Origin of the sequence: Erwinia persicina NBRC 102418, assembly GCF_001571305.1 — a bacterium.
Taxonomy (GTDB): domain Bacteria; phylum Pseudomonadota; class Gammaproteobacteria; order Enterobacterales; family Enterobacteriaceae; genus Erwinia; species Erwinia persicina.
Genome location: NZ_BCTN01000014.1, coordinates 1 through 57,671 on the forward strand (window position 1 = coordinate 1; position 57,671 = coordinate 57,671).

A 57,671-nucleotide genomic window follows, 5' to 3' on the forward strand; every position below is an offset into this window, starting at 1 on the left:
AAAAAAGTTACTGAGTGGTGCTTTTTTACCCGAAACCCGGCTAAAGCGACAGTTTTTCGAGCTTTGTGAAGCCATATCGTTGTAAAACGGGCATTAATTGTACCGCCTGCTCAGTAATATCCATACAGAACGCCATGTTCTCATCCGGCGAAAAAGCGTCTGGCGACTCATTTTCCAGTAACCACACCGTTCGACGCGCAATTGCCGCACCAGAATCGATTAAACGGGTACCTTCAGGGAGTACCTGCTGTAGCTCTTCACTAATAAGAGGGAAATGCGTGCAGCCCAGGACGACGGTATCCGGTGGTTCCTGCATACGCAGCCACGGCTGCAATATGCGCTTCACGTCATCGATAGAAACAGGCTGGCCATGCAGTTTGGCTTCCGCCAGCTCTACCAACTCCGCCGATCCCAGCATCTCGGTCTTACATTCACTGCCAAAACGCGCCACCAGCTCATGCGTATAAGGACGTTTCACCGTCCCCCGGGTCGCCAGCAGGCCAACAACCCCATTACGAGTCAGGCGCGCTGCCGGTTTTATAGCAGGAACCACACCGACAACAGGAAATGCAAAGCGCTCGCGTAAAGCGGGCAGCGTGACGGTACTCGCTGAGTTACAGGCGATCACCACCAGAGCCAGGGGATAACGGCGGGTCACCGCTTCAACGATAGCGACCACACGCTCGACGATAAACGCTTCCGACTTTTCGCCATAAGGGAAAGCGACATTATCGAACGCGTAGAGATAATGGAGATCCGGCAGCAATTTGCGGATCTCATCATAGACTGAAAGCCCACCGACGCCGGAATCAAAAACCAGCACGGTGGGACGCGGTTTAGAAGGTGTAGCTGCCGCTGAGGTAGTATTCCCGTCCAGGGGTTTCATAGCCATACACTGTCTCGTATTCTTTATCGAACAGGTTGGCAATTCTACCACGAACGGTGAGATGGGATGTGACTGGATACGACACCGCGAGATCCCACAGGCTGACCCCCCCCAATTTGGCCAGATCACCATTTGGATTGGTTGCGTATTGACGGTCGTAGCGTTCACCCAGGTATTGATAACTCACTGACCAGTCGAAATTATACACCGTCCAGTCGAGCTGATACTTCACCTGCTGTTTAGCCCGACGCAGCAAAATCTCATTGGTTTCAGCATTACGCGGATCAACGTAATCATAGGAAATCTGGTGAGATACCGGACCGATATCAAATGAAGCCGTTGCTTCCACACCTTTGATGGTCGCTTTATTGATATTGTAATAACCGCCGTTGGCACTACTGTAATCAATAAGGCTGTCGATATCGTTGCGATATCCGGATACATGCCAGGTCACAGGGCCCGTTAAGCCTTCGAAGCCCCCTTCCCACTGCTTGCTCTCTTCAGGATCAAGATTGCTATTGCCGCCAAAAGAACCGTACAGCTGACCGAGATTGGGTGCCTTAAATGCCGTCCCGTAACTGGCGATGAAACGATAACCCTCAATAAACTCCCAGGCCGCGCTGGACTGCCAGGTGTTATGCCAGCCGTAAACGGAGTGATCATCGCCACGAACGGCACCGTCCAGCGTGACTGGACCAAACATCTGCTGCCCGGTGGCATACAACCCCGTATTGGTCACGTCACGACGGTCATTTACATAAGCAGTCCCTGGCTCAATGGACTGCTTCTGCCAGTCAACGCCGCCACCCACACTGCCCTGTCCCACGGCCACATTATTGGCCCACTGCAAATTATACTGCTGGGAGTCATCAAGAGTGGCAGAAGATGCATAGCGTCCCATATCAGGACTGTAATTATAATCTTTCGTGTGGCTGTAGCTGGCGGTCAGATTGGAAGAATAGAGACCATTATTGAAGCGGAGTCCACCATCCCAGGTCTGGCTATACAGCTGGCGGGTATCAACATAGGTATCGGGTTGAACATAGGTCGGGCTACCGTCATAGGCAGTGCGGTTATCAAAGCCATAACCCCGAACAAAGGCACTAAAATCATCATTGATCTGATGTTCAATCGCGCCATAGATGTTCTTGCTCATAAACCCATCACGATCGGGTTGTGCAGTGTTGCCAAGTGCATCAGGGTAATTAGCAACAACATCATAGCCTTTGGTGTAGGTATAGTTACCTGCAAGCGTCACCCGAGTATTCTGGCCCAGCATCTGCTGAGTGGAACCGTCGTAAGACTGATAGCCGTTGGAACCAACCCCTGCCGCAAGCGTCGTACCATCCTCATTGCGCGTGGTAATGATGTTGAGTACCCCTCCAATGGCATCAGAACCATAGACTGCTGAACGTGCTCCACGTACATATTCAATCCGCTGAACCAGTGAAATTGGGATCTGGCTGAGATCGGAAGCACCGCTGATCCCCGCCTGATTAAGGCGCACACCATCAATTAAGACCAGAACATGGCTGGAGTTAGTGCCACGAATAAACAGTGAGCTTTGCTGGCCCATTCCACCATTTTGAGCAATATCGACACCCGGCAGGCGACGCATCACATCCGTCAGCGTTTTTGACTGCCAGCGGTCGATCTGCTCTTTCGTAACCACCGTGGTAGGGGCCAATACAGAAGAGACTGGCTGTTCAAAACGATTCGCAGTCACAACCTGCGTTTCTTCATTACTCTCCTGTGCAAAGCCGTTTTGCGCCCAGAGGGAAATCGCCGTAGCGCTAAACGCCAGCAGCGAGTTTTTAGTTGTTATCATCATCAAGCATCCAAAAGATGTGCAGGATGCCGCAGGCATACGATCGATAGCACGCGATGATCGTAAAAAATGCGACGTTCATCCGGCAGGTCTTCGGGCTCAGAATCCTTAAGTGGCAATGACTTCCCGTCAAAAGACAGTGTCTGCATTACGCTATTGTCACGACATTCTATACCGCTGCGCGTCAGCTCCAGATTTGCACTGGATTCCCTTTTAACTCGTGGGGAGGCCGGAGGCCGCATTTTATGTACAAATATATTAGAAGTCCAGATATCCAGACATCCATAATGAATGAAGAGTGGACAACGCTGGACATGAGATAAAGATTCCCTACAATCGCCCGGCTATATCCGCCAAATACCCAGGAATCACCATGACACCCGAACAACTGCCTGTTGAACAGTATGATGACCAGCTCACTGAGAAAGTGACACGACTGACGTCCATGATGTCCGCATTTAACGCGCCCGAAGTCGAAGTCTTCCGTTCTCCGGTCAGCCACTATCGGATGCGTGCAGAATTCCGTATCTGGCATGATGGCGACGACCTGTACCATATTATTTTCGATCAGGAGACGCACAACCGCATCCGGGTCGACAGCTTCCCGGCGGCCAGTGAACTGATTAACCGCCTGATGCCCCGTATGATCGCGGCCGTGCGCGACCAGCGTGCGCTGCGCTTTAAACTGTTCCAGATAGACTATTTATCGACGGTCAGCGGCCAGATGGTGGTTTCACTGCTCTATCACCGTAAGCTGGATGAAGAGTGGCAGCAGGCGGCCACGCTACTGCGTGATGCGCTGCGTGCGGAAGGGTTCGATCTGCATCTGATCGGCCGCGCCACTAAAACCAAAATCTGTCTGGACCAGGATTTCGTTGATGAGCGTCTGATGGTGGACGGCCGTGAGATGATCTATCGCCAGGTAGAAAACAGCTTTACGCAGCCCAATGCGGCAATGAATGTGAAGATGCTGGAATGGGCGCTGGATGCCACGCGCGATTCTCGCGGCGACCTGCTGGAGTTGTACTGCGGCAACGGCAACTTCTCACTGGCACTGGCGCGTAACTTCCGCCGCGTGCTGGCAACGGAAATCGCCAAACCGTCAGTCGCCTCTGCTCAGTACAATATCGCGGTAAACCAGATCGATAACGTACAGATTATCCGCATGGCGGCAGAAGAGTTTACTCAGGCAATGAACGGAGACAGAAGCTTCAGAAGGCTGGAAGGTATCGATCTGAGCAGCTATGAATGCGAAACCATTTTTGTCGACCCGCCGCGCAGCGGCCTGGATGAAGAAACGGTGAAGATGGTGCAGGCGTATCCGCGCATTCTGTATATCTCCTGTAATCCGACGACGCTGTGCGAGAACCTCGCCACGCTGTCTGACACCCATGAGATCGCTCGCCTCGCGCTGTTTGACCAGTTCCCGTATACCCATCACATGGAGTGCGGCGTACTACTGACCCGCCGCTAAACTGGCCCGGGCGATGCGGGCCGCCCGTTATTGCTGACTATTTTTGCGCGCGCGCCACTTCATGGCAATCCAGAACACCACCACCACCATCAGGATGGTCGGTACAAAGTTAGAGCCAATGTCCGGGTATTCTGCCCGGACGATGGCGCTGTACACCAGAATCCCCAGCAGGAAAAAGCCGGCAGCCAGCGACGGCATTCCTTCAGGCATGGCGCGATTCAGGTAGCGCTGATGCAGGCACCAGGCAGCCAGACCGAGCGCGATCAACGGGAAGACTGAAAATGGCACCAGAGAACTGAACAGTGCCGAAAAAGAACCATTAATGGAAAGTCCGGTAATAAAGGTCAGCAGCAGTGTTCCTTTGTCCCGGCCCGTTGCTAAATTCATGTCACCCCCTGCTAGTCTTTGGATTCCAGCGTTACTGCCAGCTTTTCCTGCTCACGGCGGTACCAGTAATAGGCCCCCTTCGAGATCATCCGCAGCTGCAGCACCAGTCGTTCTTCCAGCTGACGCCGCTGATCGGCATCAATATCCAGCGCTTCCGCACCGGCGTTAAACACGATAATCACCATCGCTTCAGCCTGCGCCTCGGTGAAGCTGCGCGGCATGCGATTTTCAATTTCCAGATAATCAGCCAGTTCGGCGATAAAGTGCTGAATCTCACGCGCTACAGCAGCACGGAACGCGGATGAGGTTCCGGAACGCTCACGGAGTAACAGGCGAAAGGCGTTAGGATTGTCGCCAATAAACTCCATAAAGGTAGAAACCGATGTCCGGATAACGCTGCCACCTTTGGCAATACGCTGACGAGCCTGACGCATAAGCTGTCGCAGCATCAGGCCACTTTCATCCACCATCGTTAGCCCCAATTCATCTACATCACGAAAGTGACGATAGAATGACGTTGGAGCAATACCCGCCTCCCTGGCGACTTCACGCAAACTGAGGCTGGCAAAACTACGTTCGGCGCTTAGTTGACTAAATGCCGCTTCGATTAATGAACGTCGTGTACGTTCTTTTTGCTGCGCTCTGACGCCCATTTTTCTGCCTGTTTAGCCTGCAAGTGGGCACTATAGCAAAAATTTCAGCGTACAGTGGGCCAAACTTTGTGACCGCCTGTTAACTCATTCATTTGGCAATTGATGGCAAAAAGCACGGTTAGAATTGGGAACTGAGGCGCGAGATGTTAGAATCTCGTTGTAAAATTGTATAAAAAATAGGACGTATTGGTATGCAACAGTCTTATGATTACGACGCCATCGTGATTGGCTCCGGCCCTGGCGGTGAAGGTGCCGCGATGGGCCTGGTGAAACAGGGCGCACGAATTGCCGTTATCGAGCGCTATCACAATATCGGTGGCGGATGTACACACTGGGGGACGATCCCTTCTAAAGCGCTGCGCCATGCCGTCAGCCGCATTATCGAATTCAATCAGAACCCCCTGTATAGCGACCACACGCGTCTTTTGCGCTCTTCTTTTGCTGATATTCTGAACCACACTGAAAACGTCATCAGCCAGCAAACCCGGATGCGTCAGGGCTTCTACGAGCGTAATCACTGTGAACTGTTCCAGGGTGACGCCCGTTTTGTCGATGCCAACACCATCGAAATCGAAAGCCATGATGGCACGGTCGAACGACTGACCGCCGGAAAGTTTGTGATTGCCTGTGGTTCACGCCCTTACCATCCACCGGATGTCGATTTTAGCCACCCACGCATTTATGACAGCGACTCTATCCTTAACCTGCACCATGAACCGGATCATGTGATTATCTATGGTGCCGGTGTGATCGGTTGTGAGTACGCGTCGATTTTCCGTGGCCTGTCGGTCAAAGTCGATCTGATTAATACCCGCGACCGTCTGCTGGCCTTCCTCGATCAGGAAATGTCAGACTCGCTCTCTTATCACTTCTGGAATAATGGCGTGGTGATTCGCCATAATGAGGAGTTTGAGAAAATTGAAGGGGTGGCAGATGGCGTGATTATGCATCTCAAGTCCGGCAAGAAACTCAAGGCAGACTGCCTGTTGTACGCTAACGGACGCACCGGGAACACCGATTCACTGTCACTGGACAATGTCGGGCTGGAAGCGGATGGTCGCGGTCTGTTGAAAGTGAACAGTATGTACCAGACGGCACAGCCGCATATTTACGCAGTGGGGGATGTAATTGGTTACCCAAGTCTGGCGTCTGCTGCCTACGATCAGGGGCGCATTGCCGCGCAGGCGATGATCAAAGGCGAAGCGACCGCGCACCTGATTGAAGACATTCCGACCGGTATCTACACCATCCCGGAAATCAGCTCCGTCGGGAAAACCGAACAGCAGTTAACGGCGATGAAAGTGCCCTACGAAGTGGGTCGGGCACAGTTCAAACACCTGGCACGTGCGCAGATTGTCGGGATGAATGTCGGGAGTCTGAAGATCCTGTTCCACCGCGAGACCAAAGAGATCCTCGGCATTCACTGCTTCGGTGAACGTGCTGCGGAGATCATCCACATCGGTCAGGCGATTATGGAACAGAAAAACGGTGGCAACACGATTGAGTACTTCGTGAATACCACCTTTAACTACCCGACGATGGCGGAAGCCTACCGGGTTGCCGCGTTAAACGGCCTGAACCGCCTGTTTTAACGCACCGCCATTCATGACCGCCTGCATATGCTCGCGGATCTCCTCTGCCAGCTGCTCATAGCGGCCGCGCAGAGGGGAACCCGGGCGATACACTAACGCGATGGTGCGCTGTGGTACCGGCTTATAGCAGTCCAGGTAACACACCCCGTCGCGCACCCGCTCTTTCGGTACCGCCAGCGAAGGCAACAGCGTAATGCCGCTGCCCGCAGCCACCATATTGCGTAGCGTTTCCAGACTGGTCGCGCGGAAGTGTGTGTCTTCATCTGCTCCGGCCTGGAAGCAGAAGCCCATCGCCTGGTCGCGCAGACAGTGACCGTCTTCCAGCATCAAAAGCTTTTCACCGGAAAGATCCGACATCGGTACGCGATCGCGGTCATGCCATGGGTGATCGGCATAGATCGCCAGTTTCATTGGCTCATCAAACAGGGGCACTTCAATAAAGGCTTCTGACTCTTTCACCAGCGCCAGAATGGCACAATCCAGCTTACCGCTGTCGAGCTGCGCCAGCAGCTGCTGGGTCTGCGCTTCGTGCAGATACATTTCCAGCTTCGGGAAAGTTTTATGCAGCGTGGGAATAATCTGCGGCAGCAGGTACGGGCCAACGGTCGGGATCAGACCAATATGCATCGGCCCTGACATCGCCTCGCCCTGCTGACTGGCCATCTCCTTCAGTACTTTCACTTCACGCAGCACGGTACGGGCCTGGTCCACCAGCAGCAGACCGGCCTGGGTAAACAGTACTTTACGACTGGTGCGCTCCAGTAGCATCACGCCCAGCTCATCCTCCAGCTTACGAATCTGGCCGCTTAACGTCGGCTGACTCACATGGCAGGCATCGGCTGCACGACGAAAATGGCGATGTTCTGCCAGCGAAACCAGATACTCCAGATCACGTATATTCATTTTATCCTCTCATTCACGATAGTTCGTGACGATAGATAGCATAGCAACCAACGATTATCCCTATCAAGCATCAATAAAGATAATGTGCCGGTGCAGAAAGGGAGCACACCTAATTTTATAACGTTGAGGTCTTTTTATGTTTGCAAGTCAGGAAGGTAAGTCTATCCCGCAGGTCACTTTTCACACGCGTCAGGGCGACAGTTGGGTCGATGTCACCACTGATGAGCTGTTCAAAGACAAAACGGTGATCGTTTTTTCTCTGCCGGGAGCCTTTACCCCCACCTGTTCATCCAGCCATCTGCCGCGCTATAACGAACTGGCAGACGTATTTGGGCAACATGGCGTGGACAGCATCCTGTGCGTGTCAGTCAATGACACCTTTGTGATGAACGCCTGGAAAGCCGATCAGCGTGCCGGCAACATCACCTTTATTCCCGATGGCAACGGTGATTTCACCCGGGGTATGGAGATGCTGGTGGAAAAAGCCGACCTCGGCTTTGGTCCCCGCTCATGGCGTTATTCCATGCTGGTGCGTAACGGCGTGGTAGAGAAGATGTTTGTTGAACCGAATAAGCCCGGCGACCCGTTTGAAGTGTCCGATGCGGATACCATGCTGCGCTATGTGGCCCCGGAATTTAAAGTGCAGGAGTCCGTTTCCCTGTTCAGCAAGCCGGGCTGCCCGTTCTGTGCCAAAGCCAAGCAGATGCTGTTAGACCGAGGGATCGCGTTTGAAGAAATCGTCCTGGGTCAGGACGCCACCACCGTGAGCCTGCGTGCCGTCACCGGCCGGGCTACCGTACCTCAGGTGTTCATTGGCGGTCGCCATATCGGCGGCAGTGATGATTTAGAGCAGTTCTTCGCGGCATAACAGACAGGGGCGGCCTTCTTCTGGTCGTCCCTTTCACGCTGGCAGGCTGACCCCGATAAGAAGGTCAGCCTGGCGCCCGTTATCCCAGGCGCTGTTTCGCTTCAGTGATCGCATTTGCTACCTGATGCGGAGAAACGCCGCCTTTAGCGTTACGTTTGTCCAGGCAGGACTGCAGCGACAGGAAGGGATAGACATCTTCTGCAATCACGCTGCTGAACTTCTGCAGGTCAGACAGCGCCAGTGCTTCCAGCGCTACACCCTGCTTAATCGCTTCTACCACGGTTTCACCGACAATATGATGCGCTTCGCGGAACGGCACGCCTTTGGCGACCAGGTAATCCGCCAGTTCGGTCGAGTTCGCATAACCCTGTTCGGCGGCTTCCTGACAACGCGGACGTTTCACCTGAATTCCGTCCAGAACCAGCGCCGCCATATGCAGGCAGTCAGACCAGGTATCGAGCGCGTCGAACAGCCCTTCTTTGTCCTCCTGCATATCTTTATTGTATGCCAGCGGCAGACCTTTCAGCGTCATGCTCATGGCGGTCAGTGCCCCCTGCACGCGGCCAACCTTGCCACGGATCAATTCCAGCGCGTCCGGGTTTTTCTTCTGTGGCATCAGCGAGGAGCCCGACGTCACTTTATCAGACAGCTCAACAAAGCCCGCCTCACCCGTGTTGAAGAAGATCAGATCTTCGGCAAAACGCGACAGGTGTACCATGCCGATAGAAGCATCTGACAGCAGTTCCAGCACGTGGTCGCGGTCGGATACGGTATCCAGACTGTTACGGGTGGCGGAGGCAAAGCCTAACCATCCAGCCAGCTGTTCGCGGTCGATCTCATACGCAGTTCCGGCCAGAGCACCGCAGCCCAGCGGGCTGACGTCCAGCCGCTTCAGCGTATCCTGCAGGCGGCTTTCATCACGCGCCAGCATCTCAACATAGGCCAGACACCAGTGGGCAAACGTCACCGGCTGCGCGCGCTGCAGGTGGGTGTAACCCGGCATGACCGCGTCCTGGTTGGCTTCTGCGGTGGCAATCAGTGCCTGCTGGAACTGACGTGTGGCAGTCAACAGTTCGCTGACCTGCGCTTTACACCACAGTTTCAGGTCGGTAGCGACCTGGTCATTACGGCTACGGCCAGTATGGAGTTTTTTACCCAGTGAACCGACTTTGTCGATCAGCTTCCCTTCCACCCAGCTGTGAATATCTTCGGCGTCGCTTTCCAGGATTTGCTGTGGGTTCGCGCGCACGTCTTCCAGCAGCGCATTCAGCGCAACTTCCAGCTGCTGCTGCTCGTCTGCGGTTAACACATTGACCGTCACCAGCGCTTTGGACCAGGCAACGGAACCAGTGATGTCCTGCTCTGCCAGACGATAGTCGAAGCGCAGTGAGTCATTAAATAACTTGAAACGCTGATCTGCTGCCTGCGTAAACCGTCCACCCCAAAGTGCCATGCTCAGTACTCCATTCAAATAATGTAATAAGGGCGGCACAGGTGCCGCCCCTACGAATGCCTGTAGGGGCGAGTGGCCTCGCCCGGAAAAGATTACTTCTTCTCGTTCAGCGCGCGAATGCGTGAAGACAGAGAGAACAGACGGATAAAGCCGCCTGCATGACGGTGATCGTACACTTCGTCTTCACCGAAGGTGGCAAACTCTTCAGAGTAGAGGCTGTTAGCCGATTTCTTCTGGATGGCTGTTACCTGACCTTTGTACAGCTGCAGCACCACTTCGCCGTTCACTTCTTCTGCCAGTGCCGCCGCAGAAGCCTGAATGGATTTACGCAGCGGTGCGAACCAGCGGCCATCGTAAACCACATAGGACATTTCCAGGCCAAGCTGCTCACGCCATTTGAAGCTGTCGCGATCCAGAACCAACTGCTCAACCGCACGCAGCGCATTCACCATGATGGTGCCGCCAGGGGTTTCGTAGCAGCCGCGGGACTTGATACCCACCAGACGGTTTTCCACGATATCGATACGACCGACGCCGTGACGGGCACCGATGGCGTTCAGTTTGTCCAGGCAGCCAAACGGGCTTAACGCTTCGCCGTTCACCGCAACGACGCACCCTTTCTCAACGGTAACGGTCACCTGCTCAGGCTGATCCGGGGCTTCCAGTGGATCCACGGTCCATACCCAGCAGTCTTTGTTCGGGGCATTCCACGGGCTTTCCAGCACGCCGCCTTCGGTAGAAATATGCCAGGCGTTTTCATCACGGCTGTAGATTTTTTCCAGCGACGCGGTGGTCGGAATATTACGCTCTTTCAGGTAATCCAGCAGGGCTTCACGGGAACGCAGGTTCCACTCACGCCATGGCGCGACGACTTTCAACTGTGGGGCCAGCGCGGTGTAAGTGGTTTCAAAACGCACCTGGTCATTGCCTTTACCGGTTGCGCCGTGGCACAGGGCATCTGCGCCCACTTTCAGCGCCAGCTCAACCTGCGCTTTAGCAATAATCGGGCGCGCCATTGAGGTGCCCAGCAGGTAAGTCCCTTCGTACAGGGCACCGGTCTGCAGCACAGGATAAACGTACTCGCTGATGAACTCTTCGCGCAGATCCACCACATGGCACTCAGACGCACCGGACTGCAGCGCTTTCTGCTCCACGCCTTCCAGATCGCCGCGCTCCTGGCCGATATCCGCCACGAATGCCACCACTTCACAGCCGCCGTAGTTCTCTTTCAGCCATGGAATGATGGCCGAAGTATCCAGACCGCCAGAGTAAGCCAGTACGATTTTCTTGATGCTTTTGTCTTGCATTGTCTCTTCCTTAAATGAATACGTTACTAATTAAGCGAGGATACGGGTGCCGATGGACACGCCGTTAAATAAGGTTGGCAGCTGTTCGGCATGGCGCCAGCTGGCGATATCCACCGGGCGGCCCAGCGTACGGGCGGCTTCCAGCGCAGCATTAACTTTGACGATCATCCCGTCAGTGATCACCCCATCGGCGATCAGCTGTTCGGCTTTCTCTGCCGTCATCTCTTCAATACGCTGCCTGTCAGCATCCAGAATACCGCTGACATCAGAAAGCAGGATCAGGTCCGCCCCCAGCGTGGCAGCCAGCGCCGTCGCGGCCTGGTCGGCGTTAACGTTCATCAGCAGGCCATCGGCAGTGATGCCAATCGAGCTGACGACCGGCAGATAGCCCGCACCCAGCAGCGTATTTATCAGGTGGGGAGAACCCGGCGTGGCCAGCCCTACATGGCCCAGTTCATCGTCAAACTGCGCCACATCAACGCTGCCGCCGTCGCCCAGGCACAGACCAACGGCATCAATGCCATGTTTTTTTGACCAGGCCAGCAGGGTTTTGTTCGCTGTACCCGCCAGGGCCCCGGTGATAATGTCAATCTGGTCGGCGGGTGTGACGCGCAGTCCGTTTTTTTTCTTCACCGGCAGCGACAGCTTGCTCATCAGTTCATCGACCAGGCAGCCGCCACCGTGAACGATCAGCAACGGGCGCTGATGCGTGGTACGGTAGCTGGCCAGAGCAGTAAACAGACGCTCCAGCGCCTCTTCGCTGTCCAGCAGCACACCGCCTAACTTGATAATTAACGGATGGGTCATCAACTCAACTCGCTCTCTGTGATAGATAGAATTTTCGGTTTCCATCTGGCCGCCGATATTGTATTTTTATTCACTATTAGTGCATGAATATTGATACTATCCTAACCCAAGGACTGTCAACAGTGAAGACAAAATTACCCCCTTTTATTGAGATTTACCGCCAACTGATTGCAACCCCATCAATCAGCGCCACCGACAGTGCGCTCGACCAGAGCAATGAAACTTTAATCAATTTACTGGCGGGCTGGTTCCGCGATATCGGCTTCAGCGTGGAAGTCCAGCCGGTACCCGGCACGCGCAATAAATTCAATATGCTGGCAAAGAGTGGCCAGGGTGCGGGCGGCCTGCTGCTGGCCGGGCATACCGACACCGTGCCATTCGACGATGGCCGCTGGACGCGCGATCCCTTTACCCTGAGTGAGCACGACAATAAGCTCTACGGTCTCGGCACGGCCGACATGAAAGGCTTCTTCGCCTTCATCTTAGAGACCCTGCGTGATATTGACGTGTCAGCGCTGAAAAAACCGCTTTATATTCTCGCCACCGCCGATGAAGAAACCACCATGGCGGGCGCGAAGTTCTTCTCTGAAACCACCAGCCTGCGTCCGGACTGTGCCATTATCGGCGAGCCCACCTCCCTGAAACCCGTGCGTGCGCACAAAGGCCATATTTCTAATGTGATCCGTATTCAGGGTCAGTCAGGCCACTCGAGCGATCCGGGCCGCGGCGTCAATGCTATTGAACTGATGCATGAGTCCATCACCCAGTTGATGGAACTGCGCAATACGCTGAAAACACGCTATCACCACGATGGCTTTGCCATCCCCTACCCAACGATGAACTTTGGCCATATTAGCGGCGGCGACGCAGCCAACAGGATCTGCGCCTGCTGTGAACTGCATATGGATATCCGCCCACTGCCGGGCCTGACGTTGAGCGATCTTGACGGTCTGCTGAATGAGGCGCTGGCTCCTGTCAGTGCGCGCTGGCCAGGCCGTCTGACCGTGGGTGAGCTGCACCCGCCGATCCCGGGCTACGAGTGTCCGCGTGAGCATCAGCTGGTTCAGGTGGTGGAAAAACTGCTGGGGACAGAAACAGAGGTGGTGAACTACTGCACCGAGGCACCGTTCATCCAGCAGATCTGCCCGACGCTGGTGTTAGGCCCGGGATCGATCGATCAGGCGCATCAGCCGGACGAATTTATAGATACGGCGTTCATTAAACCGACCCGCGAGCTGATCGCCCAGGTGGTGCATCATTTTTGTCATCATTAACCCGGTTTAATCAAAATACTTCGGGTTGCAGGGGGATGGCAGGCCCGTCAGTCCCCATCACGATGTGACGGGGGTAAAAGTGTCCGCCCCCTGCATTTCCAGGGTAAGAATGACGTACTGAAGGGACAATTGGCTGCAAAAACAGCGTGTTGCCCCTGATTTCAATTATTCCGGATGATAAGAATAACTTATCTCGTTCTGCTGTAATTAAATTTCATAAATTCCGGCTATTTAGCGTCACGATGCGCTGTATTTAAGTCAATTGACGAATGGTTGCGAACGTGGCTAGATAAAAGACAACGTTATGCCCACTGGGGTGAAAGATAGTTACAAATACAAGAAGGGTGTCAGGGATCATATGAACGAACAATATTCCGCAATGCGAAGTAATGTCAGTATGCTCGGCAAACTGCTCGGGGATACTATTAAGGATGCACTGGGAGAGAACATCCTGGACCGGGTAGAAACCATCCGTAAGCTCTCAAAGTCATCACGTGCGGGAAATGATGCCCACCGTCAGGAACTGCTGACCACGCTGCAAAATTTGTCCAATGATGAACTGCTGCCGGTAGCCCGTGCATTCAGTCAGTTCCTCAACCTGACCAACGTAGCCGAGCAGTACCACACCATTTCGCCAAAAGGCGAAGGTGCGAATCACCCTGAACTGCTGGCCGGTACCTTTGAGCGCCTGAAGCAGCAGCCAGACCTGACCGAAGCCGCCGTTCGCGAAGCGATTGAATCTCTGTCGCTGGAACTTGTTCTGACCGCCCACCCGACTGAAATCACCCGCCGTACCCTGATCCATAAACTGGTCGAAGTGAACAGCTGCCTGCAGCAACTGGATCACAATGACCTGTCTGACTATGACCATGGCAAGATCATGCGCCGCCTGCGCCAGCTGGTGGCCCAGGCCTGGCATACCGATGAAATTCGTAAATATCGTCCCACGCCCGTGGATGAGGCCAAGTGGGGCTTTGCGGTGGTGGAAAACAGCCTGTGGGAAGGCGTACCGCAGTTCCTGCGTGAGCTGAATGAGCAGGTCGAAGCCGCCTTTGGTTACACCCTGCCGGTTGATTTTGTGCCGGTCAAGTTTACCTCCTGGATGGGCGGTGACCGCGATGGCAACCCGAATGTGACGGCCGATATCACCCGCCATGTACTGCAGCTTAGTCGCTGGAAAGCCACCGACCTGTTCCTGCGCGATATCGCCGTACTGGTCTCTGAGCTGTCGATGTCAGAATGCACGCCGGAAGTGCGTGAGCTGTGCGGTAACCCGGACGCGCTGGAGCCTTACCGCGAGATCATGAAAAACCTGCGTGGCCAGCTGATGAGCACCCAGGCTTATCTGGAACGCCGCCTGAAGGGCGAGCGCCTGCCGCGCCCGGACAACCTGCTGATCTCCAACGATCAGCTGTGGGAACCGCTGTACACCTGCTACCAGTCACTGCAGGCCTGTGGCATGGGCATTATTGCCAACGGTCAGCTGCTCGATACCCTGCGCCGCGTGAAGTGCTTTGGCGTGCCGCTGGTGCGTATTGACCTCCGCCAGGAAAGTACCCGCCATACCGAAGCCATTGCTGAAATCACCCGCTATCTCGGCCTGGGCGATTACGAGAGCTGGTCAGAAGCTGACAAGCAGGCTTTCCTGATCCGCGAACTGAGCTCCAAACGTCCGCTGATGCCACGCCAGTGGGAACCGAGTGCTGATACGAAAGAGGTGCTGGATACCTGTCGCGTAGCGGCGGATGCACCGCAGGGTTCGATTGCTGCCTATGTTATCTCCATGGCGAAAACGCCGTCAGACGTGCTGGCTGTTCATCTGCTGCTAAAAGAGGCGGGTATTTCTTACGCGATGCCGGTGGCCCCGCTGTTTGAAACCCTTGAGGATCTGAACAACGCCAATGATGTCATGAGCCAGCTGCTGAATATCGACTGGTATCGCGGCCTGATTCAGGGCAAGCAAATGGTGATGATCGGCTATTCCGACTCCGCCAAGGATGCAGGGGTGATGGCTGCAAGCTGGGCACAATATCAGGCTCAGGATGCGCTGATCAAAACCTGCGAGAAAGCCGGTATTACCCTGACGCTGTTCCACGGACGCGGCGGCTCCATCGGCCGCGGCGGTGCGCCGGCACATGCAGCGCTTCTGTCGCAACCCCCGGGCAGCCTGAAAGGCGGCCTGCGCGTGACCGAACAGGGTGAGATGATCCGCTTTAAATACGGTCTGCCGGAAGTCACTATCAGCAGCCTGTCGTTGTATACCGGGGCGATCCTCGAAGCTAACCTGCTGCCACCGCCGGAGCCGAAGCCCGAGTGGAACAGCATCATGGACCAGCTGTCTGATGTGTCCTGCAAAATGTACCGGGGCTACGTGCGTGAACACGAAGACTTTGTGCCTTACTTCCGTTCTGCCACCCCCGAGCTGGAGCTGGCCAAGCTGCCGCTGGGCTCACGTCCGGCGAAACGTCGCCCGACCGGCGGTGTTGAGTCGCTGCGTGCCATTCCGTGGATTTTCGCCTGGACGCAGAACCGCCTGATGCTGCCCGCCTGGCTGGGTGCCGGTGCCGCGCTGCAGAAAGCGATGGAAGAGGGTCATCAGGAAACGCTGGAAACCATGTGCCGCGACTGGCCGTTCTTCTCGACTCGTCTGGGGATGCTGGAGATGGTGTTCTCGAAGGCTGACCTGTGGCTGGCGGAATACTACGATCAGCGTCTGGTGGATAAATCGCTGTGGTCACTGGGCAAACAGCTGCGCGATCAGCTGGACTCCGATATTAAAGCCGTGCTGACCATTGCTAACGATTCGCACCTGATGGCCGACCAGCCGTGGATTGCCGAGTCGATTGCCCTGCGTAACGTCTACACTGACCCGCTGAACGTTCTGCAGGCGGAGCTGTTACACCGTTCTCGTCAGCAGGAAGCGGCGGGCGCAGAGCCGGATGCCCGCGTTGAGCAGGCACTGATGGTGACCATCGCCGGCGTGGCGGCGGGAATGCGTAACACGGGTTAAGCCGACAGCAGGGGCGATAGGAAAAATGATCGCCCTCACAACCTGTAGGGGCAGAGATTCTTTTTCGGCCTGCCCCTGACAACAAAAAAGGACGCTCAGGCGTCCTTTTTTGTTGTCGCGGTTATCAGGCGACGGCCAGACCCGGGCGGACGCCCAGCGTGTGGCAGATGGCATAACTCATCTCCGCGCGGTTCAGCGTGTAGAAGTGAAAATCTTTCACCCCTTCGCGGCTGAGAATTTTTACCATATCCATCGCCACGTTAGCACCGACCATTTTGCGGGTTTCCGGGTCGTTATCCAGCCCTTCAAACATACTGGTCATCCAGCCCGGCACGCGGACGTTAGTCATCGTGGCGAAGCGCTGTAACTGCCTGAAATTCGACACCGGCAGAATGCCCGGAACGATTTCAACATCAATGCCGGTAGAGACGCAACGGTCACGAAAGCGCAGATAGCTCTCCACGTCGAAGAAGAACTGGGTGATAGCCCGGTTAGCCCCCGCATCAATTTTACGCTTCAGATTGATCAGATCCGCCTGAGCGCTCTTCGCCTCCGGGTGCACTTCCGGATAAGCGGCCACCGAGATATCAAAATCCCCCACGTCTTTCAGCAGCGCGACCAGATCGGCACCGTACATTTCCGGCTTGCCCCCGCCCGGCGGCAGGTCCCCGCGCAGGGCGACAATATGGCGAATACCGTTGTCCCAGTAGTCACGGGCAATGTTACGCAGCTCATCGCGGGTCGCGTCAATGCAGGTCAGGTGAGGGGCCGCTTCCAGACCGGTACGGTCTTTGATCCCTTTGATAATGCTGTGGGTCCGGTCACGTTCGCCGGAGTTAGCCCCATAAGTGACCGAGACAAATTTTGGCTTCAGGCTGCTGAGGCGATCGATAGAGCTCCACAGGGTGTCTTCCATTTCGCTGGTGCGCGGCGGAAAGAACTCAAAGGAGACGTTAATTTGCCCGCTGATTTCGGCAAGACTCTGGTTCAGTGCTTCGCGCTGATTTGCGTGGAAAAAACTCATACCCGTTTACCTCATCGATCGCTGCTCAGGATAAATCTCTGTCTTAACGTCTATCCGTTTAGACGTCCAGACATTCAAAATGACGCAAATTGGTTAATCAGTCAACAGTTAAATGATGACCTGACGTGACAAATTCTCAACGAAGATGAGGAAAATTCATGCAGGGAAGGAAGAATGAGGAAATGAACCTCTGGGGCCGCCCTTTTATTTCGGTCGACCCCAGAGAAAAACTACAGCAGCTGTGCCAGGCGGTTAAGATCGGACTGGATCGCCCCGGCCGTGACGTCGCGGCCGGCTCCCGGCCCACGGATCACCAGCGGATTATCACGATACCAGCGGCTTTCAATGGCAAACACGTTGTCGCACGGCAGCAGGGCAGCCAGCGGGTGATCGTCCCGCACGGCCTCCACACCAACGCGCGCTTTGCCGTTCGCGTCAAAACGCGCCACATAACGCAGGACCAGGCCCAGCTCCTGAGCAGCTTCAAAACGCTGAACCATCTGATCGTTCAGTTCATCGGCGTTTTCAAAGAAGTCATCAACCGATCCGGACTGATAGCTGGCCGGCACCAGTGATTCCACGCGCACCTGACCGGGTTCAATATCGTAGCCCGCCTCGCGGGCGAGGATCACCAGCTTACGCATCACGTCCTGGCCGGAGAGATCGGCACGCGGATCTGGCTCCGTCAGCCCCTGCTGCCACGCCTGGTCCACCAGCTCGGTAAATGGAACCGTACCGTCAAACTGCAGGAACAGCCACGACAGCGTACCGGAGAAGATACCGCTGATGGAGAGGATGCTGTCGCCACTTTCCCGCAGATCGCGCACCGTGTGGTTCACCGGCAGTCCGGCCCCGACGGTGGCATTGTACAGCCAGTGACGTCCGGTTTTGGCGAACGCATCACGGATCTGGCGATAGCTGTCACTGCTGGCCGCGCCCGCGACTTTATTCGCCCCGATTACATGGAAACCGTAGCTGGCAAAATCCAGGTACTGTGCGGCCAGCGTTTCACTGGCGGTCACATCCAGCACCACCAGATCGTCAAACGGGTGAGCCCGCATCCACAGGAACAGCGATTCCTGATCCTGTTCTATGGCCTCATCTTCAAAGAAAGCCAGCGCATGGCTGGCATCCAGCCCCTCATAGCTGAGCAGGCTGCGACGGCTGTCCACCACGCCTGCCAGAACAAATTCAAAGCCGGTACGTGCCGACAGGGTTTCCTGCTCGCGGGCAAACAGTTCCAGCCAGCGGGAGCCAATGTTGCCTTTGCCAAACAGCACCAGGCCGACCTGTTTTTCCGCCCGGAACAGCGTCTGGTGCAGGCCCCGGATCAGATGTTCGGTTGGCCCGACGCGCAGCACCGCTACCAGGCTGATGCCCTCCTGAGACTGGCAGATAAACTCCACCGGCTGGTCTTTCATCTGCTGCCAGAAACGATGGCTGTGCAGCGGATTACGGCAAACGCCCGCCCCGACCATCGCCACCATCGCCATCCCTTCACGCAGCTGCAGGCGACCGGGCAACGCCGCATCCTGCAGCAGGGTTAAGGCGCTGTTAACCACTTCCGAGGTGTAGCAAAGCTGGAGGAGATTACGGTCCGGGTGAACACCGGTTGCCAGCGGGCGTACCTGGGCCCGGGTCAGCAGTTGGTCGATCTCCTTACGCAGCGTGGCAAAGTCGTGCTGTGCGGGTACCTGGAACTCTATCAGGCACACGTCATCATGGCTGGTCACAATCCGCGCGCCGGTGCCTGAGGCCAGCACGCGCTCGATGCGTGTTGAACCCTCTCCGGGCTGATAACTGCAGCGCAGCTGTAAATCAATATCGCTGCCGGAAACCGGCTGCAGCGTGCGGGAGTGCAGTACCGGTGCCGCCAGACGTGCCAGCTCGCTGGCTTCATCCAGGCGCAGCAGCGGCAGCAGACAGGCATCCTTCACTTTACGGGGATCGGCACTGTATACACCTGCCACGTCGCTCCAGATAGTCACTCGCGTCACCCCGGCCAGTGCACCGATCTGCGTCGCCGAGTAGTCACTACCGTTGCGTCCTAACAGTACGGTTTCACCGGCATCATTGGCGCAGATAAACCCGGTCACCACCAGACGCTGCCCCGGGCGCTCTGCCATCAGTTGCTGTAACAGCGGCAGCGATTTCGCTTCATCCACCTGCGGCTGTGCGGCACGCTCAGCGCGTAAAAAATCGCGGGCATCGAGGAAGCTCGCCTCAATATCACGCAGATTCAGCACAGCGGACATCAGGCGAGCCGACCAGATCTCACCGTGACCGACCACCTGCGCATACACGGCATCAGTGATGGCGTTATCCAGCAGGGCTGCCAGTTTCTCAAGATCGCGTATAAATTCAGCAATCAGCGGCTCGGCCACAGCGGGCGGTAACAGCGCACCGATCAGTTCACTCTGATAACGACGAAGCGCCTGCTGCACCTGATGGGCAGAGAGACGATCGCTCTGGCTCAGTTTGAGCCAGCTGATCAGCTGATTCGTCGTGCTGCCGGCAGCCGATACGACCATCAGATCGCCCGGCTGACTGTACTCGGCCATGATCCCGGCTACGCGCTGGTAGCATTTGGCATCGGCCAGACTGCTGCCACCAAATTTATGTAACTGCCGCGAACTGTCTGCCCCTGCCACTGCTGAATAACTCATGCTTACCTCTTGGCCGCGATCCGGAACGCATTGTCCAGATCGGCGATTAAATCTTCGTGATCTTCAATTCCCACCGAAATACGCAGCAGCGTTTCCGAAATCCCTGCCGCCGCCCGCGCTTCAGCAGACATGCCCGCATGTGTCATGGTGGCCGTGTGGGAAATCAGGCTTTCAACACCGCCCAGCGACTCCGCCAGGGTAAATAATTCCAGCGCTTTCAGGAAACGGCGCAGCGTCGCTTCGTCACCGTCGAGCTCAAAACTTAGCATGGCGCCAAAGCCTTTTTGCTGACGTGCCGCAAACTGATGGCCGGCATTTTCTGGCAACGAAGGATGATACAACTTTTTCACCAGCGGTTGTTGTTTCAGATAATCAACAATCGCCAGCGCATTGCGCTGTGCCGCCGCCATACGCGGGGCCAGGGTGCGCATCCCCCGCAGCAGCAGATAGCTGTCAAACGCGCCGCCGGTGACACCAATATTATTCGCCCACCAGGCCAGATCCGTCACGTGCTGCGGATCCTTCGCCACGACCGCCCCAGCCACCACGTCAGAGTGTCCGTTAAGGTATTTGGTACAGGAATGGATCACCAGGTCCGCGCCCAGCGCCAGCGGGTTCTGCAGGGCCGGGCTGAGGAAGGTATTGTCCACCACGCTCACGGCGCCTGCTTCTGCAGCGGCCTGACAGATCGCGGCAATGTCCACCACGCGCAGCAGCGGGTTACTTGGACTTTCAATCAGTACCAGCTTCGGTTTTTCAGCCAGTGCAGCCTGTAATGCCGCCTCATCGCCCTGATCGACGAATTTAACGCGATACGCTCCACGTTTGCTCAGGCTGTCGAACAGGCGGTAGCTGCCGCCATAGCAGTCGTGCGGGGCCACCAGCAGGTCCCCAGGCTGCAGAAACACGGTGCACACCAGGTGAATAGCCGACATCCCGGTGCTGGTCATCACCGCACCGGCCCCCCCTTCCAGCTCTGCCAGCGCGCGTTGCACCACATCACGCGTCGGGTTGCCACGGCGTGAGTAGTCATGTGCACGGGGCTCATTAAAATCGGTGAAGTTATAGGTGCTGGACAGATGAATGGGGGGGACAACGCAGCCATATTGCTCGTCATCATTCAAACCGCTACGGACTGCGATGGTTGCCTGTTTACGCGTCATGGTGCACAAGTTCCTGCTGGAGTATAAGTGAAGACAGATAGAGTAAAGCGGGTAGATATAGACGTCAATACATCTGGACATCTAAATGTCTTTGCGTATAGATTGAGCAATGCGCGAATAACCGTTAGAATTATGTCGATATACCCCAGAGAACGTTGTGCCATCCCGGTGCGGTGGACACGAACTTCGGGCATAATTAGCCGGATTTCGGTATTTCTAATTTAAATATAATTAAGGTAGCCCATGGCTGAGTGGAACGGCGAATATATCAGCCCTTACGCTGAACACGGTAAGAAGAGCGAGCAGGTTAAAAAAATCACGGTATCCATTCCGTTGAAAGTACTGAAAATTTTGACCGATGAGCGCACACGCCGCCAGGTTAATAACTTGCGTCATGCCACCAACAGCGAACTGCTGTGCGAAGCATTTCTGCATGCATTTACCGGCCAGCCTCTGCCGGATGATGTCGATCTGCGTAAAGAACGCAGTGACGAAATTCCCGAAGAAGCGAAAGCGATCATGCGCGAAATGGGCGTCGATCCTGATACCTGGGAATACTAGGCGGTCAACAATTCGGTTATCCGGTCGGGCACCTGATTCAGTCACGGGTGCCCGGCCTGACCAGACGGCCAGAGGGTCACGATCGCCTGCGCTGTCCCTCTCTTCCCCATTTCCGTTACGATGCGTTCTCAGACCCGATCCTCACCGGCAGCATTGCCCTGCCCATCGCCCGCCACTTGAAACGCTCACGCACTGACCTGTTCGCAGGCAGGTAGCGCCCGATATCACCCTCCGCCTTTTACCCGCACCGGTTCCGCCTGACGGCGATCCTGATAACGCTGAGTAAGCTGCCGATACAGTTCACCTGCCAGCCGGTGACAAGGCGTAAAAATAGCGTAACTCGGGGTCAGCGACGGGGGCAATGTGCTCAGGCACGCCACCGTACCCTGAATTGCAGGCATAAAAAAACCCAGCCGAAGCTGGGTTTTTTCTGACATCTTACAGGGTGCTTATTTAGCGCCTGGGATGCTGAAACGCTTGTTGAAGCGATCCACACGACCACCGCTTGCAACATCACGCTGCTTACCGGTATAGAACGGGTGGCAGTTGCCACACACGTCCAGGTTCAGGTCGCGACCCACGGTAGAGCGGGTTTTGATTTCGTTACCGCAAGAACATTTAGCAGTAACTTCGGTGTAATTTGGGTGAATACCTTTTTTCATGGGAAAACCTCAGTTAAGGCCGTGTCGCTCTCCCGCGCCAGGATAATTCCTGCACCGGCACCACACGAAGATTAATATTAAGTTTATGCTGATATCAAAATGCCATACCAACGGCGGCGAACTATACAGAAATTAACCACACACCGCAATCGGATCCGCACATTCAGCACGACTCAGTGTACACTAACTGGCTTAATTTTTCACCCGGATGAATCCATGCCCGTTGTTCAGGTCGCTTTACCCGTTCCGCTTGCCCGCAACTTTGACTACCTGTTACCGCCCCATCTCAACCATGCGGTGGTGGGCGGACGCGTCAGCGTGCCTTTTGGCAAACGTAAAGCCATCGGGGTGGTGGTCGGGATCGTTGAACACAGTGATTTTCCGCTCGATCAGTTAAAAAGTGTCCATGAGGTGCTGGACAGTGAATCGCTCTACCCTGCTTCTCTCTGGCGTATTCTGCTCTGGGCCGCTGACTACTATCACTATCCGCTGGGTGAGGTACTGTTCCATGCCATGCCGGTGCTGCTGCGCCAGGGTAAGGCGGCGGAAGAGGCCCCTCTCTGGCAGTGGCTGATCACTGACGAGGGTAAGGCGACCGCACCGGAAAGCCTGAAACGAGCCCCGAAGCAACAACAGGCGCTGGCCGCGCTGCGCAACCGCGGACTGTACCGCCATGAAGTCAGCCAGCACGATATTACCGAGGCTACCCTCCAGGCGCTGCGGGCGAAGGGGCTGTGTGCGCTACGCCCGCAGCCCCGTGCCCGGCAGGACTGGCGCGAGAGTGTCACCATTCAGGGTGAACGCCTGCGGCTGAATACCGAGCAGGCCACCGCCGTCGGGGCAATCCGCAGTGCAGACGACCACTTTTCAGCGTGGCTGCTGGCGGGGATCACCGGTTCGGGCAAAACGGAAGTTTACCTCAGTATGCTGGAGAATATTCTGGCTAACGGCCGGCAGGCGCTGGTGCTGGTGCCGGAAATTGGCCTGACCCCCCAGACCATCGCCCGCTTTCGCGAGCGCTTCAGCGCCCCGGTTGATGTGCTGCACTCCGGCTTAAACGACAGTGAGCGTCTGGCTGTGTGGCTGCGCGCCCGCAGCGGTGAGACGGCGATTGTTATTGGTACCCGCTCTTCGCTGTTTACCCCCTTTGCCCGCCTGGGTGCCATTATTATCGATGAGGAGCACGACAGCTCCTATAAGCAGCAGGAAGGCTGGCGCTATCACGCCCGCGATCTGGCGGTGTTTCGCGCCCGGCAGGAAGATATCCCGATTGTCATGGGGTCAGCGACTCCGGCGCTGGAAACGCTGCACAATGTCCAGTCCGGGAAATATCATCAGCTCAATCTCAGCAAACGCGCCGGGAACGCCACCAAAGCGACCCAGCTGCTGGTCGACCTGAAAGGCGTGAAGCTGCAGGGTGGCCTGTCTCCGATGCTGATCAAGAAAATTGGCCAGCATCTGAAAGCGGATAATCAGGTGTTGTTATTCCTTAACCGTCGCGGTTACTCCCCCACGCTGCTGTGCCATGAATGCGGCTGGATTGCCGAATGCCAGCGCTGCGACCGTTACTACACGCTGCATCAGAACCAGCGTCAGCTGCGCTGCCACCACTGCGACAGCCAGCGCCCGGTGCCGCATCAGTGCCCGCAGTGTGGTTCTACCCATCTGGTGCCCGTCGGGCTGGGCACCGAACAGCTGGAACACAACCTGGGTGAACTGTTTCCCGGCGTGCCCCTCACGCGTATTGACCGGGATACCACCAGCCGTAAAGGCGCACTGGAGCAGCAACTGGCGGAAGTGCATCGCGGCGGAGCGCGTATCCTGGTCGGTACTCAGATGCTGGCAAAAGGGCATCACTTCCCGGACGTGACCCTGGTGTCGCTGCTGGACGTCGACGGCGCGCTGTTTTCTGCCGATTTCCGCTCCGCAGAGCGATTCGCCCAACTCTACGTACAGGTTGCCGGCCGCGCCGGACGTGCCGGTAAACAGGGGGAAGTACTTTTGCAGACCCACCACCCGGACCATCCGCTGCTGCAAACCCTGCTGCATCAGGGGTACGACGCGTTTGCCCACCAGGCGCTCAGTGAACGGAACAGCGTCTTCCTGCCGCCGTTCACCAGTCATGCCCTGTTCCGTGCAGAAGACCACGATAACCAGCAGGCCAGTCTCTTCCTGCAGCAGCTGCGTAATCTGCTGGAAGCCAGCCCGTTAAACAGTGAATCCTTCTGGGTGATGGGCCCGGTCCCTGCGCTGCAGGCGAAACGCAGCGGACGATACCGCTGGCAGCTCCTGCTGCAGCATCCTTCACGCGCCGTTCTGCAACGGCTCATCAAGTCCAGCCTGCCGCTGGTCACCACCCTGCCCCAGGCGCGAAAAGTGAAATGGACGCTGGATATCGACCCCACGGAAAGTTAAGGCGTAATCGTTTGCATGGCAAAGATGCGCATTGGATCGAAAAAAGTCGCACAAGTCACAATTTTTATGCAAATTAAGTAACAGGCCCCCCGCTTATCTGTTAAGAATGCGGGGGTTGGGGTTATTCGCAGCGGACGCGATAACCTCTGGTACCGGATAAAAATTGTCATTCGTTGTTCAGGTCAGCGCAGACTGGCGTGAGGAGAAAAGCATTGGAGCACAATCAAGAGTCAACCGTAGCGACCATGAAGGACGTGGCTGAGAAAGCAGGCGTATCAACGGCAACGGTCTCCCGCGCCCTGATGAATCCTGAAAAGGTCTCTCCGCCACGCGCTACAAAGTTGAACAGGCGGTGATTGCCGTTGGCTACTCCCCGCATTCCATGACGCGCAGCGCCCGGCGCAGCGAATCACGTACCGTGCTGGTGATTGTGCCGGACATCTGCGATCCCTTTTTCAGTGAAATCATTCGCGGCATTGAAGTGGTGGCTGCGGCGGAAGGTTATCTGGTGCTTATCGGCGATTGCGCACACCAGAATCAGCAGGAGAAATCATTCCTGAACCTGATGCTGACCCGTCAGATCGATGGCATGGTACTGCTGGGTTCCAATGTACCGTTTGAAACCGGTGTGGAAGAACAACGCAATCTGCCGCCCATGGTGATGGCGAATGAGTTCTCGCCGGAGCTGGAGCTGCCAACGGTTCATATTGATAACCTGACCGCCGCCTTTGAAGCGGTTAATCATCTGCAAAAACTCGGCCATCGACGCATTGCCTGCATTTCAGGCCCGGAAGAGATGCCGTTATGCCAGTATCGCCTCCAGGGGTACATTCAGGCGCTGCGCCGCCACGGGATGACCGTCGACCCAACCTATATTGTGCGGGGTGACTTCACCTTCGATGCCGGTTCCCAGGCGATGAAGCACCTGATGACGCTTCCCAGGCCACCCGATGCCTTATTCTGCCACAGCGATATCATCGCGCTGGGTGCCATGTCGCAGGCAAAGAATATGGGTTTGCGGGTACCTAAAGATCTGTCCATTATCGGTTTTGATGATATCGAACTGTCCCGCTACAGCGATCCACAATTAACCACGGTGGCTCAACCGCGTTTCAACATCGGTCGTGAAGCAATGCTACTCTTGCTGGAGCAGCTCCAGGGCCGGATGGTGAGTAACGGTTCACGTCTGCTGGATTTTGAGCTGAAAATCCGTGGCAGCACGGCTCCCTCGCTACGTGATGAGTACTGACGGGCCGGTCAGAACAACCCGCAGGCGCTCCTGTGGATAAATCAGTGGATTCTTAGTCATATCGCCGCTGGTCAAACTTCCGGCCCTTCAGTAACATGACGGGCACTCATCGGGCACTTATCGTCACGCTTACAGCCCGGACTTACCTTCATCGATTATTAGCGGAACGATAGTGGCACAAAAAGATTATGTAGGCCGCGGGCGTTCGACAGGGACGCGCAGCAAAAAGACCAACAGTCGCAGCAAGAAGCGCAGCAGTGGATCATCGGGTGTATCAAAAATCATGATAGTGCTGGCGGTTGCCGTTCTGGTCACCTTTATTGGTGGGCTGTGGTTTATCGCACATCATAAAAAAGAAGAGACCCCGGTCATTCCGGATCACAAAGCCACCGGTAACGGTCTTCCGCCAAAACCCGAAGAGCGCTGGCGTTATATTAAAGAGCTGGAAAATCGCCAGCTTGGCGTCCCTTCTCCAACCGAACCCACCTCTGGCGGTGAAGCACATTCGCAGACACAGTTAACCGACGAGCAGCGTCAGCTTCTTGATCAGATGCAGGCGGATATGCGTCAGCAGCCAACGCAGCTTAATGAAGTGCCATGGAATGAGCAGACGCCGGCACAGCGCCAGCAGACCATCCAGCGCCAGCAACAGCAAAGCCAGCAGCTTCAGCAGCAGTCGCGGATGCCGCAGCAGACGCAACGCACGCAGCCACCGGCTCAGACACAAACGCAGCATACGGCGCCCGTGACCTCGGTAACCCGCGAACCGGTTCGTCAGCCGAAACAGGAAGTGGCTATACCGCCAAAAGTGGAAACCAAACCTAAGGTTGAAACCAAGCCGAAGGAAGTGGAAAAAGAGAGCGCCCAGCGCTGGATGGTGCAGTGTGGTTCCTTCAAAGGAACCGATCAGGCCGAGTCCATCCGCGCCCAGTTAGCCTTCGAAGGCTTTGAAAGCCGCATTACCACCGGCGGCGGCTGGAATCGTGTGGTTATTGGTCCTTATAACAGCCGTAGCGCAGCAGACACAACGTTGAAACGACTGCGTGGGTCTGGCCACTCAAATTGTATTCCTCTTTCCATCGGGGGTTGAAACCCCTCAAACCTACCCCATATCTGATTGCATCAGTGCCCCGCACAAAACGTGCGGGGTCATCTTCCGACTGCAATAAGGGGTCTGCCCGTGACAACAATAGTAAGTGTACGACGCAACGGCCAGGTAGTAATTGGCGGTGATGGCCAGGCTACCCTCGGCAATACCGTGATGAAGGGCAACGTCAAAAAAGTGCGTCGTCTCTACAATGACAAAGTCATTGCTGGTTTTGCTGGCGGTACCGCAGATGCCTTCACCCTGTTTGAACTTTTTGAACGCAAGCTGGAAATGCACCAGGGGCACCTGGTCAAAGCGGCTGTAGAGCTGGCAAAAGACTGGCGTACAGACCGTATGCTGCGCAAACTGGAAGCCCTGCTGGCCGTGGCGGACGAAAATGCCTCGCTGATCATTACTGGTAACGGTGACGTCATCCAGCCTGAAAACGACTTAATTGCCATCGGTTCGGGTGGCCCATACGCTCAGGCAGCCGCCCGTGCGCTACTGGAAAACACCGATATCGGCGCGCAGGATATTGTAGAGAAGGCACTGGGTATTGCAGGCGATATCTGCATCTATACCAACCACAATCTCACCATCGAATCACTACCGTCTAAAGCGTAAGGATCCTAATTTATGTCTGCTATGACTCCGCGCGAGATTGTCAGCGAACTGAACAGATTTATCATCGGTCAGGATGGTGCCAAGCGCGCCGTTGCTATCGCCCTGCGCAACCGCTGGCGCCGCATGCAGCTCGACGAGGAGCTGCGCCACGAAGTGACGCCAAAAAACATTCTGATGATCGGCCCGACCGGTGTCGGTAAAACAGAAATTGCCCGCCGCCTGGCAAAGCTGGCCAACGCGCCGTTTATCAAAGTGGAAGCCACGAAGTTCACCGAAGTGGGCTATGTTGGAAAAGAGGTGGATTCCATTATCCGCGATCTGACCGACTCTGCGCTGAAAATGGTGCGTTCGCAGGCGATTGAGAAAAACCGTTACCGTGCCGAAGAGATGGCAGAAGAACGTGTTCTCGACGTGCTGATCCCACCGGCCAAAAATAACTGGGGTCAGAACGAAACGGCAGCGGAGCCCTCTGCCGCCCGTCAGTCGTTCCGCAAGAAGCTGCGCGAAGGCGATCTGGATGACAAAGAGATCGAAATCGATCTGGCAGCGGTATCGGCCAATGGTGTCGAAATCATGGCCCCTCCAGGTATGGAAGAGATGACCAGCCAGCTGCAGTCAATGTTCCAGAACCTCGGCGGGCAGAAGCAGAAACCGCGCAAGCTGAAAATCAAAGAAGCGATGAAGCTGCTGATTGAAGAAGAAGCGGCCAAACTGGTCAATCCGGAAGAGCTGAAGCAGGACGCTATCGATGCGGTTGAACAGCACGGCATCGTGTTTATCGACGAGATCGATAAAGTGTGTAAGCGCGGTGAGTCCTCCGGCCCGGACGTCTCACGCGAAGGTGTTCAGCGCGACCTGCTGCCGCTGGTCGAAGGCTGTACCGTCTCAACCAAGCACGGCATGGTGAAAACGGACCATATTCTGTTTATCGCATCGGGTGCATTCCAGGTCGCCAGCCCGTCAGACCTGATCCCGGAATTGCAGGGTCGTTTGCCCATTCGCGTTGAACTACAGGCACTGACCACTCACGATTTCGAGCGCATCCTGACAGAGCCAAGCGCATCCATCACCGTGCAATACAAAGCACTGATGAACACCGAAGGCGTGGAGATCAACTTCACTCCTGATGGCATCAGTAAAATTGCCGCCGCCGCCTGGCAGGTGAACGAGACCGCTGAGAACATCGGCGCACGCCGCCTGCACACGGTGCTGGAGCGCCTGATGGAGGAGATTTCCTACGACGCCAGCGATCTTAACGGTCAGTCGTTCACGATCGACGCCGATTACGTGAGCAAACATCTGGATGAACTGGTCGCAGACGAAGACCTCAGTCGCTTCATTCTGTAAATCGCTATCCACGATAAAAAGGAGGCTCCGGCCTCCTTTTTTTATGCGCTCACACTATCCTTGACCAGGATTAACACCTGTCGCAGGAAAGCACCCTACCATAATGCAGATATCGTGCTGGCACCGGCCACACGCCACCTGAAGCCGATCGGAGACGCTATCTGTTATGGAACATAGCCAACGGGTTTCCTCACTCTCAATGCCCCGGGCCTGGCTGGAAAGTTTGCGTCTGCGCACGCTGCCGCTGGCCTGTGCTTCCATTATTACCGGTAGTGCGCTGGCCTGGCATCAGGGGCATTTTGATCCCGCCATTGCCCTGCTGGCATTGCTGACCACCATTCTGCTGCAGATCCTTTCTAACCTGGCCAATGACTACGGTGATGCGTTGAAAGGTAGCGATACTCCTCAGCGTATTGGTCCGTTGCGCGGAATGCAGAAAGGGGCGATCAGTCAGGCACAGATGCGTATCGCCCTGCTACTGACCGTCGCAGTGACCACCGCCAGTGGCCTGCTGCTGATCCTGCGGGCATGCCAGTCACCCGCCGACATTGTTGGATTTGTAGTGATGGGCGCGCTGGCAATGGTCGCTGCCATCGCCTATACCGTGGGGAAAAAGCCCTACGGTTATCTTGGGCTGGGAGACCTGTCAGTAATGATCTTCTTTGGCTGGCTGGGCGTCACTGGCAGCAACTACCTGCAGACCCACCAGCTCGATATGCTGCTGCTGCTTCCCGCCACTGGCTGTGGTTTGCTGGCGACAGCAGTGCTTAACGTGAATAATTTGCGTGATATCGACAGTGACCGGGAGAATGGTAAGTTCACCCTGGCCGTACGTCTGGGCGCGCGGCGTGCACGGCATTACCATGCCGGGTTGCTGCTGATCGCTCTGGCCTGCTTCGCGATCTACAGCAGCGTTGCCGGGCTGCGTCTGCCGGGCTGGCTGTTCCTGCTGGCAACGCCGCTTCTCTGGCAGCAGGGGCGTTATATTTTGCGTGAAACCAGCGCGCTGGCTATGCGTCCAATGCTGGAAAAAACCGTTAAATTGGCGCTGTTAATCAATGTGCTTTTCGCGGCAGGACTGCTGCTCAGTTAAACGCGATGTGCTTGACCCATCGCAACTTTTAACAATTGATGATTTTGCCAACAGCCCCCTTTAAGCGATATACTTACCTCCCCTGTGGCAAACAGACGAAACCCCTATGAAATACGATACGTCAGAACTGTGCGACATCTATCATGAAGATGTGAATGTCGTTGAACCGCTTTTCTCAAACTTTGGTGGGCGCACCTCGTTTGGCGGGCAAATCACCACGGTAAAATGTTTCGAGGACAACGGGCTGCTCTATGATTTGCTGGAGGAGAACGGCCGTGGCCGCGTGTTACTGGTGGACGGTGGCGGTTCGGTACGCCGTGCGCTGGTGGATGCTGCGCTGGCCAGGATCGCGCTGCAAAACGAGTGGGAAGGCATTGTGGTGTATGGTTCTGTGCGTCAGGTTGACGATCTGGAGGAGCTGGACATCGGTATCCAGGCCATCGCCGCCATTCCTGCGGGTGCCGCGGGTGAAGGCATTGGCGAGAGCGACGTGCGGGTGAACTTTGGCGGTGTGACCTTCTTTTCCGGCGACCATCTTTATGCCGATAACACCGGGATGATCCTCTCGGAAGATCCGCTCGACATCGAATAAAAACGAACACCAAAAAAGGGGTGCCTTCGGCACCCGTTTTCTGCTTGCTTCCTGCTTTTTACGCCAGGCGCAGCATTACACCTCTTCCATTTTTCCCAGCAAAGCCCGCAGACGCTCCTGCCAGACATGCTGTTCTTCCTTCAACTGCTGATTTTCACGCACCAGCGCATCGCTGCTGCCGGCGGCCTGCTGAACCTGCTGGTTCAGATGACCGTTTTGTTCTTTAAGCTCTTCGATTTCCATCTGCAACAGCGTGATGGTATCAATCGCCTGCTGCACTTTTGCTTCCAGTTTCTCGAATACTTCAAATGACATGTCTGTAACCTCTCCTAATCGCAGCGCGTTGATGATGCTAGCCGCAGGGGTGAGGAATGAACCGGCATTCCGCGGATAACAACGATGCTTCGATTGTAAGTAGAGCGACAGCTCAAGTCCAGCAACGAACCTTTACAGGGCGCAGTCTGTAACAATTTTCAGCCTATACCTGGTTTACGCAACACCCGTGAGGGCGGATTGTAAGGGGTGGGTTAAAAAATTGAACATTTCATACGCGATTAAACGCGCATCTGGGGGTTTTCGGAAGGCCAAAAGACGCGAAAACGCTCATTTTTATGACACAGAACACAAATATTGAGTTCGCTATTTCTCGTTTATGCTCGTTAACGATAAATTCACATCAGCCCTACATAAGATTGGGCTGGTTCACGGATGAAACAAAACTAAGACCGTTGACAATTAACCTCGCCTTCAGGAATTTCATCATGAGTCATGCTACAAGCACGCTTAAAGGGCAGTGCATCGCTGAGTTTCTCGGCACTGCCACGATCATCTTTTTTGGTGCTGGCTGTGTCGCCGCCATGAAAGTCGCCGGAGCCAGCTTCGGCCTGTGGGAAATCAGCATCGTCTGGGGTCTTGCCGTAGCAATGGCCGTGTATCTCACCGCCGGTATTTCCGGGGCGCACCTCAATCCCGCCGTCAGCGTTGCCCTCTGGCTGTTCGCCAACTTCGAAGGCCGTAAGGTGTTGCCTTACGCCATCGCTCAGGTTGCTGGCGCATTCTGCTCCGCTGCGCTGGTTTATGGCCTGTACCATAACCTTTTCCTCGACTACGAACAGACACATCATATGGTGCGCGGCAGCGTGGAAAGCCTCGACCTTGCAGGTATCTTCTCCACCTACCCTAACCCCCATATCGGCGTAGGCCAGGCCTTCCTTGTCGAAATGGTGATCACCGCGATCATGATGGCGCTGATTATGGCGCTGACCGATGACGGTAACGGCCTGCCGCGTGGCCCGATGGCCCCGCTGCTGATCGGTTTTCTGATCGCGATTATCGGTGCCGCAATGGGTCCACTGACCGGCTTCGCCCTTAACCCGGCGCGTGATTTCGGACCAAAACTATTCGCCTGGCTGGCTGGCTGGGGTAATGTTGCCTTCACCGGGGCCCGCGATATTCCTTACTTCCTTGTTCCGATTTTTGGCCCGCTGGTCGGTGCAAGCCTCGGCGCCTTTGGCTACCGTGTCCTGATTGCCAACAACCTTCCCGGCAAGGTTGTGGAGAAACAGGAAAAATCAGCACCGCGTGCCGCACAGCGTAAAGCGTAACTCCTGCTCACTGTTTATTATCAGGAATTGATTATGACCGTAGAAAAAAAATATATCGTCGCTCTCGACCAGGGAACCACCAGCTCCCGCGCCGTGATTCTGGATCATGACTCCAATATCGTCGCGGTGTCGCAGCGTGAGTTCCAGCAAATTTATCCGAAAGCTGGCTGGGTTGAGCATGACCCGATGGATATCTGGGCGTCGCAAAGCTCCACCCTGGTCGAAGTGCTGGCCCATGCGGATATCAACTCTGACGAGATTGCCGCCATTGGTATCACCAACCAGCGTGAAACCACCATTGTCTGGGATAAAGAGACCGGTAAGCCGATTTATAACGCCATTGTCTGGCAGGATCCGCGCACCGCTGACTACTGCGCCAAACTGAAAAGAGAAGGCCTGGAAGAGTATATCCGCCACACAACCGGACTGGTGATTAACCCGTACTTCTCCGGTACCAAAGTGAAATGGATCCTCGATCACGTGGAAGGCTCCCGTGAACGCGCACGCCGTGGTGAGCTGCTGTTCGGTACCGTCGACTCCTGGCTGGTGTGGAAGATGACGCAGGGACGGGTTCACATTACCGATTACACCAACGCCTCACGCACCATGATGTTTAACATTCATAAACTCGAGTGGGATCAGCGCATGCTGGAGATCCTCGATATCCCGCGTGAAATGTTGCCTGAAGTGAAGTCGTCTTCTGAGGTGTATGGCCAGACCAACATTGGTGGTAAAGGCGGCACACGTATTCCAATCGCAGGTATTGCCGGTGACCAGCAGGCGGCCCTGTATGGCCAGCTCTGCGTCCAGCCGGGTATGGCGAAGAACACCTACGGCACTGGCTGCTTTATGTTGATGAACACCGGTACCGAAGCCGTCACCTCCACACACGGCCTGCTGACCACCATTGCCTGCGGCCCGCGTGGTGAAGTGAACTATGCACTGGAAGGTGCGGTGTTTATCGGCGGCGCATCGATTCAGTGGCTGCGTGACGAGATGAAGCTGATCAACGACTCTACAGATTCGGAATACTTCGCCACCAAAGTGAAAGACACCAACGGTGTCTATATGGTGCCGGCGTTCACCGGTCTGGGCGCACCCTACTGGGATCCGTATGCCCGTGGCGCTATCTTCGGCCTGACCCGTGGTGCCAATGCCAACCACATTATCCGCGCCACCCTGGAGTCCATCGCCTATCAGACGCGTGACGTGCTGGAAGCAATGCAGAACGACGCCAACACCCGCCTGCAGTCGCTGCGCGTGGACGGCGGCGCCGTGGCCAACAACTTCCTGATGCAGTTCCAGTCGGACATCCTGGGCGCACGCGTTGAGCGTCCTGAAGTTCGTGAAGTCACCGCGCTGGGTTCCGCCTACCTGGCGGGCCTGGCGGTGGGCTTCTGGAAAGATCTGGATGAAGTCCGTGCCAAGTCGGTGATCGAGCGTGAATTCCGCCCAAGCATCGAAACCACCCAGCGTAATGTGCTGTACGCTGGCTGGAAGAAAGCGGTTGCCCGTGCGCAGGCATGGGAAGAGGCTGACGACAAGTAAACGCCCCAACCCGTGGTCGCCTGACCACGGGTATCTCCCTTCCCCCCTCCGCTCGCTGTGATAAACTTCCCGCCTCATTACTTTCCCGAGGCATGTCATGAAACGAGAACTGGCGATTGAATTTTCCCGCGTAACCGAAGCGGCGGCACTGGCTGGCTATAAGTGGCTGGGGCGCGGCGATAAAAATGCCGCAGACGGCGCGGCCGTTCACGCTATGCGCATTATGCTTAACAAAGTGGATATTGACGGTCAGATCGTGATTGGCGAAGGGGAAATTGATGAAGCACCGATGCTGTATATCGGTGAGAAAGTCGGCACGGGTAACGGCGATGCCGTCGATATTGCGGTCGATCCCATCGAAGGAACCCGCATGACGGCGCTGGGCCAGGCCAATGCGCTGGCGGTGATGGCGGTGGGTGACAAAGGCACCTTCCTCAATGCCCCGGATATGTACATGGAAAAACTGGTGGTGGGGCCGGGAGCCAAAGGCACTATCGACCTCAACCTGCCGCTGGAAGAGAACCTGGTCCGGGTGGCCGCTGCCCTCAACAAGCCCCTGACGGCGCTGACGGTGACGCTGCTGGCGAAGCCGCGCCACGATGCGGTGATTGCCAGCCTGCAACAGCTTGGCGTGCGCGTCTTCACCTTCCCGGACGGCGATGTGGCCGCCTCGATCCTCACCTGCATGCCGGACAGCGAAGTGGACGTAATGTACGGCACCGGCGGAGCACCAGAAGGCGTGGTGTCTGCGGCGGTGATCCGGGCACTGGATGGTGATATGCAGGCCCGGCTGCTGGCGCGCCACGAAGTGAAAGGGGATACACCGGACAATCGTCGTCTGGGTGAAGAAGAGCTGGCGCGCTGCCGGGCAATGGGGATTGAGGCGGGCCAGGTCCTGACGCTGGAGCAGATGGCGCGTAACGACAACGTCGTCTTCTCTGCCACCGGCATCACCAGTGGCGATCTGTTAAAGGGCATCACCCGCCAGGGCAATATGGCCACGACTGAAACGCTGCTGATCCGGGGAAAATCACGCACTATTCGCCGTATTCAGTCCATTCACTACCTTGATCTGAAAGACCCGAGCCTGCATCAGTATATTTTATAACCGTCCGTGGCAGGACGGGCAGAAAAAAGGCATTGCCTGCCAGATCGAATGACAACCCGGCAGGCGATGCCCGATTTATACCGCGTGTGCCTGCGGTCGCTTCGAGAGCGGTAGCCAGCACAGCAGGATCAGCAGCGCGGTGGCAAACATCAGCATCCCGAGGCTGAACTGCCCGGTTTGCGGCAGGAGGGCTGACAGCCAGGCAATCAGCCCGGAACCCAGATTCTGTAAGCCCCCCACCAGGGCCCCGGCGGTGCCCGCCATATAGGGCCAGGGCTCCATTGCGCCCGTGGTCGCCAGCGGAAACAGCATGCCAGCCCCAAAGAAAAACAGCGAGGCAGGCACTATCAGCGTCCACAGGTTCATGACCCCAAGCCAGCCAGGGATCCACATCATGACACCCGCCAGCAGGCAGCTGTTCACTGCGTACCACATCACGGTGTTAAAAGGTTTCTCACTGCGCCCGGCAAACCAGGCACCGAAGAAGGCCGCAGGCAGAGGCAGAATAAACAGCACGCTGACCGCCAGGCTGCTGTAGCCGAGCACGCCCCCCATCAGCACGCCGCAGCTGGCCTCAAATACCGCAATGCCAGCCAGTGCCCCTATGAGGATCACCAGATAACGGATAAAACTGCTGTCGGCCAGCAGGGGACGATAGCGGGAAAAGAACGACCGTTTCTGTTGGCCCGCTGGCCGGGTTTCAGGCAGCCAGCGTAGCATCGCTGCTGTAACGGCCAGGCACAGCAGCAGTAAAAAGGCGAAACAGGCCTGCCAGCCAAACAGATGCGTCAGCCCTGCCCCAATGAGGGGGGCAATCAGCGGGCTGATCAGTATGCCCATATTGAGCAGGCTGTTGGCATGGCGCAGCGCACTGCCGGCATACAGGTCACGGGGCATGGTACGGGCCATTACGCCAGCGACGCCGGTTCCCATCCCCTGGATCGCGGCTCCCAGCACCAGAGCGTTCAGGCTGACCGCAAACAGTGCGGTCAGCGATCCAATGATAAATACCGCCATCCCCATCAGGATCACCGGGCGACGGCCGATGCTGTCCGACAGCGGGCCATAAAACAGCTGCGATGCGCCATAGGTCATCAGATAGGCGGCCATCACGCGCTGTACCGCCCCATCGCGGACATGAAAAACTTCCGCGATTGCCGACATTGCCGGAACATAAATAGTCTGGGCCATCTGACCCACCGCCAGCAGGGCAATCAGCATCACCAGCAGGTGGCCATTCTCAATCTTTTTCATCGGTTCACATCAGTATAAAGTGCGAAGAATTTCGCATCGTTAAGAGGATTTGCCAGCCAGGCCAGCATTATGGAGATGAAAATATCAGGATTGTGTGGCAAAGCGAGGGGCGACCGTGAAATAACCTATACGTTACTGTCACTAATTACGGGCGCAGCTGTAAAACAATTTTTACGCTACGTTTAAATAGTGCGCATACTTTGTCGATATGAGCTCTGACCGGCCCGCCAGACTGGAAAAAAGGCCGGTGGGTGGGGAAGATAGCCCCAGAGACGCGAATACTGTTGTAAGCGAAGAAAGGAGTTTGTTATGGCCGTATGGGTCAATGCCCGTGTTAAACAGGTTACCGACTGGACCGACGCGCTATTCAGTCTGACGGTGACGGCACCCGTCGATCCCTTTACTGCCGGGCAATATGCCAAGCTGGCACTGGAAATTGACGGTGAACGTGTCGTGCGCGCCTATTCCTTTGTGAACGCGCCCAGCGATGAGAATCTGGAGTTCTATCTGGTCACCGTACCGGAAGGGAAACTCAGCCCGAGACTGCACGCACTGAAACCCGGCGACGAGGTGATGATCACTCAGGATGCGCAGGGTTTCTTTGTCATCGATGAGGTTCCACAGTGTGAAACCCTGTGGATGCTGGCAACCGGCACTGCCATTGGCCCGTATCTGTCCATTCTGCAGGAAGGGAAAGGGCTGGAACGCTTTAACAATATCGTTCTGCTTCATGCCGCGCGTTACGCACAGGATCTGAGCTACCTGCCGCTGATGCAGGCATTGCAGCAGCGCTACAGCGGGAAACTGCAGATCCAGACCGTCGTCAGCCGCGAAGAGAGTCCCGGATCGCTCACCGGCAGGATCCCCGCGCTGATTGAAAGTGGTGAGCTGGAAGCCGCCACCGGCTTAACGATGGATGCGGATAGCAGTCATGTCATGCTGTGCGGTAACCCGCAGATGGTACGTGATACGCAGCAGGTGCTAAAGGAGACCCGGGGAATGCGTAAGCATCTGAAACGCAAACCCGGGCATATGACCAGCGAACATTACTGGTAGTCAGAGGCCCGGCGACGCAGGAAAACAACCGGCTGCGTCGCTTTACCAAAGCGGTTATCCCCCACCGTTCCGGTAAATCCTCCCAGTTCGACCAGCATACTCACCAGGATCAGCGTGGGAATAAAACGCCCCACCACCCACTGCAGATCACCGGGCAGCATCGTCCAGTGTCCCGCCATCAGCATCCAGGCCAGAATAAACAACAGCGCCCACTGGCCGCCTTTGTTGCGGTCATGCAGCCGCTTAACCAGCACCGCACTCGCAGGCCACAGCAGGGCCACGACACAGAAGGCTGCCGTCTGGGTATCCAGCCAGCCGTTGCCCGCCAGAGTGAACAGCAGCACCAACATTAAAATCCAGGCCGCCTGCCAGATCCAAAAATCCCGCCGACCCAGACGGCCACGAAAAGAGAAACACCATTGCTGTAACGTCATTATTTTTATCTCAGAGTCCGGGTGCCCTTTGACTTTGCGGGTCATTGTCCGTTTTAATCTTGGGCTGAGTTTACAGGTTAGGGCCATTGATATGAAGAACGCGATTTGGGCAGGGATGGCACTGCTATCCGCCATGATATTCCCTGCAGCACACGCCAGTCCCGATCCACAGAACCGTACCGAGCATCTTCCTGCCGCGCCCTATCTGCAGGCAGGCGCCCCGACCTTTGATATGACTATCGGTCAGTTTCGCGAAAAGTATAATGCTGCCAATACAACGTTACCGTTAAGTGAATATCGCGCCATTGACAGTCGTGATGATAAAAGCAATCTGACGCGTGCTGCCAGCAAGATCAACGAAAATCTTTATTCATCGACCGCGCTGGAACAGGGAACAGGTAAAATCAAAACGTTGCAGATTACCTGGCTCCCGATCCCTGGCCCCGAACAGAAACCGTCACGCGACAAAGCGGTAGCCTATATCGCCGCACTTATCCGCTTCTTTGAACCGATGCTCAGTGACGAACAGAGCATGAAACGGGCCGAGGAACTGCTGGCCAAAGGTAAAGGGTCGCGCTTTTATCAGCAAACCGAAGGGGCGCTGCGTTACATCGTGGCCGATAACGGCGATAAAGGATTAACATTTGCTGTGGAACCGTTGAAACTGGCGTTAAGTAACCCCTGAGATGAAAGACCCAAAGGATGACGAAAAGCAAAGCCTTTCCGGTGTTTGATCTCTATACTGTCTGGCAGACAATGCTGCCTGCTGGCAGCTTTAATACTCTCTAAGCGTGGAGGATACAATGCGACATCCATTAGTTATGGGTAACTGGAAACTGAACGGCAACAAACACATGGTCAACGAACTGATCGCCGGTCTGCGTACCGAGTTGAGCGGTGTTGATGGTTGTGGTGTGGCGATTGCTCCGCCTGTGATGTATCTGGATCAGGCGAAACATGCCATTTCCGGTAGCCATATCGCACTGGGTGCGCAGAATGTCGACGTCAACCTGTCTGGCGCATTCACCGGTGAAGTCTCTGCTGACATGCTGAAAGATCTGGGTGCACAGTACATCATCATTGGTCACTCTGAGCGCCGTACTTACCACGCTGAAAGCGATGAGCTGATCGCGAAGAAATTTGCCGTGCTGAAAGCAGCGGGTCTGATCCCAGTGCTGTGCATCGGTGAAACCGAAGCGGAAAACGAAGCGGGTAAAACGGAAGAAGTGTGCGCTCGCCAGATCGACGCCGTGCTGAACACCCAAGGTGCTGATGCCTTCAACGGTGTTGTCGTGGCGTATGAACCGGTTTGGGCCATCGGTACCGGCAAATCAGCCACCCCGGCTCAGGCTCAGGCCGTGCATAAATTTATCCGTGACCACATTGCCAGGAAAGACGCGACGGTAGCTGCTCAGGTTATCATCCAGTACGGCGGTTCAGTGAACGACAAGAATGCTGCAGAGCTGTTTGCTCAGCCGGATATCGACGGTGCCCTGGTGGGCGGCGCATCACTGAAAGCGGATGCTTTCGCCGTGATCGTTAAAGCTGCTGCCGCAGCGAAAAAAGCCTGATGATCGCCTCCTGCCCCTCACGGGGCAGGATTCAACCAAACGCATCAACTAAGGCTTTCAGGCGCTGCGCACTTCCGGTAAACCCTTCCCGTGGCAACGTTGTCACACTCAGTACCAACCCCCGACGAACGCCATCCTGATACCACACTGAAAGCGGTGTCGGTGCCATATCATACGCCAGCGCTTCATGGGCGATACGCGTATCCTGGCAGCCTTCCGGCAGTATGATGATCACAGCCAGTGCGGCACGGGTGGCCTGCGGAAAAAAGGGTTTAAGCGCTGCCAGCAATTCCAGCAGCCGCTCGTTATAAAGCCGTTTCATACGGCGCAGATGACGCATGAAATGGCCTTCATGAAGAAATTCAGCCACCGCGTTTTGCAGCACGAAGGATGAGGCCGGCGCCAGCAGCGCGGCCGCTTCACCAAAATGTGCCGCCCTGTCTGCCGGCACCACCAGATACCCCAGACGCAGGGAGGGACTGAGGGTTTTACTGAAAGTACCGATATGCAGGACACGCCCGCTATCCAGCGCCGCCAGCGCCGGTGCCGCCCGCCCCTCCAGCTGAAGTTCGCCGAGATAGTCATCCTCAATGATCCAGCTGCCCTGCCGTTTTGCCCACGCCAGCAGAGCGGCACGCCGATCCAGCGACAGCGTCATCCCCAATGGTGCCTGCTGACCGGGCGTCACCAGTACGCCGGCCGCCTCTTTCGCAAGGTGTATCCCCTGCTCCACACACAGCCCCTGTTCATCGACCGGGACGGGAACCGTTTCCACACCCGCCAGCGTCAGGGCGTTACGGGCCAACAGATAACCCGGGTCTTCCATCCATACCCGCTGCCCGTGTAAACCCAGTGCCAGACAAATCAGTCCCAGCGCCCCCGCATAGCCGTTAGTGAGGATCACCTGCGAAGCCTGGCAACGAATACCGCGCGCCATCGACAGATAGCTGACCAGCTGCTGACGTAGCGCCAGGCTCCCGCGCGGATCGGGATAGCCAACGGGTTTACTGACCATTTCCCGGGCGTGACGCGTCAGAATCCGCGACCAGACTTTTGCCGGAAAAGCATCGCTGGCAGGCACTCCCATCTGGAAGGTCAGCGGGGGATGATCGAACGCGTGAACAATGGCGGCAAGCGGTGCCACTACGGCCGTATCCGGCGGTTGGGTAGCACCCCGCGGCCGCTGAACATCGCTGACCCAGGTCCCCGCAGCCCCTTTTGCCACCAGCAACTGGCTGTCCACCAGCATGTCGTAGGCCACCCGTACCGTGCCGCGTGCCACGCCAAGCTGGGCGGCCAGATCCCGGCAGGAAGGCACCCGCGCACCGGGTTTCAGACGACCTTCGTCAATCGCCCGGGTTATTTCCTCGCGTATCTGTTCGCTCAGCGAGCGACCGGTATCTCGCCGCAGCAGAATACCGGAAACAGATGGACCAATGTTTTTGTGAATTCCTGGCACTTTCGACAGCCCATAAAACGAAGGAAAATAAAGTCCAACCCCGATAAAAGGATAAGACCATGAGCGAACGTATCGACTTTTACTCAGCTTCACCGGCAGGCATGAAAGCACTGGCAGGCGTCGGCAGCGTTGTGGCAAAGAGCGGTCTGCCGCATGACATCGTCGAGTTAGCCTTTCTGCGCGTCTCACAGATTAATGGCTGTGCATACTGTATCGATATGCATACCAAAGCGTTACACAAAGCCGGCCTGCCGTGGGACAAAATTGTGCTGACTCAGGTCTGGCGTGAAGCCGGTCAGTGGTTCAGCCTCCGTGAACAGGCCGCACTTGCCTGGGCCGAATCGCTAACGCTGATTGCACAGACCAATGCGCCTGATGAGGTTTTTGCTCAGGTGCAAGCAGAATTTAGCGATGCAGAAGTGACTGACCTGAGCATTGCCATTGGTCTGATGAATGCTTACAACCGACTGGCCATTGGCCTGCGTAAGTTACCCGACAGCGTTCCGCGAGATTAATACCAGGCAGTTCAGTCAGTTAGCCAACACATTCCGATGTTTTGTCCCCTGCCATCATGGGCCGTTCAACGGCCCGTATAAATGTTACTTATTTTATAAGACCTATCATTCTCATTTTTAATCTTTAAACACTTTTTTAATTACCCCGTAACAATGCTATATTTTCCGACGCTTTTGAACAGCAATTAAACACATTCGGTTGGTGTGGTTTTTTGACTGTCAGCAATCCTTATCAGGGCAAAGCAGTCAGACGGGGAACAACAATTCAGCCCTGCCTCTCTACTTAACATGTTGATTTCCTTTATCACACGGAGATGTTGTCTCATGCGCAAAATGGCAGTAGAGAAGCACGTCGATGTATTACTGATTGGCGGTGGCGTGATGAGCGCCACCCTCGGTACCTACCTGCAAGAGCTTGAGCCAGACTGGCGTATCGGCATGGTAGAACGTCTGGATGGGGTGGCAGAAGAGAGTTCAAACGGCTGGAACAACGCCGGTACGGGCCACTCAGCCCTGATGGAGCTGAACTACACCCCGGAAAATGCCGACGGCTCTGTCGATATTAAGAAAGCGGTCGAAATCAACGAAGCATTTCAGATTTCCCGCCGCTTCTGGGCCCACCAGGTACAGCGTAATGTCCTGCGCAATCCGCGCAGCTTTGTCACCAGCGTGGCGCATATGAGCTTCGTCTGGGGCGAGGATAACGTTAACTTCCTGAAGAAACGTTTTACCGCCCTGCAGCAAAGCACCCTGTTCCGCGGCATGGAGTTTTCAGAAGACCCTGCGCAGGTCAGAGAGTGGGTGCCGCTGGTAATGGAAGGGCGTGACACCACGCAGAAAGTGGCGGCAACACGCATTCCTACCGGCACCGATGTCAATTTCGGTGAAATTACCCGTCAGCTGGTCGCCTCCCTCGAAAAGAGCCCAAATTTTGAGCGCCAGACCCGACACGAAGTACGGGCCATCAGGCGCAACGACGACGGCAGCTGGAGCATTACCGTAACCGACCTGAAAAATCACGATGAGAAAACCGTCATCAGGGCGAAATACGTGTTTATCGGTGCCGGCGGAGCAGCGCTGACGCTGTTGCAGGCATCCGGCATCCCCGAGGCGAAAAACTACGCGGGGTTCCCGGTCGGCGGCGAATTCCTTGTTACCGATAATCCAGAGGTGGTACAGCGTCACCACGCGAAGGTGTACGGTAAAGCGTCCGTCGGCGCGCCGCCGATGTCAGTGCCGCACCTGGATTCCCGCACGCTGGACGGCAAACAGGTGCTGCTGTTCGGGCCGTTTGCTACCTTCTCAACCAAGTTCCTTAAGCAGGGCTCGCTGTGGGATATGTTCGGATCCATCACGCCGTCGAATCTGATGCCGATGGTCCGTGTGGGTCTCGATAACTTCGATCTGGTGAAGTATCTGGTGGGCCAGGTGATGCTGAATGAGGATGACCGCATGAACGCCGTGCGTGAATACTTCCCGGAAGCCCAAAAAGCGGACTGGCGGCGGGTGAAAGCCGGACAGCGCGTGCAGATTATTCAGAAGGATGCGAATAAAGGCGGCGTACTGAAGCTGGGTACCGAAGTGGTCACCTCGCAGGACGGCACCATCTCTGCCCTGCTGGGTGCCTCACCCGGCGCCTCAACCGCCGCGCCAATTATGCTCGATCTGATGAGCAAGGTTTTCAGGCAGCAGATGCAGTCCCCGGAATGGCAGAGCAAGCTGAAGGCGATCATTCCGTTTTATGGCCAGCGACTGAACGGTAATGTCGCGGCCACCGAGCGCGAGCTGGCTGAAACCAGCCGGATACTGCAGCTGGACTATGCGCCAATGAACCCGGCTGCCAATGACGAACCCGTCGTTGTAGTGGATTCCGTGGTCGGTAAATAAAGCGCCAGGGCCGATTGCACGTTGCGATCGGCCCTGCGTTTTATGCCACCTGAAACGCTTCCACCAGCATCCACAGCGTCGTAGCCAGCAGTGATAGCGCCATCAGGGTGTTGAACAGCTGGAGTTTCCACGCCACCTGTAAATGTTTCCCCAGCCGATCGCCCATCATTGCCCAGATCAGGATGCAGGGCAGATTCAGCACCATAAAACTCAGCATCACCGTGAGGATTGTGCTGTTCACCGTGTACATCAGTGCGACGTTTATCGCCATCAGCCAGGCTTTCGGATTCACCGCCTGGAAGAGTGCGCCGCCGATCATCGTCATTGGTCGCGCTTTCTCACGCAGCTCCGGCGCACCGGAACGGAAGATCTTCCACGACAGCCACAGCAGATAGGTGCAGCCCAGCAGGGTCAGCGGAAGACGCATCGCCCCCATCCACTGCAGTAGCAGTTCAAGCATGACCCCCGCCAGCACCGTCTGTAAGCCACACCCGATCAGAATGCCGCTGACCATCGGCAGCGTGCGGCGGATGCCAAAATTTACCCCGGAGGTCGCCAGCATCAGATTGTTCGGGCCAGGGGTAATCGACATCACGGTCACATAGCTGATAAAAGAGGGATCAAGCATGATTTTTGTCCTGCATTTCAAGTGAGGCCCTCAGTGTAATCAGCCCTCCTCAATGGTAACAGATGCAGAAACGAGTTATTGTAATGAGTACAATAATGAATAAACGATAACTGTACCCATGAGTTAAGGAGGATATTGTGTCCACCATTGAACCGCAGGCTACGCTCTATCATCAGCTGGCAGAAACGCTGGCAGAGGCCATCCATCAGGGGACCTTTATGCCCGGCAGTCGTCTTCCGGCGATCCGCCGCTGTGCCAGCAGCCATCAGGTCAGCGTGAATACCGTCCTGACCGCCTACGGTATTCTTGAAGATCGCGGCCTGATCGAAGCCCGCCCTCAGTCTGGTTATTATGTGCGCGATACGCTGCCGTCACTGACGCGGCAGGCATTTCAGCCCACCGGCGTCCGCTCCCCCAGTAGCGAAAAGCTCGATCTGATTGATACGGTGTTCGCCGCCCAAAACCACAGTGAGTACACCAATATCTCCCTGGCCTGCCCGCAGAGCGGAGACTTCTTCCCGACGGCGAAAATCAGCCGGATTATCGCCTCGCTGATGCGACGTGAGCCCGATCTGATTGGCCGCTACGCTCTGCCACCGGGCAGCCTGCGCCTGCGGCGTGAAATTGCCCGCCGATCGATGGCGTTGGGCATGAGCCTCAGCGCTGAAGATGTCACCCTCACGCACGGCTGTATGGAGGCCCTTCAACTGGGCCTGCGCGCCGTCACCCGGCCCGGCGACTGCGTCGGCGTGGAGACACCCACTTATTTTTACCTGTTCCCCCTGCTGGCCAGCCTGGGCCTGAAAGTGGTGGAGATCCCGACCGATCCGCAGTTCGGGCTGTCGCTGGATGCGCTTGAGCTGCTGCTACAGGAGAAGCGCATCCAGGCGCTGATTGCCATGCCGAATGCGCAGAACCCCCTGGGCAGCAGCATGACGCTGGAAGGGAAAAAGCGGCTGGCGCGCCTGGTAAACCATTATCAGGTGCCGCTGCTGGAGGATGGCCTGTACAGTGAGCTGCAGTTTTGCTGGCCGCTGACCCCGGCAGTGAAAGCCTTTGATGAAGACGGCTGGGTAATGTACTGCACCAGCTTCACCAAAACCGTCGCGCCTGACTTCCATCTCGGCTGGATTGCCGCCGGGCGCTTCAGCCAGCAGCTGGCACGGCTGAAGGCCGTCTCTTCTCTGGCAGAGTCGCGGCTGCTGTCGGAAGCGCTGGGGCATTTTCTTGAATCGGGCGGCTATGACCATCATCTGCGCTCGCTGCGCCGTCGTTACGCCGCGCAGCTCGAAGAGGCGCGCGGTATTATTGCCCGCCATTTCCCGCAGGGGACACGCGCTACCCGGCCCAGCGGCGGCTTTGTCTTCTGGGTCGAACTGCCGGGCAACGTTGATACTCTGGAACTGTTCCATCGCCTGCTGCAGGAGAAGATCTGCCTGACGCCCGGCGCCCTCTATACGCTGTCCGAACGCTGCAACCACGCGCTGCGGCTCTCCTGCTGTTACCCGTTTGACGAGCGCTATACCTGGGCACTGAAGCGTACCGGAGCGGTGGCCTGCGAAATGAGCGGGATTGCCGCCGGAATGTAAGGGCGGGATGCCCACAAAGGGTCATTCCATGCGGGGCTAAGGGGTACCGTTGCGACCCCAGGTCGCATACCCTTTGCGTCCGGTCAGACGTTCATAGTAGGCGCGTACAGCGGGAAAATCCGCGTGGTCGAGCGGCGTTTCAAACCAGCGGTTCACCGACAGGCCAATGGGAATATCCGCCAGTGAGAATGACTCCCCAGCCACATACGCGCCGGTGCGCTCAAGCTGCTGGTTAAGGATGCCCATGGTGTACGTCCAGCCTTTAGTGGCGGCAGCGAGCAGGCGCGGATCCTGGTGAGCCGGGGAGTGGCGTACCAGTGACATAAATGCGTAGCGCCAGGCCGTGTTCAGCTCTGTGGCCTGCCAGTCAATCCACTGGTCGACGCGCGCACGCCGCTGAGGTGCCGTGGGGTACAGCGCTTCCCCGCCGTACGCATTGGCCAGGTAACGAATAATGGTGTTCGATTCCCACAGGATAAAGTCGCCGTCCTGGATAACCGGGATCAGCGCATTCGGATTCATTGCCTTAAATTCAGCGTCCTGCGGCGACTTAAAACCGTCGCCCCACTCCTCACGCCGGAAGGAGATTGCCAGCTCATCGCAGAGCCACAGCACTTTTCTGACATTAATAGATGACGCACGACCCAATATTTTCAGCATAAAAACATCACTTTTTTAAACCACTGTGGTTTATTAATACCCATAATAGCCGGGGCTGACAACCTTCATCCGGTCGTTCAGCCAGGAACCTTCACACTGACAGGAAGCGCTATGACGCCATTACGCCCTTTTAAACAGGTTGATGTATTTACCTCCACCCCCTACAACGGCAACCCGCTAGCGGTGATCATGGATGCCAGCGGCCTGAGCGACGATCAGATGCAGTCGATCGCCCGCTGGACCCATCTGTCGGAAACAACGTTTGTGCTACCCCCGACCGACCCTGCTGCCGACTATCGGGTGCGTATTTTCACCCCGGATACCGAATTCCCTTTTGCCGGCCACCCCACGCTGGGCACCGCTCACGCCCTGCTCGAAGCCGGGATCGCGCTGAAAACCCCCGGCCAGATTGTGCAGGAGTGTGGGCTGGGGCTGGTGCGTGTCACCATCAGTGACGACGGCACGCTGGCCTTCGCCGCCCCGGAAGCCATCCTTACCCCGTTCAGCGACGCGTCGATCACCAAGGCCCTGAACAGCAGCGATCTGGAAGCGCAGCTTCCGGTGATGATTGCCGATATGGGTATTCGCTGGCTGCTGGTGCCGATGACGTCTGCTGATGCCGTGCTGGCGATTAAGCCAGACGTGGTGGCGTTTGCCCGACTGGTACAACAGGCCGGTGTCGACGGGGTGATGCCCTTTGGTCCGTTAGCCGGCGGGAGTGAACAGTATGAAGTGCGTGGCCTGATGATTGAGCAGGGCAGCCTGGCCGAAGATCCGGTGACCGGCAGTGCCAATGCCTGCCTGGCCCGCTACCTGCAGGCACGCGGCGTGGAGTTGGATTACCGCGTGCGTCAGGGGACGGCCATGCAGCGGGCGGGCCGCCTGAGCGTCACCTGGGCCGCAGATGGCGTGTGGATTGGTGGTCAGACCGTCACGGTGATCGACGGTACAATCCGGGTATAGCCCGGCATCAACAGGGCGGACCTTTTCAGTCCGCCCACCTTTACAGAAACATCCCGCCCGATGCCTCGATGCGCTGTCCGTTCACCCAGCGGCACCCCTCGCTGAACAACGCCGCAACCGCATCACCGATATCATCAGGCAACCCGACCCGGCCCAGCGCAGTCTGTGATGCCACAAAGGCGTTCATTGCCGCATCATCCCGTACTCGTCCGTCACCAAAATCCGTCTCAATTGCCCCCGGTGCGAGGATGTTAACGGTGATACCGCGTGCGCCCAGCTCTTTCGCCTGATAGCGCGTCAGTACCTCCATAGCCCCTTTTACGGCGGCGTAGGCACTGGAACCCGGCAGGCTGAAACGCGCCAGGCCGCTGGACACATTGAGGATGCGTCCGCCATCCGCCATCAGCGGCAGCAGGGCCTGCGTCAGGAAAAAGGGCCCTTTAAAATGGATGTTCACCAACTGGTCAAATTGCGCCTCGGTGGTGTCCATAAAGGGCGCATACAGTGCCGTACCGGCATTGTTGAATAAATAATCAAATGTTTCACGCTGCCAGATTTTTTCCAGCTGATGCGTGACTTCAGTAACAAAGACGCTGAAACCCCGACTGTCGCCTGCGTCCAGCGCAAGCGCCACGGCACGGCCTCCCAGCGCCTGAATCCGGGCGACAACGGACTCTGCCGCCTGCTTCTGACTACGGTATGTCAAAATCACATCAATGCCCTTCTCTGCGAGTTTTAAGGCGGCATTTCGGCCTAAACCCCGGCTTCCGCCGGTAATCAGTGCTATTTTCTGGCTCATTTTGTACTCCTGATGAAGGCTGTGGACAAAAATGAGGATATTACCGCTCATCTGTTCTATAAATGTCTTCATATACGCTTCACTGTTCCATTTATTACAACAATGAGCACAGCAATGGATAAAATTCACGCAATGCAGGTGTTTGTCCGGGTGGCAGAAATGCAGAGTTTTACCAAAGCGGCAGAAAGTCTCGGTCTGCCTAAAGGCAGCCTGTCGCGTCAGATCCAGGCCCTGGAAAATAGCCTCGGCTCACGTTTGCTGCACCGGACTACGCGCCGCGTGCAGCTCACTCAGGACGGGCAGATTTATATCGAACGCTGCCGCGACGTGCTGGCCACGCTGGATGAGATGGATGCCCTGTTTCAGCACGATCCTGCCACCCTCAGCGGACGGCTGCGAGTGGATATGCCGGTCAGTCTGGCCAGTAACTATCTGCTCCCGCTACTCCCGGACTTTCTGCAACAGTATCCGGGCATTGAGCTGGAACTCAGCAGCAGCGACCGTCGTGTGGATGTGATCCGCGAAGGCTTTGACTGTGTGGTGCGCGTTGGTGTGCTGGAGGATTCCGGTTTAATCGCCCGTCAGATTGGTTATCTGCCGCTGATTAACTGCGCCAGCCCGGACTATCTGGCGCGCTTTGGCACGCCTGATACCCTGGAAGCACTGTCTCAACATGCCATGGTTCATTACAGCCAGCATCTCGGCGGGCCACCGGGCGGGTTTGAATATGATGACGGGAAAACCACCCGGTTGATCAAGACCGGCGGTACGATGACCGTTAACAGCACAGAAACCTACCGGGCTGCCTGTATCGCCGGGTTGGGTATTATTCAGGTACCCCGGGAGGGTGTTTTACAGGCCCTGAAAGAAAAAAAACTGGTCGAAATCCTGCCCCAGTTTCCCGCCCGCCCGATGCCCGTCGCCCTGCTCTACCCGCATCGCCGGAACCTGGCACGCCGGGTACGGGTATTTATTGAATGGCTCAGTCAGACGCTCACGCATTACGTCACCTGACCAGCAGACTATAATGAGCGGCAGTCAGTTTTTTTATAAGGATAACGAAGGATTCATGGCAGACAATCAACAGCGTACAACCCAGCCCACAGAGAAGCCGGCAGAAAAACCGCTTATCTCACTAAAAACCGGTAATCATACGGTCGATAAATCCCTGTCTCGCGTATCGAAACTGGTCGAGTGGTTCCGGGCCATCCCTGCGGTGGCACACTTTATTCGCGCCGGTGAACGCTTTAACGATCGTCTCGGCAGCCAGTTCGGGGCCGCTATCACCTACTTCTCTTTTCTCTCACTGATCCCGATCCTGATGGTGTCCTTTGCCGGTGTCGGTTTTGTGCTGGCCTCGAATCCTGACCTGCTGGCAAAACTGATCAACACGATCGTCAGTAATATCAGCGATCCCTCGCTGGCGGCCACGCTGAAAAGCACGGTAAATACGGCTATTCAGCAGCGTACTACCGTCGGTCTGACCGGCCTGCTGGTGGCGCTTTATTCCGGGATTAGCTGGATGGGAAATCTGCGCGAAGCGATACGCGCTCAGTCACGGGATGTCTGGGAGCGAGCGCCACAGGATGAGGAAAAAATCTGGTTTAAATACTCGCGGGACTTTATCTCTCTGACCGGGCTGGTGCTGGCATTGATTATCACGCTGTCGCTGACGTCGATTGCCGGGGCGGCACAGGCCGCTATCGTGCGTGCGCTGGGGCTGGAAGGCATTGAGTGGCTACGCCCTGCGATGACGCTGATTGCGTTATCGATCTCGATCTTCGCCAACTACCTGCTGTTTTTGTGGATTTTCTGGATACTGCCGCGCCATAAGCCGCGCAAAAAAGCCCTGTTTCGCGGTACGCTGCTGGCGGCGATAGGATTTGAGGTGATTAAATTTATTATGACCCTGACGCTGCCAAAGCTGGCGTCTTCGCCCTCCGGCGCTGCGTTCGGATCGGTACTGGGTCTGATGGCGTTTTTCTATTTCTTTGCGCGCCTGACGCTGTTCTGCGCGGCCTGGATTGCGACCGCTCAGTACAAGAATGATCCGGAACCGGAACAAAACCAGCGTGTACAATAGCCTCTGAGGAGGCGGGTCGACCGGACAGAAGGTCGACCCGGCAAAAGGCTGGCGGGATTATTTCACTAATGCACAGCTGTGGTCCTGCAACTCCTCGGCAGAGGCCCGGTTTAGCATCAGCAAATTGCGTTTCACCACCATCAACACACGTCTGCCGTCCGCTAACACGGCAATGGCGATACCGTAACTCCCCATATCATCGCGAGCACCGGGCAACTCATTGGCAATACGGATAAACGGGCTGGTCCGTTTAAACTCATCGCGCGTCATCGTTCTGACCTCATATTCATGACTGCCCAACTGCAGGCTTTGCCATTTTGCGGTCAGACGGTGATCCAGCTTGTCCAACTGCTCACGGATATCCGGCCGCAGACAGGAGATATGAATGTGCAACTGATTCTGAGAACGACCCCAGCGCGAATTAACCGCCAGAGAAAATACCCGATCGTCCATTATGGCGCCGTGCTTCTCTTCCATAAAGTGACGCGCCCGCCAGGCTTCTGACAGGTAATTAGGCGTGGCGGGGTTGAGCAATTTTTCACTCTCCACGCCGGTAATTTTCGCCACCGGCATCAGCAAAAATTGTAATGCCCCATTCCTGTCTTTGAGTACGACATACCCGTCTGAAATATTGACCAGGCGACAGGGGGAAGGATTATTTTTATTTTCCTGACCGGGCACACATTGCTGGCTAACAATGTTCCACAACTGGTCTGCATTACTGTTAAATTTCAGTGCGATACAAGCAAAACCGACGGTTACTACTACCACTATAGCGACCAGCGTGATAACAACCCGCCTTCGTCCCAGCATTTTTTCTGAACCTCTGTACCTTGGTTGCTCACAATGTAGTCTAAGACGTGAAAAATATCATGCGAAATTATCCCGTGGTGCAACATTTATTTAAAGCAAAGAAAATCAGCAAGCTCTTAATTCTATTAACACTGAGACAAATAAAAAGGGCCGACAATAGTCGGCCCTTGTAAAATATCGCACATAAAGCAAATTAGCGCTTCATTACCTGATCATAAGTTCCGCCTTCGGCGAAGTGAGTTTTCTGTGCCTGAGCCCAGCCTCCAAACTTATTATCAATAGTAAACAGTTTCACCGGCTGGAACGCGCTGGCGTATTTCTTCGCTACCGCGGCATCGCGGGGACGATAGTAATTCTGTGCGGCGATGTCCTGACCTTCCGGAGAATAAAGATACTTCAGGTATTCATCCGCCACTTTACGGGTATCGCGGTCATCCACGACTTTATCAACCACAGAAACCGTCGGTTCCGCCAGGATGGATTCACTTGGGGTAATGATATCGAACTTATCTTTACCCAGTTTGTTCACCGCCAGATACGCTTCATTTTCCCACGCAATCAGGACATCACCGATGCCGCGCTCGACAAAGGTATTCGTCGCCCCGCGTGCGCCTGAATCCTGTACTTCGACGTTTTTAAACAGCGCCTTCACATACTCCTGGGCTTTAGCCTGATCGCCATGATTCTGATCCAGCGCCCAGCCCCAGGCAGCCAGATAGTTCCAGCGGGCACCGCCGGAGGTTTTCGGGTTCGGAGTAATCACCGATACGCCTGGTTTGATCAGATCCTGCCAGTCGTGAATTTTTTTCGGATTACCTTTACGTACAAGGAACACAATGGTGGAGGTATAAGGCGCGGAGTTGTCCGGCAGACGTTTGATCCAGTTTTTATCGATACGGCCGCGTTCGGCAATCGCATCAACATCCGAGGCCAGCGCCAGTGTCACCACATCGGCTTTGATGCCGTTGATAACGGAGGTGGCCTGCTTGCCAGAACCACCATGTGACTGGCGGATCACCACGTTGTCACCCGTTTCCTGTTTGTAATGTGCACTGAAGGCTTTATTGTACTGTTCGTACAACTCCCGGGTTGGATCGTAAGAGACATTCAGCAACTGAATATCCTTCGCCAGTACGCTGGTCGAGGCCAGTAACAGGGTAATGCCCACACTCCACTTCTTCATTGCACCTACTCCCAAAGATGTTATCTGTCAGGGAGCGTGACACAAAGTAATCCGTGAATTAAAGAATTAAAAATTAGCTGTAATAACCATATGGAATAACGCGTTGCATAAGAAAGGCGCTGGCCGGCAGCGCCCTGTTTTTCATCAATAAAGTTTCTTAGCGGTATCCAGCCAGTCACCTTTAAACGGACGCTTCATATTTTCAATCGCGTCGATGATGTCATGATGCACCATCTTCTCGTTCTGAATCCCCACGCAACGACCGCCGTAGCCCTGCAACAGTAACTCAATCGAGTAGGCACCCATGCGGGAAGCCAGAATACGATCGTAAGCCACTGGCGCTCCGCCGCGCTGGATGTGTCCCAGCACCGTGGCACGCGTTTCACGTTTAGTTTCTTCTTCAATATACTTTGCCAGGTCGTCGATATCACAGATGTGTTCGGTGATGGCCACGATAGCGTGCTTCTTACCTTTAGCGATACCCGCTTTAATCTCACTGACCAGCTCTTCGCGCGTGTAAGGGATTTCAGGCAGCACGATAAATTCACAGCCGCCCGCAATGGCCGCCGCCAGCGTCAGGTCACCACAGTAGCGCCCCATCACTTCAACAATGGAAATACGCTGATGTGAAGAGGAGGTATCACGCAGGCGGTCAATCGCTTCTACCACGGTTTCCAGCGCGGTAAAGTAGCCGATGGTGTAGTCAGTGCCCGCCACGTCGTTATCGATAGTGCCCGGCAGACCGATGCACGGGAAGCCCATCTCGGTCAGACGCTTGGCCCCCATGTAAGAGCCGTCTCCGCCAATGACCACCAGCGCATCAATACCGCGCTTTTTCATATTCTCGATGGCAACGGTGCGCACATCGTCGTTACGGAATTCAGGGAAACGCGCAGAGCCCAGGAAGGTTCCTCCGCGATTAATCATATCCGACACGCTGTAGCGGTCGAGGTTAACCATGCGATCTTCATACAGGCCCAGGTAGCCGTCATAAATGCCACACACTTCCAGCCCTTCACTGAGCGCGGCGCGAACAACACCCCGGATCGCAGCATTCATACCTGGGGCGTCGCCGCCGCTTGTCAGTACACCGATTTTTTTGATCATGACAACCTCTGAACTTGATGATGCAAATGATGAATTCTGGACGCCGGAGCGGGTCGACGTAGGCGAACGAGATAACCGACTCAATTGTTGGCAATAGTATATCAAACCCTGAAAGCTGAATTGATTCAGGTCAGGCAACTTTCGGCTATTTTTTTTGCGTTACGTCACGTTTTAACCAGTGTAATCGCTAACCATTTCATTTAGAAACGCTTTCCTGATCAAAATTGCCTTTTCGGCCTTCAGGCACCACCGAACAGGGATCCTGATGGATAATGACATCAGAATCGGGAAAACGGTGCAGTAATGCCTGTTCAACCTGTTCCGCTAACTGGTGAGCCTGGTGCAAAGGAAGATCGTCGTCCATTTCCAGATGCAGCTGAATAAAACGTGTCGGGCCTGACTGGCGGGTACGAATATCATGTGCACCCTGCACACCGGGCCAGCCGGCCACGATATCTATAATCGCCTGATGTTCATCGGCAGGCAGAGCGCGGTCAAGCAGGGCCTGAACCGCGTCATATCCCATACGCAATGCACTGTATAAAATCCATACCCCAATCCCTAATGCAAACAGCGCATCTGCACGATGATAACCGTACCAGCTTAAGGCCAGTGCCAGCAGAATAGCGCCATTCATCACCACATCAGACTGATAATGCAACATATCCGCACGGATAGCCTGGCTGCGCGTATGGCGAACCACCCAGCGCTGGAATGTCACCAGCACCAGCGTCGATATCAGGGCAATCAGGGTAACCACCATGCCAACCAACGGGGCTTTCATGGGTTCGGGAGAGGCCAGGTGCTGCAATCCGGTAAGGAACAGAAACAGTGCAGAACCAGAGATAAACATACTCTGTGCCAGCGCCGCAAGAGATTCGGCTTTACCATGGCCAAAGGTGTGCTCCGCATCGGCAGGCTGTAATGCATAGCGTACCACCAGCAGGTTGGTCAGCGATGCAGCAATATCCACAAGGGAATCCACCAGCGCAGCCAGAACGCTGACCGACCCCGTGTACCACCAGGCAAATATTTTGATAATCAGCAGGAGTGAAGCCAGCGTTGTGGCCGCCAGTGCCGCCGAATTAACCAGACGGGCATAGTTTGCATTCATGGAAAACTCCATAATAACGAATGCTCAGTATACTGGGTTTCAGGCAAAAAAAACCCCGCCATCATGGCGGGGGAAGACAGGGATGTGTCTATGGCAAGGAAAAACAGGGATACTATGTTACTGGGTACTGCCGGTACTACTTGCTGCCTGCAGCGGAGAAAACTGCTGCATATTCGTTAGCCTGCGCATTTCATTAAAGCGCTGCTGGTGTTTCTTTTCCAGGACGTCCTGCTGCTGAGGCGTTAACAGGTGATACATCTGGTTGCGAACCCGGGCAATCTCTACCTGCCGAGCCACTTCCGCCTGTGCCATTTTCTCTGCCTGAGCCTGATAGGCCGTCTGGTCAAATTTATCTGCAATAATCAGTTCGTGCAGTCGCTCTAAATCGTTAATACTTATAGGAGAACGATCGTGCCGTGCCTGCTGCATCAGATCGCGTAGCTGCTGTCGCTGCTGTTCTGTCAGGTTAATGCCATCAAACATATGGCTTTGTGTAACCTGTCTCAGCGTATGGTTTGCTGCGTCATCCTGATGCATCTCATCAGTCGTCGCGACGTTATCAGCCCATGCGGCGGAGAGAGTGAACATCAGCGCCGGAACGACAACGACGGCGGTAACTTTACGCATCGTTTACTCCCAGGTTTGTTTCCGTATTTCGATTCAACGAGAATGAGTCTACGGTGCCTGCTGCAAACATGCGTCAGGGGGTGTAAAACTACGTAAAGTCATGGATTGAGCGCATTCGTTCACGGTATTTTGCCTGCGGAGGGCAATAAAAAATGAATAAAATCCTGTTGGTTGACGATGACCGCGAATTGACTTCGCTGCTTAAAGAATTGCTTGAAATGGAAGGATTCAACGTGCTGGTTGCCGGTGACGGCGAGCAGGCACTGGCGCTACTGGACAGCTCTGTCGATCTCTTATTACTGGATGTGATGATGCCGAAGAAAAACGGCATTGATACCCTGAAGGAACTGCGTCAACAACACCAAACGCCGGTCATTATGTTAACCGCGCGTGGCAGTGAACTGGACCGTGTGCTGGGTCTGGAACTGGGGGCAGATGACTACCTGCCGAAACCCTTTAACGACCGCGAACTGGTTGCACGTATTCGTGCCATTTTGCGCCGGTCAAACTGGAGCGAACAGCAGCAACAACAACATGACAATAGCTCGCCAACGCTGGAGGTGGACTTACTGCGGCTGAACCCGGGTCGTCAGGAAGCCAGCTTCGACAATGTCACGCTGGATTTAACCGGCACCGAGTTTACGCTGCTCTATCTGCTGGCACAGCATCTGGGGCAGGTGGTGTCGCGTGAACATCTGAGCCAGGAAGTGCTGGGCAAACGTCTGACCCCGTTTGACCGCGCCATTGATATGCACATCTCCAACCTACGGCGTAAGTTGCCGGAGCGCAGAGACGGTCATCCGTGGTTTAAAACACTGCGCGGCCGGGGATACCTGATGGTGTCTGCAACATGATATCCAGCCTGACCACCCGCATCTTTGCCATTTTCTGGCTAACCCTGGCGCTGGTACTGATGCTGGTGTTAATGCTGCCCAAACTTGACTCCCGTCAGATGACGCCGCTGCTGGATAACGAGCAGCGTCAGGGGACCATGATTGAACAGCACGTTGAGGCGGAGCTGAGTCAGGACCCGCCCAATGATTTAATGTGGTGGCGCAGGCTGTTCCGCGCCATCGATAAATGGGCCCCGCCCGGTCAACGCCTGCTGCTGGTGACCAGCGAGGGGCGCGTGATTGGCGCACAGCATAACGAAATGCAGGTGATCCGAAACTTTATCGGCCAGGCCGATAATGCCGATCACCCGCAGAAGAAGAAATATGGCCGGGTAGAGATGGCAGGGCCTTTTTCCATTCGTGATGGGGAAGATAATTACCAGCTGTATCTGATCCGTCCGGCAGGCAGTTCCCAGCTCGATTTTATCAATCTACTGTTTGACCGCCCGCTGCTGCTGCTGATGGTCACTATGTTGATCAGCTCACCGCTTTTGCTCTGGCTCGCGTGGAGCCTGGCAAAACCGGCGCGTAAGCTGAAACATGCAGCCGATGATGTTGCGGCAGGGAATCTGCGTCAGCGACCTGAACTGGAATCAGGCCCGCAGGAGTTCCAGGCTGCCGGTGCCAGTTTTAATCAGATGGTCAGCGCGCTGGAACGCATGATGAATGCCCAGCAGCGGCTGCTTTCTGATATTTCGCATGAGCTACGTACCCCACTCACCCGCCTGCAGCTGGCGACTGCGCTGATGCGCCGCCGCCACGGTGAAGGCAAAGAGCTGGGGCGTATTGAAATGGAGGCACAGCGGCTGGACGGTATGATTAACGATCTGCTGGTCTTATCCCGCACGCAGCATACCAATGCACTGATCAGCGAAGCGATTAAGGCCAACCACCTGTGGTCAGGGGTGCTGGAAGATGCGCGCTTTGAAGCCGAGCAGGTAGGGAAAACCCTTGAGGTCCCTTACCCGCCTGGCCCGTGGCCGCTGTACGGCAACCCCAGCGCGCTGGAAAGCGCCCTGGAAAATATCGTACGTAATGCACTGCGTTATTCTCACAGTAAGATTTCTGTCAGTTTTGCTGTGGATAAACAGGGCATCACCATCCACGTTGATGATGATGGCCCGGGAGTCAGCGCTGAAGATCGCGAGCAGATTTTCCGCCCGTTCTACCGTACCGATGAAGCCCGCGATCGGGAGTCCGGCGGAACAGGTCTGGGCTTGGCGATTGTTGATAATGCTATTCAGCAGCACCGTGGCTGGGTGAAAGCCGACGACAGCCCGCTGGGCGGTCTGCGTCTGACGATTTGGCTGCCGCTGTATACCACTCAACGTGAATAATTTGCTATCCTTCGGCCCTCGTTCCTGAGGGCCGTTACATGCTAAATATCGTTTTATTCGAACCCGAGATCCCCCCTAACACCGGCAACATCATTCGCCTGTGCGCCAATACCGGCTTTAAGCTACACCTCATCGGGCCGCTCGGCTTTGCCTGGGATGACAAGCGGCTGCGTCGTGCCGGACTGGATTATCATGAGTTCACCGCCATCGCTCATCATGACAGCTATGCGGCGTTTGCCGCGGCAGAAGCCCCCCAGCGAGTGTTTGCCCTGACGACTAAGGGGACACCGGCCCACAGCGCTGTCAGCTATCAGGCGGGTGATTACCTGCTGTTTGGCCCGGAAACGCGCGGCCTGCCCGCCAGTATTCTTGACGCACTGCCCGCACAGCAAAAAATCCGCATCCCGATGATGCCGGACAGCCGCAGCATGAATCTCTCTAATGCCGTTTCAGTGGTGGTGTATGAAGCGTGGCGGCAGATGGGTTACGCAGGGGCGTTAATTAAGGAGTAGCG

General features: G+C 55.8%; 52 protein-coding genes, 1 pseudogene and 1 riboswitch. Of the genes and pseudogenes, 28 read left to right on the plus strand and 25 right to left on the minus strand.

Annotated elements, in window-relative coordinates:
• Positions 1 to 40 precede the first annotated feature (40 nt).
• Together murI and btuB are read right to left on the minus strand one after the other, a co-directional pair.
• The gene (murI, locus tag EPE01S_RS15320; RefSeq protein WP_062746754.1) at positions 41 to 892 is read right to left on the minus strand and encodes a glutamate racemase; all 852 of its coding nucleotides are present in this window, start codon (positions 890 to 892) and stop codon (positions 41 to 43) included.
• Positions 837 to 2,714: a TonB-dependent vitamin B12 receptor BtuB gene (btuB, locus tag EPE01S_RS15325; RefSeq protein WP_062747025.1), complete on the minus strand. Its 1,878-nt coding sequence runs from the start codon at positions 2,712 to 2,714 to the stop codon at positions 837 to 839. Before btuB ends, murI begins: the two co-directional genes overlap by 56 nt.
• 67 nt (positions 2,715 to 2,781) lie before the next feature.
• Positions 2,782 to 2,963: riboswitch (cobalamin riboswitch) on the minus strand.
• A 124-nt stretch (positions 2,964 to 3,087) separates the two neighbouring features.
• Between btuB and trmA the strand changes: the two genes are divergently transcribed.
• On the plus strand, positions 3,088 to 4,188 hold the full coding sequence (trmA, locus tag EPE01S_RS15330) for a tRNA (uridine(54)-C5)-methyltransferase TrmA (RefSeq protein WP_062746756.1): 1,101 nt from the start codon (positions 3,088 to 3,090) through the stop codon (positions 4,186 to 4,188).
• 27 nt (positions 4,189 to 4,215) lie between these two features.
• Here the strand turns inward: trmA and EPE01S_RS15335 are convergent, their stop codons facing one another.
• Together EPE01S_RS15335 and fabR are read right to left on the minus strand one after the other, a co-directional pair.
• Positions 4,216 to 4,575, minus strand: coding sequence for a YijD family membrane protein (locus tag EPE01S_RS15335; protein ID WP_062746758.1), 360 nt, complete (start codon positions 4,573 to 4,575; stop codon positions 4,216 to 4,218).
• An 11-nt stretch (positions 4,576 to 4,586) separates the two neighbouring features.
• Positions 4,587 to 5,228: an HTH-type transcriptional repressor FabR gene (gene fabR / locus EPE01S_RS15340; protein ID WP_062746761.1), complete on the minus strand. Its 642-nt coding sequence runs from the start codon at positions 5,226 to 5,228 to the stop codon at positions 4,587 to 4,589.
• Between the two features lie 191 nt (positions 5,229 to 5,419).
• Between fabR and sthA the strand changes: the two genes are divergently transcribed.
• A complete protein-coding gene (sthA, locus tag EPE01S_RS15345) occupies positions 5,420 to 6,820 on the plus strand; it encodes a Si-specific NAD(P)(+) transhydrogenase (RefSeq protein ID WP_062746764.1) in 1,401 nt (466 codons plus the stop codon).
• On the opposite strand, the gene oxyR is transcribed toward sthA, so the two are convergent.
• Positions 6,794 to 7,723, minus strand: a complete 930-nt coding sequence (oxyR, locus tag EPE01S_RS15350) for a DNA-binding transcriptional regulator OxyR (RefSeq protein WP_062746767.1) — start codon at positions 7,721 to 7,723, stop codon at positions 6,794 to 6,796. The two genes, sthA and oxyR, sit on opposite strands and share 27 nt — an antisense overlap.
• A gap of 136 nt (positions 7,724 to 7,859) precedes the next feature.
• On the opposite strand from oxyR, the gene EPE01S_RS15355 reads away from it, so the two are divergent.
• Complete coding sequence (locus tag EPE01S_RS15355; RefSeq protein WP_062746769.1) at positions 7,860 to 8,591, plus strand: glutathione peroxidase; 732 nt, start codon at positions 7,860 to 7,862, stop codon at positions 8,589 to 8,591.
• Between the two features lie 79 nt (positions 8,592 to 8,670).
• Here the strand turns inward: EPE01S_RS15355 and argH are convergent, their stop codons facing one another.
• The 3 genes from argH to argB form a co-directional block, all read right to left on the minus strand.
• Positions 8,671 to 10,044, minus strand: coding sequence for an argininosuccinate lyase (gene argH, locus EPE01S_RS15360; protein ID WP_062746773.1), 1,374 nt, complete (start codon positions 10,042 to 10,044; stop codon positions 8,671 to 8,673).
• 92 nt (positions 10,045 to 10,136) lie between these two features.
• Positions 10,137 to 11,351, minus strand: a complete 1,215-nt coding sequence (locus tag EPE01S_RS15365; protein ID WP_062746776.1) for an argininosuccinate synthase — start codon at positions 11,349 to 11,351, stop codon at positions 10,137 to 10,139.
• A gap of 30 nt (positions 11,352 to 11,381) precedes the next feature.
• Positions 11,382 to 12,158: an acetylglutamate kinase gene (argB, locus tag EPE01S_RS15370; RefSeq protein ID WP_062746779.1), complete on the minus strand. Its 777-nt coding sequence runs from the start codon at positions 12,156 to 12,158 to the stop codon at positions 11,382 to 11,384.
• 122 nt (positions 12,159 to 12,280) lie between these two features.
• Here argB and argE point away from each other — a divergent pair, with 122 nt between their 5' ends.
• Both argE and ppc read left to right on the plus strand, forming a co-directional pair.
• A complete protein-coding gene (argE, locus tag EPE01S_RS15375) occupies positions 12,281 to 13,432 on the plus strand; it encodes an acetylornithine deacetylase (protein WP_062746782.1) in 1,152 nt (383 codons plus the stop codon).
• 358 nt (positions 13,433 to 13,790) lie between these two features.
• Entirely contained in the window at positions 13,791 to 16,442 is a 2,652-nt protein-coding gene (gene ppc, locus EPE01S_RS15380) for a phosphoenolpyruvate carboxylase (protein WP_062746784.1), read from the plus strand.
• A 124-nt stretch (positions 16,443 to 16,566) separates the two neighbouring features.
• Here the strand turns inward: ppc and metF are convergent, their stop codons facing one another.
• The 3 genes from metF to metB form a co-directional block, all read right to left on the minus strand.
• Positions 16,567 to 17,466, minus strand: coding sequence for a methylenetetrahydrofolate reductase (metF, locus tag EPE01S_RS15385; RefSeq protein WP_062746786.1), 900 nt, complete (start codon positions 17,464 to 17,466; stop codon positions 16,567 to 16,569).
• A 230-nt stretch (positions 17,467 to 17,696) separates the two neighbouring features.
• Positions 17,697 to 20,132: a bifunctional aspartate kinase/homoserine dehydrogenase II gene (locus EPE01S_RS15390; RefSeq protein ID WP_062746788.1), complete on the minus strand. Its 2,436-nt coding sequence runs from the start codon at positions 20,130 to 20,132 to the stop codon at positions 17,697 to 17,699.
• A 2-nt stretch (positions 20,133 to 20,134) separates the two neighbouring features.
• Positions 20,135 to 21,295: a cystathionine gamma-synthase gene (metB, locus tag EPE01S_RS15395; RefSeq protein ID WP_062746791.1), complete on the minus strand. Its 1,161-nt coding sequence runs from the start codon at positions 21,293 to 21,295 to the stop codon at positions 20,135 to 20,137.
• A 243-nt stretch (positions 21,296 to 21,538) separates the two neighbouring features.
• On the opposite strand from metB, the gene metJ reads away from it, so the two are divergent.
• Complete coding sequence (gene metJ, locus EPE01S_RS15400) at positions 21,539 to 21,856, plus strand: met regulon transcriptional regulator MetJ (protein WP_013200201.1); 318 nt, start codon at positions 21,539 to 21,541, stop codon at positions 21,854 to 21,856.
• A gap of 224 nt (positions 21,857 to 22,080) precedes the next feature.
• On the opposite strand, the gene EPE01S_RS15405 is transcribed toward metJ, so the two are convergent.
• Positions 22,081 to 22,257 carry a hypothetical protein gene (locus EPE01S_RS15405; RefSeq protein ID WP_157076023.1) on the minus strand — a complete coding sequence of 59 codons (177 nt, stop codon included), beginning with the start codon at positions 22,255 to 22,257 and terminating at the stop codon, positions 22,081 to 22,083.
• A 48-nt stretch (positions 22,258 to 22,305) separates the two neighbouring features.
• Positions 22,306 to 22,518 carry a 50S ribosomal protein L31 gene (rpmE, locus tag EPE01S_RS15410; protein ID WP_062746795.1) on the minus strand — a complete coding sequence of 71 codons (213 nt, stop codon included), beginning with the start codon at positions 22,516 to 22,518 and terminating at the stop codon, positions 22,306 to 22,308.
• Positions 22,519 to 22,734: 216 nt separating this feature from the next.
• Here rpmE and priA point away from each other — a divergent pair, with 216 nt between their 5' ends.
• The 7 genes and pseudogenes from priA to rraA all read left to right on the plus strand — a co-directional run bounded on the left by priA (position 22,735) and on the right by rraA (position 30,925).
• Complete coding sequence (gene priA, locus EPE01S_RS15415) at positions 22,735 to 24,933, plus strand: primosomal protein N' (RefSeq protein ID WP_062746799.1); 2,199 nt, start codon at positions 22,735 to 22,737, stop codon at positions 24,931 to 24,933.
• A 212-nt stretch (positions 24,934 to 25,145) separates the two neighbouring features.
• Positions 25,146 to 26,182, plus strand: a pseudogene (cytR, locus tag EPE01S_RS15420) (DNA-binding transcriptional regulator CytR).
• A 172-nt stretch (positions 26,183 to 26,354) separates the two neighbouring features.
• Positions 26,355 to 27,272: a cell division protein FtsN gene (gene ftsN / locus EPE01S_RS15425; protein WP_062746802.1), complete on the plus strand. Its 918-nt coding sequence runs from the start codon at positions 26,355 to 26,357 to the stop codon at positions 27,270 to 27,272.
• A 90-nt stretch (positions 27,273 to 27,362) separates the two neighbouring features.
• Positions 27,363 to 27,893: an ATP-dependent protease subunit HslV gene (gene hslV / locus EPE01S_RS15430; protein WP_048914281.1), complete on the plus strand. Its 531-nt coding sequence runs from the start codon at positions 27,363 to 27,365 to the stop codon at positions 27,891 to 27,893.
• A 12-nt stretch (positions 27,894 to 27,905) separates the two neighbouring features.
• Complete coding sequence (gene hslU, locus EPE01S_RS15435; protein WP_062746804.1) at positions 27,906 to 29,240, plus strand: ATP-dependent protease ATPase subunit HslU; 1,335 nt, start codon at positions 27,906 to 27,908, stop codon at positions 29,238 to 29,240.
• A 166-nt stretch (positions 29,241 to 29,406) separates the two neighbouring features.
• Complete coding sequence (locus EPE01S_RS15440; protein WP_062746806.1) at positions 29,407 to 30,333, plus strand: 1,4-dihydroxy-2-naphthoate polyprenyltransferase; 927 nt, start codon at positions 29,407 to 29,409, stop codon at positions 30,331 to 30,333.
• Positions 30,334 to 30,439: 106 nt separating this feature from the next.
• Positions 30,440 to 30,925, plus strand: a complete 486-nt coding sequence (gene rraA, locus EPE01S_RS15445; RefSeq protein WP_062746810.1) for a ribonuclease E activity regulator RraA — start codon at positions 30,440 to 30,442, stop codon at positions 30,923 to 30,925.
• 75 nt (positions 30,926 to 31,000) lie between these two features.
• Here the strand turns inward: rraA and zapB are convergent, their stop codons facing one another.
• Positions 31,001 to 31,240 carry a cell division protein ZapB gene (zapB, locus tag EPE01S_RS15450; protein ID WP_062746814.1) on the minus strand — a complete coding sequence of 80 codons (240 nt, stop codon included), beginning with the start codon at positions 31,238 to 31,240 and terminating at the stop codon, positions 31,001 to 31,003.
• Between the two features lie 446 nt (positions 31,241 to 31,686).
• Here zapB and EPE01S_RS15455 point away from each other — a divergent pair, with 446 nt between their 5' ends.
• The 3 genes from EPE01S_RS15455 to glpX all read left to right on the plus strand — a co-directional run bounded on the left by EPE01S_RS15455 (position 31,687) and on the right by glpX (position 35,185).
• Positions 31,687 to 32,529, plus strand: a complete 843-nt coding sequence (locus EPE01S_RS15455) for an MIP/aquaporin family protein (RefSeq protein WP_062746816.1) — start codon at positions 31,687 to 31,689, stop codon at positions 32,527 to 32,529.
• 33 nt (positions 32,530 to 32,562) lie between these two features.
• Positions 32,563 to 34,077, plus strand: a complete 1,515-nt coding sequence (gene glpK, locus EPE01S_RS15460) for a glycerol kinase GlpK (protein ID WP_062746819.1) — start codon at positions 32,563 to 32,565, stop codon at positions 34,075 to 34,077.
• Positions 34,078 to 34,174: 97 nt separating this feature from the next.
• Positions 34,175 to 35,185 carry a class II fructose-bisphosphatase gene (gene glpX / locus EPE01S_RS15465; protein ID WP_062746821.1) on the plus strand — a complete coding sequence of 337 codons (1,011 nt, stop codon included), beginning with the start codon at positions 34,175 to 34,177 and terminating at the stop codon, positions 35,183 to 35,185.
• Positions 35,186 to 35,260: 75 nt separating this feature from the next.
• Here the strand turns inward: glpX and emrD are convergent, their stop codons facing one another.
• On the minus strand, positions 35,261 to 36,439 hold the full coding sequence (emrD, locus tag EPE01S_RS15470) for a multidrug efflux MFS transporter EmrD (RefSeq protein ID WP_062746823.1): 1,179 nt from the start codon (positions 36,437 to 36,439) through the stop codon (positions 35,261 to 35,263).
• 309 nt (positions 36,440 to 36,748) lie between these two features.
• Here emrD and fpr point away from each other — a divergent pair, with 309 nt between their 5' ends.
• A complete protein-coding gene (gene fpr / locus EPE01S_RS15475; protein WP_062746825.1) occupies positions 36,749 to 37,495 on the plus strand; it encodes a ferredoxin--NADP(+) reductase in 747 nt (248 codons plus the stop codon).
• Here the strand turns inward: fpr and EPE01S_RS15480 are convergent.
• The gene (locus EPE01S_RS15480; RefSeq protein WP_062746828.1) at positions 37,486 to 37,929 is read right to left on the minus strand and encodes a DUF805 domain-containing protein; all 444 of its coding nucleotides are present in this window, start codon (positions 37,927 to 37,929) and stop codon (positions 37,486 to 37,488) included. The genes fpr and EPE01S_RS15480 overlap by 10 nt on opposite strands.
• A 91-nt stretch (positions 37,930 to 38,020) precedes the next feature.
• Here EPE01S_RS15480 and EPE01S_RS15485 point away from each other — a divergent pair, with 91 nt between their 5' ends.
• The gene (locus EPE01S_RS15485) at positions 38,021 to 38,614 is read left to right on the plus strand and encodes a YiiQ family protein (protein WP_062746831.1); all 594 of its coding nucleotides are present in this window, start codon (positions 38,021 to 38,023) and stop codon (positions 38,612 to 38,614) included.
• Between the two features lie 118 nt (positions 38,615 to 38,732).
• Entirely contained in the window at positions 38,733 to 39,500 is a 768-nt protein-coding gene (tpiA, locus tag EPE01S_RS15490; protein ID WP_062746833.1) for a triose-phosphate isomerase, read from the plus strand.
• Positions 39,501 to 39,531: 31 nt separating this feature from the next.
• On the opposite strand, the gene pdxR is transcribed toward tpiA, so the two are convergent.
• On the minus strand, positions 39,532 to 40,959 hold the full coding sequence (gene pdxR, locus EPE01S_RS15495; RefSeq protein WP_062746835.1) for a MocR-like pyridoxine biosynthesis transcription factor PdxR: 1,428 nt from the start codon (positions 40,957 to 40,959) through the stop codon (positions 39,532 to 39,534).
• Positions 40,960 to 41,018: 59 nt separating this feature from the next.
• Between pdxR and EPE01S_RS15500 the strand changes: the two genes are divergently transcribed.
• Positions 41,019 to 41,474 carry a carboxymuconolactone decarboxylase family protein gene (locus EPE01S_RS15500; protein ID WP_062746837.1) on the plus strand — a complete coding sequence of 152 codons (456 nt, stop codon included), beginning with the start codon at positions 41,019 to 41,021 and terminating at the stop codon, positions 41,472 to 41,474.
• Positions 41,475 to 41,762: 288 nt separating this feature from the next.
• The gene (gene mqo, locus EPE01S_RS15505; RefSeq protein WP_072277470.1) at positions 41,763 to 43,361 is read left to right on the plus strand and encodes a malate dehydrogenase (quinone); all 1,599 of its coding nucleotides are present in this window, start codon (positions 41,763 to 41,765) and stop codon (positions 43,359 to 43,361) included.
• Between the two features lie 40 nt (positions 43,362 to 43,401).
• Here mqo and EPE01S_RS15510 read toward each other — a convergent pair whose 3' ends face one another.
• A complete protein-coding gene (locus tag EPE01S_RS15510) occupies positions 43,402 to 43,989 on the minus strand; it encodes a LysE family translocator (RefSeq protein ID WP_062746843.1) in 588 nt (195 codons plus the stop codon).
• Between the two features lie 137 nt (positions 43,990 to 44,126).
• On the opposite strand from EPE01S_RS15510, the gene EPE01S_RS15515 reads away from it, so the two are divergent.
• On the plus strand, positions 44,127 to 45,578 hold the full coding sequence (locus EPE01S_RS15515) for an aminotransferase-like domain-containing protein (RefSeq protein ID WP_062746845.1): 1,452 nt from the start codon (positions 44,127 to 44,129) through the stop codon (positions 45,576 to 45,578).
• Between the two features lie 36 nt (positions 45,579 to 45,614).
• Here EPE01S_RS15515 and EPE01S_RS15520 read toward each other — a convergent pair whose 3' ends face one another.
• Positions 45,615 to 46,238, minus strand: coding sequence for a glutathione S-transferase family protein (locus EPE01S_RS15520; RefSeq protein ID WP_062746847.1), 624 nt, complete (start codon positions 46,236 to 46,238; stop codon positions 45,615 to 45,617).
• A 111-nt stretch (positions 46,239 to 46,349) separates the two neighbouring features.
• Between EPE01S_RS15520 and EPE01S_RS15525 the strand changes: the two genes are divergently transcribed.
• Positions 46,350 to 47,201 (plus strand): PhzF family phenazine biosynthesis protein, encoded by an 852-nt coding sequence (locus EPE01S_RS15525; protein ID WP_062746849.1) that lies wholly within the window; start codon positions 46,350 to 46,352, stop codon positions 47,199 to 47,201.
• A gap of 40 nt (positions 47,202 to 47,241) precedes the next feature.
• On the opposite strand, the gene EPE01S_RS15530 is transcribed toward EPE01S_RS15525, so the two are convergent.
• Entirely contained in the window at positions 47,242 to 48,000 is a 759-nt protein-coding gene (locus EPE01S_RS15530) for an SDR family NAD(P)-dependent oxidoreductase (protein WP_062746851.1), read from the minus strand.
• Positions 48,001 to 48,114: 114 nt separating this feature from the next.
• Between EPE01S_RS15530 and EPE01S_RS15535 the strand changes: the two genes are divergently transcribed.
• On the plus strand, positions 48,115 to 49,014 hold the full coding sequence (locus EPE01S_RS15535) for a LysR family transcriptional regulator (RefSeq protein WP_062746853.1): 900 nt from the start codon (positions 48,115 to 48,117) through the stop codon (positions 49,012 to 49,014).
• Between the two features lie 55 nt (positions 49,015 to 49,069).
• A complete protein-coding gene (yhjD, locus tag EPE01S_RS15540; protein WP_062747028.1) occupies positions 49,070 to 50,083 on the plus strand; it encodes an inner membrane protein YhjD in 1,014 nt (337 codons plus the stop codon).
• 57 nt (positions 50,084 to 50,140) lie between these two features.
• On the opposite strand, the gene EPE01S_RS15545 is transcribed toward yhjD, so the two are convergent.
• The 5 genes from EPE01S_RS15545 to cpxP form a co-directional block, all read right to left on the minus strand.
• Positions 50,141 to 50,896 carry a CDP-diacylglycerol diphosphatase gene (locus EPE01S_RS15545; RefSeq protein WP_062746855.1) on the minus strand — a complete coding sequence of 252 codons (756 nt, stop codon included), beginning with the start codon at positions 50,894 to 50,896 and terminating at the stop codon, positions 50,141 to 50,143.
• A gap of 193 nt (positions 50,897 to 51,089) precedes the next feature.
• A complete protein-coding gene (locus EPE01S_RS15550) occupies positions 51,090 to 52,079 on the minus strand; it encodes a sulfate ABC transporter substrate-binding protein (RefSeq protein ID WP_062746858.1) in 990 nt (329 codons plus the stop codon).
• Between the two features lie 144 nt (positions 52,080 to 52,223).
• On the minus strand, positions 52,224 to 53,186 hold the full coding sequence (pfkA, locus tag EPE01S_RS15555; RefSeq protein ID WP_062746860.1) for a 6-phosphofructokinase: 963 nt from the start codon (positions 53,184 to 53,186) through the stop codon (positions 52,224 to 52,226).
• Positions 53,187 to 53,382: 196 nt separating this feature from the next.
• Positions 53,383 to 54,300, minus strand: coding sequence for a CDF family cation-efflux transporter FieF (gene fieF, locus EPE01S_RS15560; RefSeq protein WP_062746862.1), 918 nt, complete (start codon positions 54,298 to 54,300; stop codon positions 53,383 to 53,385).
• Between the two features lie 117 nt (positions 54,301 to 54,417).
• Positions 54,418 to 54,927 (minus strand): cell-envelope stress modulator CpxP, encoded by a 510-nt coding sequence (gene cpxP, locus EPE01S_RS15565; protein WP_062746866.1) that lies wholly within the window; start codon positions 54,925 to 54,927, stop codon positions 54,418 to 54,420.
• Positions 54,928 to 55,079: 152 nt separating this feature from the next.
• On the opposite strand from cpxP, the gene cpxR reads away from it, so the two are divergent.
• Genes cpxR through trmL form a run of 3 tightly spaced genes read left to right on the plus strand, consistent with a single transcriptional unit; the run spans position 55,080 to position 57,669 of the window.
• Positions 55,080 to 55,781 (plus strand): envelope stress response regulator transcription factor CpxR, encoded by a 702-nt coding sequence (gene cpxR, locus EPE01S_RS15570; RefSeq protein WP_062746869.1) that lies wholly within the window; start codon positions 55,080 to 55,082, stop codon positions 55,779 to 55,781.
• Positions 55,778 to 57,157, plus strand: a complete 1,380-nt coding sequence (gene cpxA, locus EPE01S_RS15575; RefSeq protein ID WP_062746871.1) for an envelope stress sensor histidine kinase CpxA — start codon at positions 55,778 to 55,780, stop codon at positions 57,155 to 57,157. The genes cpxR and cpxA overlap by 4 nt, the downstream gene beginning before the upstream one ends.
• 38 nt (positions 57,158 to 57,195) lie before the next feature.
• Positions 57,196 to 57,669, plus strand: coding sequence for a tRNA (uridine(34)/cytosine(34)/5-carboxymethylaminomethyluridine(34)-2'-O)-methyltransferase TrmL (gene trmL, locus EPE01S_RS15580; RefSeq protein WP_062746873.1), 474 nt, complete (start codon positions 57,196 to 57,198; stop codon positions 57,667 to 57,669).
• Positions 57,670 to 57,671: the final 2 nt, after the last annotated feature.

Coding starts and splice junctions, on each gene's coding strand:
- murI (WP_062746754.1), bottom strand. CDS start 892: ATGGCTATGAAACCCCTGGACGGGAATACTACCTCAGCGGCAGCTACA.
- btuB (WP_062747025.1), bottom strand. CDS start 2,714: ATGATAACAACTAAAAACTCGCTGCTGGCGTTTAGCGCTACGGCGATT.
- trmA (WP_062746756.1), top strand. CDS start 3,088: ATGACACCCGAACAACTGCCTGTTGAACAGTATGATGACCAGCTCACT.
- EPE01S_RS15335 (WP_062746758.1), bottom strand. CDS start 4,575: ATGAATTTAGCAACGGGCCGGGACAAAGGAACACTGCTGCTGACCTTT.
- fabR (WP_062746761.1), bottom strand. CDS start 5,228: ATGGGCGTCAGAGCGCAGCAAAAAGAACGTACACGACGTTCATTAATC.
- sthA (WP_062746764.1), top strand. CDS start 5,420: ATGCAACAGTCTTATGATTACGACGCCATCGTGATTGGCTCCGGCCCT.
- oxyR (WP_062746767.1), bottom strand. CDS start 7,723: ATGAATATACGTGATCTGGAGTATCTGGTTTCGCTGGCAGAACATCGC.
- EPE01S_RS15355 (WP_062746769.1), top strand. CDS start 7,860: ATGTTTGCAAGTCAGGAAGGTAAGTCTATCCCGCAGGTCACTTTTCAC.
- argH (WP_062746773.1), bottom strand. CDS start 10,044: ATGGCACTTTGGGGTGGACGGTTTACGCAGGCAGCAGATCAGCGTTTC.
- EPE01S_RS15365 (WP_062746776.1), bottom strand. CDS start 11,351: ATGCAAGACAAAAGCATCAAGAAAATCGTACTGGCTTACTCTGGCGGT.
- argB (WP_062746779.1), bottom strand. CDS start 12,158: ATGACCCATCCGTTAATTATCAAGTTAGGCGGTGTGCTGCTGGACAGC.
- ppc (WP_062746784.1), top strand. CDS start 13,791: ATGAACGAACAATATTCCGCAATGCGAAGTAATGTCAGTATGCTCGGC.
- metF (WP_062746786.1), bottom strand. CDS start 17,466: ATGAGTTTTTTCCACGCAAATCAGCGCGAAGCACTGAACCAGAGTCTT.
- EPE01S_RS15390 (WP_062746788.1), bottom strand. CDS start 20,132: ATGAGTTATTCAGCAGTGGCAGGGGCAGACAGTTCGCGGCAGTTACAT.
- metB (WP_062746791.1), bottom strand. CDS start 21,295: ATGACGCGTAAACAGGCAACCATCGCAGTCCGTAGCGGTTTGAATGAT.
- metJ (WP_013200201.1), top strand. CDS start 21,539: ATGGCTGAGTGGAACGGCGAATATATCAGCCCTTACGCTGAACACGGT.
- EPE01S_RS15405 (WP_157076023.1), bottom strand. CDS start 22,257: ATGCCTGCAATTCAGGGTACGGTGGCGTGCCTGAGCACATTGCCCCCG.
- rpmE (WP_062746795.1), bottom strand. CDS start 22,518: ATGAAAAAAGGTATTCACCCAAATTACACCGAAGTTACTGCTAAATGT.
- priA (WP_062746799.1), top strand. CDS start 22,735: ATGCCCGTTGTTCAGGTCGCTTTACCCGTTCCGCTTGCCCGCAACTTT.
- hslU (WP_062746804.1), top strand. CDS start 27,906: ATGTCTGCTATGACTCCGCGCGAGATTGTCAGCGAACTGAACAGATTT.
- EPE01S_RS15440 (WP_062746806.1), top strand. CDS start 29,407: ATGGAACATAGCCAACGGGTTTCCTCACTCTCAATGCCCCGGGCCTGG.
- rraA (WP_062746810.1), top strand. CDS start 30,440: ATGAAATACGATACGTCAGAACTGTGCGACATCTATCATGAAGATGTG.
- zapB (WP_062746814.1), bottom strand. CDS start 31,240: ATGTCATTTGAAGTATTCGAGAAACTGGAAGCAAAAGTGCAGCAGGCG.
- EPE01S_RS15455 (WP_062746816.1), top strand. CDS start 31,687: ATGAGTCATGCTACAAGCACGCTTAAAGGGCAGTGCATCGCTGAGTTT.
- glpK (WP_062746819.1), top strand. CDS start 32,563: ATGACCGTAGAAAAAAAATATATCGTCGCTCTCGACCAGGGAACCACC.
- glpX (WP_062746821.1), top strand. CDS start 34,175: ATGAAACGAGAACTGGCGATTGAATTTTCCCGCGTAACCGAAGCGGCG.
- emrD (WP_062746823.1), bottom strand. CDS start 36,439: ATGAAAAAGATTGAGAATGGCCACCTGCTGGTGATGCTGATTGCCCTG.
- fpr (WP_062746825.1), top strand. CDS start 36,749: ATGGCCGTATGGGTCAATGCCCGTGTTAAACAGGTTACCGACTGGACC.
- EPE01S_RS15480 (WP_062746828.1), bottom strand. CDS start 37,929: ATGACGTTACAGCAATGGTGTTTCTCTTTTCGTGGCCGTCTGGGTCGG.
- EPE01S_RS15485 (WP_062746831.1), top strand. CDS start 38,021: ATGAAGAACGCGATTTGGGCAGGGATGGCACTGCTATCCGCCATGATA.
- tpiA (WP_062746833.1), top strand. CDS start 38,733: ATGCGACATCCATTAGTTATGGGTAACTGGAAACTGAACGGCAACAAA.
- EPE01S_RS15500 (WP_062746837.1), top strand. CDS start 41,019: ATGAGCGAACGTATCGACTTTTACTCAGCTTCACCGGCAGGCATGAAA.
- mqo (WP_072277470.1), top strand. CDS start 41,763: ATGTTGATTTCCTTTATCACACGGAGATGTTGTCTCATGCGCAAAATG.
- EPE01S_RS15510 (WP_062746843.1), bottom strand. CDS start 43,989: ATGCTTGATCCCTCTTTTATCAGCTATGTGACCGTGATGTCGATTACC.
- EPE01S_RS15520 (WP_062746847.1), bottom strand. CDS start 46,238: ATGCTGAAAATATTGGGTCGTGCGTCATCTATTAATGTCAGAAAAGTG.
- EPE01S_RS15525 (WP_062746849.1), top strand. CDS start 46,350: ATGACGCCATTACGCCCTTTTAAACAGGTTGATGTATTTACCTCCACC.
- EPE01S_RS15530 (WP_062746851.1), bottom strand. CDS start 48,000: ATGAGCCAGAAAATAGCACTGATTACCGGCGGAAGCCGGGGTTTAGGC.
- EPE01S_RS15535 (WP_062746853.1), top strand. CDS start 48,115: ATGGATAAAATTCACGCAATGCAGGTGTTTGTCCGGGTGGCAGAAATG.
- yhjD (WP_062747028.1), top strand. CDS start 49,070: ATGGCAGACAATCAACAGCGTACAACCCAGCCCACAGAGAAGCCGGCA.
- EPE01S_RS15545 (WP_062746855.1), bottom strand. CDS start 50,896: ATGCTGGGACGAAGGCGGGTTGTTATCACGCTGGTCGCTATAGTGGTA.
- EPE01S_RS15550 (WP_062746858.1), bottom strand. CDS start 52,079: ATGAAGAAGTGGAGTGTGGGCATTACCCTGTTACTGGCCTCGACCAGC.
- pfkA (WP_062746860.1), bottom strand. CDS start 53,186: ATGATCAAAAAAATCGGTGTACTGACAAGCGGCGGCGACGCCCCAGGT.
- fieF (WP_062746862.1), bottom strand. CDS start 54,300: ATGAATGCAAACTATGCCCGTCTGGTTAATTCGGCGGCACTGGCGGCC.
- cpxP (WP_062746866.1), bottom strand. CDS start 54,927: ATGCGTAAAGTTACCGCCGTCGTTGTCGTTCCGGCGCTGATGTTCACT.
- cpxR (WP_062746869.1), top strand. CDS start 55,080: ATGAATAAAATCCTGTTGGTTGACGATGACCGCGAATTGACTTCGCTG.
- cpxA (WP_062746871.1), top strand. CDS start 55,778: ATGATATCCAGCCTGACCACCCGCATCTTTGCCATTTTCTGGCTAACC.
- trmL (WP_062746873.1), top strand. CDS start 57,196: ATGCTAAATATCGTTTTATTCGAACCCGAGATCCCCCCTAACACCGGC.